Raw genomic sequence first — 40,515 nt, 5'->3', positions numbered from 1 at the left:
TGCCTGCACTGCCAGAACCGCCACTACCTCCCCCACCTTTTTGGGATGTTTCAGTTACTGACACTAGGCCGCTTCCCTGGTATACGATCCCATCAGTGCCTTCAACAACGAAGAATAATCTCTCAACACTTGAATCAAGGTAACTCAGATCTTTCACATAGAAGACATATTCGTACTTATAGTCATTCTCCATATGCACTTTCGTATAGCTTGCACCTGTAAGGGCAGGGTATATAACCTCTTCTGGGCTTGTTCCACTCGGAAGTCTAAGTGTTATCTTATCTTTTGCGAAGGCCTTTAGCGTAGTAACACTGAAATCAGGTGCATCCTCGTCATAAATCTCTCCCCAAATAGGGTTGCCGTCTTCATCAGTTGTTAGATATTTATAAGGATTGCTGTAAACCGCCACACGGATCGGATAACTCGGTATTGTAGGAATTATCGGTGCCGGTCGGTCAATATACATCGGATGTGCTTCCATAGGAGATATGGAGATCCAGATGTTGTCACCTGGTGAAAGTAATGTTTTTGGGTCACTTGGTTCTTCATCCTCAGCCATCGCAGGCATTGCGAGAATGCATAATGCCAGTGCCATAATTAATGCCGTAATTTGTCTCATTAATTTCCCACTTCCTTTAGATTTATGTCTACGTGTTTATTTTTTTGCTGTACATCGGTGCTATGCATCAATATTTTCTTCATAACCCCGGTTTAGATTAAAGCATCCTGATAGTATTTAGTCACGGATAGATATATTGGTAGGAATATTTGTTTCTGCTTTGCTAACCTCACCATATCTAATTCAGCTTCCGCCTCAATCATCAACCTCCAAATTTCAAATTATTTTGAAACTGAAAGTTTTTTTCACCCTTACATTCAATTTCGAGGAGGATTTACGGGTTGATTTTCATTAGGGGGTCCTGTTTATTTATTGGTAATAAAGGATAAGAGAAGAGGAGGTTAATGCAGAGAATCGCAGCAAAAGGCTTGTCAGGTTTGAGGAAATCGGCAGTCTGGCAAAACAGCAGGACAAATTATGAGTGAATTCTGGACGTTTCGGATTCCCAGGTGATGGAAGAACCTGCGATAGAGGCAGTCAAGCTGGTTTTGAGGAATAATTTTTGGTCCTGGCTATGAAAATATCAATGGTACATTTAAAGACGTTTTCTCAGTTATCAATATATACACATTTTAATATATTATTACAGTAATCTCTTTTTAAAAGTCCAAATTTCTTACTTACATGACTCATTTATAGGGGGTATGAAAATGAATATTAATAACGAAAACAAAATTAAATGGGACATTGACACTTCAATATTAAATAATAAGTTTATTTTAAAAGAGCTCTTCAGAGTTTTAGGAATTGCTGTTCTGGTCACAACCGGCATTGTATTTTTGATAATCCTTCCATCAATTCTCGATAATCAGTTTTATTCTGATGGCACGAACCTTTCAGGGTTCAAATATGCCCTGATGCTGATTGGCCTGCTGTTCTTATTGACCAGCCTTTTCATCTTTGCTTACTATGGGAACAAATACGAACTCACATACGTAATGGATGAAAAAGGCGTTGAGACCCTGACCCGGGCCGGGCAGAAAAAGAAAAACAGTAAGGTAAACTTTTTACTCATTGTCCTTGGGCTTCTTCTCCGGAACCCGACAGCAGCAGGTACGGGCTTCCTGGCAAATGCCGGGCAGTATCAGGTTATGAAGTGGAAAAACGTAAAAAAAGTAACTTTTTACCCCCGCAGCAATACGATTGTGTTGTCAGGCGGATACGGTATCAAAAGTATCGTTTTCTGTACAGGAGATAATTACGGGCCGGTCTCGTCCAGGATCAGCTCGCACTGTAGAGCCCCCTGTCTGGTCAAAGAAAAATAAGTTACCTGAATAAATCGACCCTGCCTGCCGTATCCTACTTTACTTATGGGAGAGCAGGGCTAGCAGGATCAAGAATATTACTATAAAAAGTTTTGAGGTAACCAGAATTAGTTTGTTCCTCAATATCCTTTCTTTTTCCGATTTTTCGTCTTTTTCCGGGTCTTCATCTTTTTCGAGGTTTTGCTCCAGACTTTCGGCCATCCTTTTCGTTCCTTATCTTTTTTATGTTAATTTATTTTTAAAGCTTGAATAATTTTTCCTTTTTCTCCGGGAAAACCGTAACCCGGATCCGGGCTAAATATTGTTCCGGGCTCAGGAGCGTCATCAATATTTTCAGATCAGGAGCTGCCCGGTTTGCCAGTCATTGATTATTTTGGCAGCTGTCCTCATTTCATCCACCTCGCCTTTCTTTTGCAGGAAATTGCACTGTTTGCCTATCAGTTCAAGTACGGAAGAACCGTTCTGGGCTTCGATTGTGATATTGTAACAGGACTCAAGGGCAGTTTTGTTTTCGGCAAGCATTTTTTCTATTATCTTAAGGGCAACGCCGAGTGGGTCCCGCAGGTGAGTTACATCCTTTATCCCCAGCAGGCCCTGTACATATTCATCGTTTTCATCGAAGGGGATGACTCCCGGGGTATCAATAAACATGATACGTGAACCTGCACCCACATGCTGCACTCCTTTTGTGTGGCCTGATATGGGGGAGGTGCTAGCCCTATGCCTACCGGTAACGCCGTTGATTACGGAGGACTTGCCTACATTAGGATAACCGAGGGTGCCGACAAGGATATCACGCTCTTTTATATTGCAGGCGGATGCAAGTATCTGGTGCCTTAACATGGTTGTCCCGGACCTGTCCTTGCTGGATATAAAAACCGTAGGGGCAATTTTGGAGAGGCGGGATTTGGTTTTATCAAGTTTCTCTTTTGATACGAGGTCGCACTTATTGATGACTATTATGAAAGGTTTCTTTAAACGGATAATATCCTTTTCAACTTCACTGTTTCGGGTCTCTTCCGGAAACCGGGCGTCTATGACTTCAAGAAGGACATCAGCTTTTTTTATAACATCCCTTACCAGGACTTTGTAGCTTGCCATCGGTTGTGCTATGAGGAATAAGGATATAAGGATATCTTCAAATTAAGGACATCTTCAATTAAGGATATATTCAAATGGGAAACTTTTGTTTCCATAACCTGTGACTTGAGGAGCAGAATAAATACAAAACATTAAAAAAGGGCAGCCAGCAGTAACCGATACACTCGGCAAAATCCATGCAATGGTTTCTAAGATAATGATTTTTCAGCTAATGGTTTCTAAGATAATGATTTCTCAGCTAATGGTTTCTAAGATAATGATTTCTCAGCTACAGATTTTCAGCTATTGATTTTTTGGCTCTCTAATACCTTTGGAACGGGTTCAGCTGTCCTCTGTCGGGTTACCGGCAGTTCAAATCTAAAAGATGAACCTTCTCCGATTTTACTTTCCACATATATATTGCCGCCGTGCATTTCAACATACTTTTTAACGAGGGTGAGCCCCAGTCCAGTACCTTCGAAAGTGCGGCTTAGAGAAGAATCAATCTGGATAAATGGATTATAAATTTTGTCAAGGCTATCTTCCGAGATTCCGATTCCAGTATCTCTGACGGTAATAATTGCAAGGTCGTTTTCCTGTTTTGAGATTACATCAATTGAACCGCCTGCAGGCGTGAACTTTATAGCATTACTTAATAAGTTGATCATAATCTGCTGGAACTTACCTTCATCGGCAGAGATCCATAATCTCCGATTTTCGGAATTATAATTTAATTTGATATTTGCCTCCTGAGCCTGCGGCATCGTCTTCGAGATAATTTTATTGATAGATTCATCAACCGAAAATTTTTCTATATTGAGTTCTTCATTTCCTGCTTCTGCTTTTGATAACTCGAGTATGTCGTTGATGATGTTGAGGAGGTTTTTTCCGCTTAAAGAAATGAACTGAACATACCGGGATTGCTTTTCGTTAAGGGGCCCTGCAATTCCTTCATTAAGAAGGTCAGAAAACCCGATTACAGAGTTCAAAGGAGTCTTCAGTTCGTGACTCATGTTGGTCAAAAACTCGCTTTTTGTGCGGTTTGCTACTTCAGCAGCTGTTTTTGCATTTATTAGAGCCTCTTCTGCTATTTTTCTAACGGTTATATCCCTTATAACCACAACAATTGCCGGCTGATCCCGGTAGATTATTTTTGTACCAAGACCTTCAATCCAGAAAGGCTCTCCCCTGGAAGAGATTGCTTTGTAAACACTGAGGTAGCCTCCCTTATCATTGAGAACATTTATCTGGTCTTCAATTGCAATCGGTAATGATTCGGGAGCAAGGTATTTTGCAATGCTCTTACCTTTTACCTCTTCGAGCTCCAGATCAAACATTTTTCCAACAGCAGCGTTTGCAGCTATGAGCCTGCCTTCAAAATCAAGTATCAGAATACCATCGAGAGTATTATTGGCAAGAGTGCGGAAGTTCTCTTCACTTGCTTTCAATGCCTTTTCAGCTTTTTTACGTTCTGTAATATCCCGGACATACACTATCAGCTTTTCTTCATTGCCCAGTTTGAGTCTTCTGGTTGTAATTTCGGCTGGAAAGAATGTGCCGTCCTTTCTTTTGTTAATCCTCTCGACTGCTTTATTCCCTGTGGTTTCTTTACTGATTAGTATATTTTTAAGGTTTCTGGAAAAGTTCTCAGGAAGAAGATCAGTTACATCCAGCTTCAGGATCTCCTCTTTATCATACCCGAAAATTTTGCAGGCTGCATCATTACAGTCAACAATTTTTCCACTATTTGATTCTATGAATACGCCGTCAATTGAGAGTTCCACAACCTGTTTGAATTTTTCTTCGGATGCCGCAAGTTCCCTTTCTGCCTTCTTGCTGGAAGTGATATCATAGATATTTATTAAAAGAAGTTCCTTCTCTTTAACTTTGATTGTATTGACATACACCTCTACATGCTTTATTTCTCCACTGGAGAGTTTATGGCAGGAATAGAAATGGCCTTTCTTTTCGGAAAAAACCTGCTGGCTAATTTCTCTATTTCTTTCCAGAGAGAAGGAATCAATGTCAGTGATTTTTTTTGCAGTTATCTCTTCATAAGTGTACCCGTAGTAAGCGCATGCAGGATCGTTTGCATCGACAATACGATAACTGAGCGGGTTTACTAGAAGCGTGACAGCCGGGCTGTTGTTAAAAAGTTGTTTATATCTGTTCTCACTTTCCTGAAGAGCTTCATAATTCTTTTTTATTCTAATTAAAGACTTTATCCTTGTTTTAAGCTCAAATCTATCTATTGGCTTATGAATGAAATCGTCAGCTCCGCATTGAGTTGCTTTTATTTTGTTCGGCTTCTCAAAAAACCCGGAAATTATAATTATGGGTATGAACCTGGAGCCGGGATCACTTTTGAGTATGCTGCATATCTCATACCCGTCACTTTCAGGCAGCATCAGGTCTAATAAAATCAAATCCGGAAGTTCAGCTTTTACAAGTTCAATAGCTTCTTTTCCGGTATATGCAGGGATAGGAAGATATTCATCTTCGAGCTGTAAACATAGTAATTCTACCTGATCCCTTTCGTCATCAATTATGAGAACTTTTGGTTTATCGGAGGCGTCCAATTCTATCATCTTGAGTACCATTTTTCATGGTTTTTGCGACTAGATAAAAAATATTATATAGATCAACTATCTGTATGATTTCAACTTATATAATTTCTTTTCTCAAATAAAATGGAAAAGTTTCAGATTATAACTTATTTTTCCAGGAAAAAATTATCTAATTGTTGAGTGTTCTTCAGTACATAATCATAGAGTATTGCCGTGAAATTACTTTTAATAGTGTTGATCTTTCTCAGGATTGCATGAATGATTCGCCAGGAAACACGTTAAAAAAGCGCCCGCCACTGGTTAAAAAATATATTACATTTATACAGTGGATTTTACACAATTTTTCTTTTCAGTTAAACTGGTTTGCAAGAGTATATATGAGCTCAGGCTTAATTGAGGCTTAAAGGCTTGATTGAAACTGAAATGGGTAAAAAGTGTTAGAGGTTAGAAGAGATTTAAGGTGAATTAAAAAATGGTCATCCCTGGCTACAAGGTTGAGATTTGGTATCAGGTTTCCAGACTGCCTAATGCTTTTGTTTTTATCTACTGTACACGGGCGGGCTCAAGCAGGGCGCAGCGCGTGGAAAGAAGGTTAACAGGAGATACAACAAAAGGTCATTTCGGAATAATACCAACCAATTAACCAGGGAGCACAAAAGAAGGTGTAAGTAAAATTAAGACTAAAATTAAATGTAAAATAAAAAATAAAATTGTGTTTTTTAAAGCTCAGTGTTCAGTTTTTTTCCCAGAATTCCTCAGCTTCTTCTTCCATTTCTTCCAGCCTGTCATAATAGTCCGGAAACTCGTTAAGATGAGCCAGAGCAATCTTTCCTGTCATTATGGGGTCGTCGTTAGTAACGTTTGTTGCGGGGTCTATGGTTCCATGTTCCAGCTCTACGTCCATGCCTCTGCGGAACTGGTCGACATCGAACTTATCCCATTTAATTCCCAGTTGTTCCCCAACTGCCTTTGCTTCTTCAGCAGAAAAATTTGTGGTTGTCAACATTATCACTCCGAGTAATGGTTTGATATGTTTGTGTACTTAAGGGTTGTCCTGCAAAATGTCCGTTTTTATTTGTCCTTTTACAGGAAGGTTTTATCCTTTAGTGAAAAGGCATGTTCTGTCATTAAAGGGTATGTCCTATCCTTATATTTATCATCTATATGAAAATATAAAGGAGGGAGTGACACATGTCAGAAAAAGATCTTTTGTTTATGAGACGCGCCATTGAACTTTCCCTCGAAAGTGTAATAAGAGGAGGAGGACCGTTTGGGGCCGTGATAACGAAAAATGGGAAAATAGTTTCTGAAAGCTGCAATCAGGTCACCGTACTTAACGATCCGACCGCCCATGCAGAGATCAGTGCCATCAGAGAGGCAGCCCGGAAACTGAATACCTTTGACCTCAGCGGCTGTGAGATCTACGCTTCCTGTGAGCCCTGCCCCATGTGCCTTGGAGCCATTTACTGGGCAAGGATAGATAGAGTTTTTTTTGCCAACACAAGGTCTGATGCTGAAAATATCGGCTTTGACGACTCCTTCATATACGAGGAAATTTCACGCCCCCTCAGGGAACGAAAAATAGAATTCCGACAACTCCTCAGGGAAGAGGCTCTTGAAGCTTTTGGGGCGTGGGAAGAATCTGAGAATAAGGTGGAATACTGAACCCGAGAATAAGGTGAAATACCGAGCCGGCCTGAACACAACAACCGGACTCAACTTTTCTTTTTGAACTCTATAGTAAAATTTATAAATAGAACACCTCGTCTAAACATTAGCTTTTCTGGTTTTTCATTTTACGCGAATACTTTGGAATAATTGATTCTATGTAGGCGAACTGATTTCTTTCATTAGAGCATAATTAATATGGGGCTTTGAATTCAATCCGGGAAAGTTTCTGTTCTGGCGTTTGCACTTTGCGCTTTTTGGTAACTTTTCCACAGCGTCATTAAAATTTAAATGTATTACAGTACTATTTAACTCATATTTAGTTCAGACAAAATCTTATGAGGGGATTTCGGGAAATATGCCTGCAAACAAAAGCAAGTACATCCGCTGGTTTGAAGAGACCACGATCGAGGACGTCCCGCTGGTGGGCGGGAAGAATGCTTCCCTTGGGGAAATGTACAGGGAACTTACTTCGAAAGGTGTGAGGATTCCAAATGGCTTTTCAGTCACTTCTGAAGCTTACTGGCATACCCTGAAAGCCGGAGAAATTCTCGAAAAGCTCAAAAAGACAATGGAAGGGCTTGATACTGCGGATGTTGCAGACCTTGCAAAAAGGGGGAAGATTGCAAGGGACCTGATCCTTGGAGCCGGAATTCCGGATGACCTCTGGGAGGAAATCAAAGATGCCTATGACCGCCTCTGCGAGCAGTATGGAGAAGATACGGATGTAGCTGTGCGGAGTTCGGCAACGGCTGAGGATCTGCCAACTGCTTCTTTTGCAGGGCAGCAGGAGACTTACCTCAACATCAGGGGCTATCCCGGGCTTCGGGATGCCTGCACGCGCTGTTTTGCCTCACTCTTTACGGACAGGGCCATTTCCTACCGTGTAACCAACAATTTCGACCACTTCAAGGTAGCCCTTTCCATAGGAATCATGAAGATGGTCAGGTCGGATCTGGCTTCAAGTGGGGTTATTTTTACCCTTGACACGGAAACCGGATTCAGAGACGTGGTCTTTATTACAGGCACATACGGGCTTGGAGAGAATATCGTTCAGGGGCAGGTCAATCCCGATGAGTTCTACGTCTTCAAACCGACTTTCAAGGAAGGATACAAGCCGATCATCCAGAAGAAGATGGGAAGCAAAGAAATCAAGATGATCTACGGCAGGGGAGATTCCAAAGTGCTCACCCGGAACGTGGAGGTTCCTGAGGCTGAAAGGTTGCGCTTCTGTATTAATGATGAAGAGGTGCTCAAGCTTGCCGGATATGCAATCGATATTGAAGACCATTATTCTAACAAGTACAGGGAATCCAGGCCCATGGACATCGAGTGGGCAAAGGACGGCATAACAGGAGAACTCTTCATAGTACAGGCAAGGCCCGAAACCGTCCAGTCCCAGAGAGAAAAGGATATGCTGGAAACCTATGTCCTTGAAGAGAAATCCGAAGTCCTTGCAAAAGGCAGGAGCGTGGGGGATAAGATCGCTTCCGGAAAGGTCCGTGTGATCCCTGATGTTTCGTACCTGCCCTCTTTCAAACCCGGAGAGATCCTGATTGCGGACACAACCACTCCTGACTGGGAACCAATTATGAAAACCGCAGCCGCTATTGTCACAAACAAAGGGGGACGGACCTGCCATGCGGCTATTGTCAGCCGGGAACTCGGAATCCCTGCGGTTGTCGGGGCTGGAAACGCGACTGAAGTCCTCGAAACAGGCAGGGAAATTACTGTTAGCTGTGCCGAGGGAGAAGATGGGCTTGTATACGCAGGTATCCTTCCCTTCCATAAAGACACCCTTAGCCTCAAAGACCTGGAACGCCCCAAAACCGAGATTATGATGAACCTTGGAAACCCTGAAAGCGCTTTTGCGTTTTCCATGATTCCCAATGACGGGATCGGGCTTGCAAGGCTCGAGTTCATTATTACAAGCTATATCAAAGTCCATCCTATGGCCCTTGTGCATCCGGAAAAGGTCAAAGACCCGGGAGAACTCCGGGAGATCGAAAAACTGACACTGGGATATGAGAAAAAAGAAGATTATTTTGTCGAGCAGCTTGCCAGAGGCGTCGGGTTGATTACTGCAGCTTTTTACCCGAAGCCTGTTGTGGTCAGGATGAGCGACTTCAAGACCAACGAATATGCAAGCCTTGTTGGGGGCAGCTATTTTGAAATGGAAGAAAACAATCCCATGATAGGATTCAGGGGGGCTTCCCGTTACTTTGATGAGCGCTACAGGGAAGGTTTTGCCCTTGAGTGCAGGGCTATGAAAAAGGTCAGGGATGAAATGGGGCTTACGAACCTTATTCTTATGATCCCTTTTTGCCGGACCATTGAGGAAGCGAAGAAAGTCATTGCCGAGATGGAGAAAAACGGGCTCAGGCGCGGAGAAAACGGGCTTCAGGTCTATGTTATGTGCGAAATCCCCAATAACGTCCTGCTTGTCGACGAGTTCAGCGAAGTCTTTGACGGCTTCTCTATAGGCTCAAACGACCTGACCCAGCTGACCCTTGGAGTTGACCGTGACTCCGAACTGCTTGCCGCGGAATTCGATGAGCGGGACCCGGGAGTTATGAAAATAATGTCAATGGCAGTGCAGGGAGCAAAACGGAATGGAAGGCACAGCGGGATCTGCGGGCAGGCTCCGAGTGATTTCCCTGAGATTGCAGAATTCCTGGTAAAAGAGGGGATCGATTCTATTTCCCTTAATCCGGACTCTGTTATGAAAATCACCCTTCAGGTTCTTAAAACTGAAAAGGAGCTCGGAAGGCACTGAAAAACTACCCGGGGATCTGCCGACTTACTTATTATGAAGTTGGCCAAATTTTCAGCCGACAATTGCCAGAGGTCGGTTATCAACAGCTATCGCTCAGTGGCTATCCATAAATGGTGATTTATGATTATCCAGGGCAATTCCCGCCGGTTGGGAACTGTAGATATTTGCAGAATATGTCATACCTGCATTAAAAATAAGTTAATGCAGGTAAATCTATATACACAATGCAGTAAATATTCATATTGGGTGTAAAAAATACAAAGGAAGCAATTAATTATGCAGAAAATAACCAAAACACAAATTACAGGGGATAAAAAAGAGCCGGAGAATATATTTTTTTTGAAAAGATGTCCGGAGTGCCATTCCAAACTTGAAAACGATCTTTTCAGAGGGTTCCAATATTGTACTGTGTGCGGGTACTGGACAAGAAAAGAAACCGCAAGGCTTGAACCGCTAATGATTATGGAGTGAGTAGAGATATGTTTGACTTCCCTTCAAAATGTATCAGATGTGACACACCTCTTAAAAAACAGATCATTGGCTCAAATAATTTTTACTACTGCAGAAAATGTGGGTGTACGTCCTCAGTTACATCGGTCAGTGCATCCACTCAATCCGCAGTCCAGGAAATAGCTAACATTTAAGGCGATATTCAGATAACTGATTTTCAAGAACTGTACTAAGGCTAAACTGATATTAACGTTCCAGAAGCCGAAAATAGTATCGAGATGGTTAATATCTGAACTGGGAATCTTAAAACATGTCTAAGGCAAGCCTGGCTCTGACCAACTAGCGATGTCAACTACCCGCTAAATCTAAAGATTTAACGGGTTTCCTGTTGAGGTTTTATGAATTTCGGGCCAGGCACCTGTTTTTGAATTATTTTTTATTTTTCCGGGCATTCCCGGGTTTTCTGGCTGGCATAATTCCAAAAAACCCGAAATGGGATATGGATTTCTTTCTTTCCGAATACCGTGCACCGCTTGAGCCCGCCTGCATATAGTAAATAAAAAACAAAAAAACTATATGTACTGGCAACTCAGATTCCAGAATACCAACCATGTAATCAGATACGGTTTTTTCTATTCTTTCTTTTTATTTTACTTTTTATTTTGGAACCTTTTCCTTCCAGTTTATCGGGTTTCCAACAGGAAAATAAAATATTAAGTAACTTGAACAGAAAAAGGTATATGAGTTTTAGAATTCAATATGCAACATTAACCTCAACAATTGCATAAACCTGAAAACAGCTTTAAAACAGCTTTAATACTAGAAACCCTTTCTGTTTGATCCGCATGGTCGAAAAAGAAATAGATTCATTATGCAGTCAGTATGGCCTGAAGCCGACAAGCCTCTCTGACCTTATGCTAAAGGTCAATTCTCCTGACCCGGGCCTGGAGTACGGCTTTACCGGAGAAGAAAACTCACTCTATCTCCCCCTTTATGAAGAACTGAAGGCCGTCAGTTCTCTTTCCGGGACTGGAAACGATTTTCAGGCTTACATTCAGTTTGTCCTTAACCCTGAGAAAGCAAGTTCGGAATACCTTGCAGACTTTTTCAACAATCCTCTCGGCCTGAAGATCCGGAAGGCCTGGGAGACGAGGGGCTTTATCCTGAGACCTGAAACCCGGGAACCTGAAGAGCCGGCTATGGCACTCTCTGAGGTTTCTGCCCTGCATGAAGCTGCCGGAGATGCTTATTTATCAGGAGAATCGGGATTTTCAGGAATAATCACCTCTCTGGCGGCAAATGAAATCACATTTAAAGGCAAAGTTTCGGTTGAAAATATGTGTACGGAAACAGGGGAGAACACTTCTTTACTTTCAGGTACGGCTGTTCCTCTTCTTCCCGGAATTTCATCTTTTCCGAATGTGGATCTTGATTCTCTTACACATAGCAAACTCTATCTCCCTGACCTGCAGGTCCAGCTTGAGGTCCTTAAAATCAAAGCTCTCACAAAGGAACTTATTTCCCAGCTAAGTGTGTTCGAATGCAGGCTTTCAACCTATCCCAAGAGTATAACCCATATCCGCAAGAAGCTCGAACTTATCCGGGAGGCGGTGAAACTTGCAAATGATTCGGACTACATTCTGGAGCTGATCCGTCGGGGGGAGAGCAAGAAGCTTGAGTTCAAGTCCACGCTGCGAATGAACCTTCTTAGCGGAAAGCCTGACTGGAATATAGAACATGCAGTACTGAAGACGATAGTCGCGTACCTGAACACTGACGGCGGAATACTTCTTGTTGGCGTCTCCAACAGCGGGGAGGTTCTGGGAATCAAAAACGACGGCTTTCCGAATGAGGATAAGTTCCTCCTGCATTTCAAACAGCTCATAAAGCAGCATATCGGCCTTAACTACGCTCCCATGATAGAGTACGCCCTTGTGCCTGTAAGCGGTAAAAACATCCTGGAAATCGACTGCAGAAAAAGTGATAAGGCTGTTTTCCTCAATCCTGATAAAAATGACGAAGAGTTCTATATCCGCATAGGCCCCTCAAGCGAAAGGCTCACAGGCAGTAAACTGATCGAGTACGTGAATAGGCAGTATAACGGAAAACAGGGTTAACCAACCCTGTCTGATAATCCTGTCTGATAATCCTGTCTGATTACCCGGCATGTGTTAAAAATTTGAAGGTTCAAGAGTTTTGAACTCTCAAACCTGAAGGTTTCAAATTACTGGCCCGAATATGTTTATTATTCCCGTGGCAGTCAGGTCCACTGCAAGAGCCGCAAGCAAAAGCCCCATGAGCCTTGTAAAGACCAGCATTCCATTATATCCTATAAACTTGTGGAGCCTCCTCGAGAAAAGGAAGACAATCAGGCAGATTATGAATGCAAATATAATAGATATGAGAACGATTGCTTTTTGTTGAACGCCATCTGCCACTCCCATAAGGACAATTACTGTGCTGATAGTACCCGGACCTGTCAGGAGCGGAAGGCCGATCGGAAATACCCAGATATCTTCCCGTTCCTGGGACTGAGTAATTTCTTCTTCAGTAATGCTCTCCCTTGAGACCTTTGCATGCATCATGTCAAATGCTATACTGAAAAGCAGGAGTCCTCCCGCAACCCTAAGTGAGTCCACACTGATGCTGAATAATTGAAGTATCACGCTTCCGGTAATTGCAAAAAAGAGGGCGATTACGCACGCGAGCACCACTGCTTTTTTTGCGATTTCATTTTTTTCCTTGCGGGTCATCTTGCTCGTCAGGGAGATAAAAGTTACAACTCCGCTGATAGGGCTTACAACCACAAAGATGGATGAGAATACATAGATGAAAAACCCGAGGTTTCCAGTTACCATTTTTTTCTCCTGCCCCTTTACAGATCTCCAGGTTTTATGTACAATTTTGTTATTCTTATAATATTTACCTTTTGAGTTTGCCAGGTTTTTTGTATTCGATTTTTTAAATTGAAATCTAAAAGTTCAATCAATATAATCTGGACACTCAGAATAATCTGGAGATCCAGAATTTAAAGTTTTCCAGAGAGTTTGATTTCACGATACTTTGATGAGGAAGTAAGAAGATAACTCTTTGTCAGGAGACGCTCTATATTATGAGATAACTCTTTGATGCTGCTTCCAAACATTGAATAGTGGATAACGGTTTACAAGCTATATAACCAAAGGCAGTGGTTCTGATGACCGGGGAAAAAATCGATAGAAAAATATTTGAAGAGCTTAATTTCATAAAGAAACAGCTTGCCGAAATTAAGGAGCATATGGTCGATATAGATGCCCTGCTCACCGCAGAAGAAAAAGAGCTTGTTTTCAGAAGTTTTGAAAATGAGGCAAGAGGAAGACTTGTACCGTTAAAGAAGCTTGAAAAAACGAGGATCTGAAATGTTCGAAGTTTTTTTTGATATCCCGGCACAGGATTTTATGATGAAGGCAGATGAGAGTACGCACTCCAGGGTCAGGGAAACCCTTGAAGAGCTTGCTTTTGATCCCGTTCCCCTGGGCGCAAAAAGAATAATCGAAAGCCAGGAAAATTTATTCCGGTTTCGGTCCAGGCATCTAAGGCTTCTTTATAGAGTAGATTACGAAAAACTAACCCTTGTAGTTATAACAATCGAGCCTTTAACTCGTATGTACCATTGAATTGATGGTTAAGGGTTTTTAATGGCAATTTCTTCTTCTATCTGCCTTTTTCTACTCTACTGATTTTTCTGGCTTTTCTGGCTTTTCTGGTTTTTCTGGCTTATCTGGTTTTTCTGGCTTTTCTGGTTTTTCTGGCTTTTCTGGTTTTTCTGGCTTTTCTGGTTTTTCTGGCTTTTCTGGTTTTTCTGGCTTTCTCTGTTGAGACTTTCCTGTAGCCTGATCCCTGAAAAAAGCCGCCTGTTTCAGCCATCTAACAGAATAAGCCTTTATAGAAGAAAAACTATATTAAATAATTAAGTAGGTGATCCTGAATGGTGCGTATCAAATCTTTAAATAGTACATCTATGGCAAAAGTTTTCGGTCTTATGTATCTGATTCTTGCAGTTGTTTTTTCGCCGTTCATTCTTCTTATGATGAGCGCAGAGGGACCTATTGGTCTTACTGAAAGTATACTTGTGATTATAGGTGTTGTTCTCTTTTATGGAATTGCGGGAGGAATAGGAGGGTTTCTTATTAGCGTCATTTATAATTTTGTCGCAAAGAAGTTTGGCGGCATCGAAATGGAAATTGAAACTGCCTGAATCCGGGCTTCCAGAATAGTTTAAAAGCCACATTCTTCGATCATTTCTTTCCTATTTTTTCCTTAAAATCCGAAAAAGGTCGAAAGTTTTGTCTGCTCTATTTTAGGGACTGCTTCTTCTGGCAGTGATTCGTTCGATGTTTCTTGCAATTCTTCCTGTTCCTGTCCCTGTTCTACTTTCGCACCACTTTCGGAAAATTCATCTATAAAAGTGCCTTCATTTTTCAGAGCCAGCGAATTCCTGTAATAATGCGCTGTCTTCTCCTGCCAGTTTCCGGGGAGCAGCAGAAACTTCATGCCCCTTTTTTGCTCGTTCCATTCCCAGACTTCAGAGTGATAAAAAATAGCTGCTAACTGGCTTGAGAGCTGGGCATACGGAACCTCTGGCCTGAGCCTGTACAGGAATTTGCCTATACCGTCCTTTTCAGTCCCCATATACAGCTTTGCGGCGTCGTTTGCCAGGTATTTCCATTCCCTGTCCTGCATAAACCCCTGAAGTTTGTCCAGGTGACTGCAACTAATTTTATCGATCCTGGGGAAACAGCCATTCCTGAACTTCCTTTTTATAAAAATATTTCCTCGGCTATCTATCCGCCAGGAAAAAACCTTCTCTTTTGTTCCAAGAGTGTGGGATACCGACCAGAAGGTAGCCATGGTGGATAAATCGGATTTTGAAATATAAAAAATTGTTTGTGGTTTACGTTATTTTTCCCGGGCTAAAGAGAAAAGTCGAAGCTCTCTTTGTTATGAAGTGAAAAATTCTGGCCGCCCACAATTACATTATTAATGTTTTCAAAAACCTGGGAGGACAAAGACCTGAGAGGATTTCGATGCCTCGTTAATCATCCTTTAATAGCTATTTTAAAGGCTAACTCAATGGTACCTTCATCAGTATGAAAGTCATAAAAAAAGTATTTATCAGATCACAAAAAAAGTATTTGTAAGGTCAAAAAAGGCTCTGCCGCAATTGCGGCAGAGATATCTTTTGAAAATAATTATGCTGCTGCAGGTGCAGGTGCAGCTGCTGCGGGCATTTTTTCGACTTCGGTCTTTCTGATCTCTACTCTGCGGAGAGGGTAGATGAACTTGGCCTGCCTGTAAATGGTTGCTGAGAGCCTGCCAAGGATTGCTTCCTGCATGAAGGTCTCGAAATCGGATTCTGAGGCTCGCTTTTTGACGATCTCGACCATCATTTCCCTGATGGCTTTAATCTGGCTTGAGCGTGCTCTCTTGATGGTGAAGCAGGTTGGCTTTACGCGGATAACGTAGCCGTCTTTGGTTTTGACATCGACATTGGCGTCGATCCTGGAAGTCTGCCTCTTAACGATTGAGCGGATGTAGTCGGTTGTGAGTTCGTGGCCCATGAGGTCGGTAGTTGCAATGTCTCCGACGACGTTGTTGATCCTGAGGATGACCTTTGTGTTGTTTTTGCTCATGTCGTTGGTGAGTTCCCCAACTGTAGTCTCAACATTGCGGCCTAAGAGCAGAGAAGGATCTCCTGCCATTGTGTTTCCGACAATAGCCCTGTTTAAGTAAACCGGGGCTTCAATATTGTACCATTCCTTGGATTTCCATCCGTCAAGCTTTCTTTGTACTTTCTTTCTTGCCACGTAATTCCTCCGAAGTATACTCGTTATGTGTAGTTTGATTTTGTCCTGATGCCCTCAGGCAATCTCAGGTTTTTGTCTTCCGGATGCTCAAGTGAGCTTTTCCATAATCAATGAATGTGAAAGGTTTTCAGGCGTTTCTGCACAGGTTTTACACTGCCGCAGGTTTGCTCTTTCAGTACCTTGTCTTTGCATATATCAAAAATCTCTGAGCCTCTTGGCGTTTCCGGACTCGGGCCCCATCCCATCTGCCGACAGCCACAGGCTCCTTATAGTCAAAAGTGTGACCGGAAATCGGCCAGAAATCCTCAGAAATTAACGGATACTAACTAGTTAATGGCTCACTATACATATCATTTCCATATATAAATAAATCGGTCAGAAACGCTTTCTGTCCTGTTATTTGCATCCGGGGGGAAAGAAAAAAAAGTTTAGAGGAAGCGGATGCCTTCCGGCAACTCACCGACTCTCTTCCTGAACTCTTCAGGCCAGCTCTCAGGGTCAAGCCCTTTCTGGGCCAGGAAAACCGCAGCCCACCTTTCAAGCCCTACACCCGAGCACCCGGACCAGAGTTCTTCTCCGGACTGCAGCTTTACATTGAAGCCTTTGGGATACTTATCCCCGTTGATGCTTACGTTCTGGAACTCGAGCCATTCGCCGTTCTCCCCGCGATAAGGCAGGCAGGCTTCGTAGTCAGTCGTTCCTACAACGTTCCCTTCGGCAAGCCCGAGCAGCCCTTCCTGTGCCATGAACCAGGGAGTAACCTTTGCTTTTCTCCATTCGATGTCCAGGATCTCATTGAAGATGTGCATGTAGCGCTCATGCAGCTCTTCTGCGCACTTTATTACCTCTTCCTTTGTCCCGATCCAGACGATTTCTATCCTGTGAAATTCATCTACCCTTTCAATCCCGTGGATCCCACCGCTTTCGTACCTGTGCGAGGTCCCCGACCTGTCAAAGACTTTTACAGGAATCCCGTCATTAGGAAGAGTTTCGCCTGTAACATACATCCAGAAAGGAGGGCACTGAGCGTAACACATGCCGCCTATGGGTTCCCCGATCTTATCTTTAATGAGCTTTGTCGGGACCTCATGGGTGACCTTGTAGTAGTCTGCAACATCTTCCCAGTACTCAGGGTCCCTTGTCTTCGGAGGGCAGACATAATAGATCTCAGGGTAGACACCTTTGGCATGCCCGGACTTCATCCAGACTTCCCAGGGAACCAGTTTCGGAAAAATCATTTCCCTGTACCCCAGGGGCTCAAGGAGTTCTTCAAAAACTATCTTTTCGAAGGTCCGGAACACTTTTGTGGACTGAGGCCCATGGATCCACTGCCCGCGGCTTGCTCCTCGCTTGAGCCAGCCTTCCTTCATCATAGCCTGAGTCGGGTCTTCCTTGAAGGGGTGCTCCATAGGCTCTCTCTGCCAGATCAGGTTCCAGTGCTCAGCCTTTGCTCCGTACCGGGCAGCGTCGATTTTTTCCTCGAGCAGGGTCAGGATTCGGTCCGGAACCCTGTTCTTCATCTCAGCCTCCCCTACTTCAAGCTCGAGTACGATCCCGCCTTCGATATTTTCCATGCTCTTAATATAGGGGACCTTCAGCATCCTGAGTTCCCGCTCAGCCGGCACCTGAATGATAAAAGACTCGACCTCAATCCCCCTGATCCCTATCCTGTACCTCTTTCCAAGCGCCTCGACCAGCACTTTCTTCAGCCTCAGAACGGCATCATGCACTCTGACATACCTTCCGGATTCGAGCACAAGCTCTATCCTGTCTTCCCCGAGCTTCCATTCAGTAATTTTTGCTCCCTGCCCTTCAGGTGCCCCTCTGGTAAGAAGAGTATTGTTTGCCTCTTCAAAAAGTGCAGTCACAGCCTCCTTTGCGGGAGCAGGGTCTGCACCTGTTTTAAAATAAGCTTTGAGTTTGAATTGTAATTCCAAGGTTTGAGCCTCTTTTAATTATACTGGATAGTGTGATTGTGAATCTAAAAAGAATGTCAGCAGAACTTCAAACCTCTATTTCGGATATAAAATTAGATATAGATGCCTGTAACCTGCCTGCTCTTTTTATCTAAATAAGAAACTGACTAACTATTTAAATAGTTAGCTTTTATAAAAAACTGTTAACTGCACAGGCATTTAGTAAAATTTTTGTAAATTATGTATCTTCTTCAAATTGAATGGAAAGCTCTGACTTTCAACTCAATTTGAAGAGGAGACATAAAATTTCTCTATTCTGTAGCTGGTGTTCACAGGTTTTATGGATATATCCTGAATTATTACACTAAAAGAAGAATTTAAAAGAAGAACTAAAAAGAAAAACTAAAAAGAAGAATTAGAAGAGTTTTTTAGAGAAGAGTTTTTCAGAGGATGTTTTGTCACCTCATAATACTGAACTTGTATTCGAAATCTCCACCGGCTTTTCCGTCCTTATCTCCATCAAGGAGAACACCTTTTGTATCGGTGATAGCTCCCGATCCGGTATCTGTTCCTATCAATGTAATAGAGACTTTGGCTCCACCATTTTCTACAGGATATTTCCCATACGGCCGGAACATCAGAATCCTATTACCTGCATCAAGGAAACCTTCTACAGGCTCGTCGGACACTGAGCTTTTGACTATTACCGTATCTTTCGTGACAGTAGAACTGTCTATAGGTGCATCGAATTCGATCCAGATCGGGGATTTCAGGTTATGAGAAAAGGTTTGACGATCCGGATAAACAGACTTCACTGTAACAGGAAACGGGCCGCGTTTAAACACTTTTATGGGAATGGATTTGAGTTTTTTGTGCACTTGTTGCTCCTGAATATACTTATCGTAAGTATACTTCATCGTAACTCCGGCAACCACACCCGCAGCAACTCCGGCAACCACACCCGCAGCAGCCCCGGCAGCTGACCCCATTAATAGACCACCAAGTATATGTTTCCTCGTCAGTTTTATACCCCCTTAATATGCTACTTTTTTTACTTATTCGACCTTAATCTTACCCCTACCCTTTAGAGGAGCCTTTGTAATTGTATATATTATTGCAGCAATGGCAATTGCTCCTAATGACAATTTGCAACAACCCTTCAAACTTGGCATTCTTATTTCCCCCTGGTTTTGTACTAACCGGAAAATAGATGTTCACCGGACAAAGCCGTGTTTATCAATCCAGAACAGGACAGAAAATTCCAGTTAGTTTTGAATTTGAATAGAGTGTTTCTTTCGGAATACTTATTATTATATTATGAGGCATTTCTGATGTCTTCTGGAGACTTCATAGAAAATGGATTTTAATTGTTTATGCAGCTGCTCCTGAATATATTTATCATAAGTATACTTCATCGTAACTCCGGCAACCACACCCGCAGCAACTCCGGCGGCTGACCCCATTAACAGCCCACCAAGAATATGTTTCTTCGTCAGTTTGATACCCCCTTTAATATGCTACTTTTTTTTACTTATTCAGCTTTAATCTACCCTGATTAAGAGAAATCTTTACAACTGTATTTTATTGCAGCAGTGGCAAATACTTCAAATGACAATTTGCAGCAGCTTCAAATTTGTATTCACCTGTACTCTTATCTCCCCCGGTTTTCTCCTGGATGAAGAATCGATGTTCACTGGAAAAATGAATGTTCACCGATCCTGCGCAAAACAGGAAATCCCCCTCTAGTTTTGAATTTGAATGACGTGTTTCTTTCAAATATGCACCACTGATTATATTGTCGGCAATATATATATTTGCCGCTAAATAAACCGGTTAAATAAACTGATTGCCATTATTGACTGTTATTGATAACAAAAGAGATCGGAAGAATAACCGGAAAAAAGAGCAAAACGGATGCTTTTCAGTCCAGCTCAAAAAACCTTTTTGTATTATCGAAAAGAAGATTTAGCCATGAAACAATCAATCGGAGCAAAGACACTCGCATTTCCGACACCTGCCTGGGTTGTCGGCACCTACGACATGAATGAAAAGCCAAATGCGATGACTGTAGCCTGGGCAGGGATCTGCTGTTCGAACCCTCCATGTATAAGCGTGTCCTTAAGAAAAGCAACTTACAGCTATGCCGGTATCATGGAAAATAAGGCGTTTACTGTAAACATCCCATCAGAGGATAATATAAAGGAAGCTGATTACTTCGGCATCACAAGCGGAAGAGATGAGAATAAGTTTGAAGCAGCCTGTCTGACCCCAATAAGGAGTGAGCTTGTACCTGCTCCTTATATAGCAGAATTTCCGGTTATCCTCGAGTGTAAACTTCTCCACAGCCTTGAGATAGGGCTTCATACTTTGTTTGTAGGAGAGATTGTGGACATCAAGGCAGAAGAATCCGTGCTTGATGAAAACGGAAATCCCGATATTGAGAAAATCAGGCCTCTTATATACGGGACAGGAAATAGAAGCTATTACGGCATAGGATGTAACCTTGGAAAAGCTTTTTCGATAGGAAAAAAGGCCTGAAACCGTAAATGGTGAATAAAACAAAATAGAACAGAAAAAAACATTCATAAAAACTCAGCAGGACAGAAAATCTATCCTTTGATTAATTATTTGAGTTGAGGGGTATGGTAAAAATGAATTTGCTGCCTTCTCCAAACTCGCTTTCAACCCAGATTCGACCTGCATGCATCTCCACAAATTTCTTGACAAGAGAAAGTCCAAGTCCCGTCCCAACATGTTTTCCGAGTTCAGAGTTCTCAAGCTGTGTAAATGGCTGAAAGACCTTCCGGGTTTCCTCTTTGGAGATCCCAACGCCTGTATCTTTGATAGTAATTTTTGCTCCATCTTCCCAAACCCTGGCATCAACAATAACGTGCCCACCTGCGGGTGTGAACTTGATAGCATTATCCACCAGGTTGTATAAGATCTGCTTGAACTTCGTTCTATCAGCCCTTATGGTCGTTAGCTTTTCATCAACCATGCTCAGGATCTGGATACTTTTCTTTGATGCCAGAGGTGTCAATAAAGTCTTAACTTCAGAGACTGAACTGGAGATGGAAAACTTCTCTACGTTAAGTTCCATCTTCCCGGCTTCAACCTTTGAGAGGTCCAGTACATCATTGATCAACTTCAGGAGATGGCCTCCGCTCACGGAGATATTGTTAACATATCTCAGTTGCTTTTCGTTAAGCGGGCCGAAGTTTTGAGTAAGCAGCATATCTGAGAAACCTATGATAGAATTCAGGGGTGTCCTCAGTTCGTGGCTCATGTTGGCCAGAAATTCGCTTTTTGTTTGATTAGCAACTTCAGCTTCCATTTTAGCTCTAACAAGCTCATTCTGCATTTTTTTATTATCTGATATATCCGAAATGGTTGAATACAGGAGTTTTTTCCCATCTATCAAAATAGGATAACTGTATTTCTCAACATCACGTAACACTCCGTTTGCTAAGCGATGAGTAAAAAAGAAATGATTTATGTCCCTTGACTTTGCCTGTTCCAATTCTTCAGATATTTGTTTTTTTGGAAGTATACTGATATCGGCAATATTCAGGCTGAGCATTTTCTCGCTGGCGTATCCGTAGTAAGAACAGGCAGCCGGGTTTGCATCAAGTATATCTCCCGTATCCGGATCGATCAGCAGTGTTACAGCACCATTATTTTGAAACAGAGAGCGGTATCTGTTTTCACTTTCCTTTAACATCTTCTCTGTTTTTTTGCGTTCAGTAATGTCTTCTATTATGTAAATAGTCTGAACATGGTTCCCATTTTCATCTTTTAAGCCCGAGGAATTGACATTGACATCAACAGGCTTCCCGTTTTTTTGAACCATCCTGTACTCTTTGTTGAAGGAAAAACCCCTGTTTTCTATCTCTTCTAAAGATTCCTGAAGCTTTTTCAGGTAATCTGAAAATATGACGCTGTTTATGGGCTGTCCTATGAGCTCATCCTGCCTGTAGCCCAGAAGCTCTTCTACCCGGGAATTGCAGTCAACAATAATCCCTTTTTTGTCCACCAGAGTAATCAGGTTGGCAGCATTCTGAAACATGGACCTGTAGATTTCTTCCCCAACGTGTATTGCTTTTTCAGCCCTCTTGCGCTGTATCCCCATACCTATCAGGTTTACAGCTATTCTGAGTATTGATACATCGTCTTTTCCCCAGCTCCCGGTATTAATCACATTGTCCATTCCCATGAAGCCTGCAAGCTTTCCACTTACATATAGAGGTAAAACAATAAGAGATTTGATTCCCTGACTTCCAAGCATCTCTTTCTCTACTGCTGCTTCTGGAGGCAGAGCCGAAACATTGGTTATGTGGATTATTCCATCATTATACAGTTTTTCCGACCATCTGGGAAATACATCGCAAGGAATATTTTGAAGGTTGTTTTTTTGAGGCTCCACCCCTTCAGCACACCATTCATGCGTGTTGTCCACTGTGGTTCCATTTTCTCGAACAAGGAAGATGTAACTCCTGCCAGCCCCACAGAGAAGACCAATCTTTTCGAGTGCAACATTTATATCTCTTTCAAGGTTGACAGGAACGATGAACATGTTGGAAATCTCGAGTAATACTTCCTCGATCGCCAGCTTGTGCCTGATTGATCCCTTTGACTTTATTCTGTTATTAATATCAAAAACTGTACTTGAATAGCTCATGATAATCCCATCCTTTTCAGGCAGTATTAGAATTCTCTTATTGATCCAGCGGGCGTTTCCTGAATTTGTTAACATCCTGTACTCAAGGATAAGGTCTTCATCTCATTTTTTCATTTTAATAAATGGGTGAAAAATTCAGAATGTATTCTTTCTAAATCCGATGTAAAGATAAATTTTGATAGTTGACTCCCCAACTTTGTAGATATATTAAATAAGACACTCAGAGGATAAAATTTTATCTATACAGATGAACTTTTGCCATTTTCTTTAAAATTACTTATTTTTCAATAATATTCAATTTTAAGTCTTATTTTGTCAAAAATGTATGTTTAATCAACTTATAGTCAATATAAATATATATTATTCCATTTTTCTGGTTAACTCTTATTTTATTTCTTAAATACTTGAATAATTGGCTTATAGAGTTTTAATATTTTCTGAAAAATAATATAATTATCAATTTGTAAGTTAAAATTAAAATAATATTATGAATTTTTTACTATAAGTCTTATTTAGTATATATTTTAGTGCAATTATACACAACAATTCTTGGAGTAGTGTTTTTTTAAAGACTTTAGATGGAATTTTTAAGGTAAATAAGCATTTATAGATCTTTTTTAGCTTTTAAAGTAATTTTAAAGAAAATGGCAAAAGCTCATATTTACATCAGGTACAGAAATCTGCTAATATTTAATTTATTACTCCAATCATCCATCTGTATCGATTTTTATTTATGGATTTACATCAAAAGTTCGTTAATTATTATGGCAATATAACCGTTACTCCTTTCCAAACGCCTTTTTCGCCATAACTCTCCATCCCTTGAAGTCTTTTCCCTCAAATTCTTCTGTAACGGCTTTGAGCAGGGACGATATATCCAGATGCTGCGGGCATTTTTCAACGCACTGTCCGCACTGCACGCATTGGGAAGCATATCCCGGAACGTCGCCTCTTATTATTCCCCCGGGTTTTGCTGCATACATGAGTTTTGCTTCTTTTTCATTCCCTGAAAGGTAAAAGTTATTGTAGATTTCAAAACAGCTCGGAATGTCTACTCCCGAAGGGCAGGGTATGCAGTACCTGCAGCCCGTACAGCCAACTTTCATGAGTTCCCTGTATTTCTGTTCCACTCTTTTTACGAGCTGAAGTTCGTCCTCTGTCAGGAAATCCGGATAGGCTTCATCTGCAATTTTCAGGTTTTCTTCGAGATGAGACTCTTCGTTCATGCCTGAAAGCACAACCGTAACTTCGGGATGGTTCCAGATCCAGCGAAGCGACCATTCTGCTGGTGTGCGTTTTACAGATGCCTCATCCCAGATATCCTGTACTGCAGGAGGTATGGGATTTGTCAGTTTGCCTCCGCGCAGGGGCTCCATTACAATTACGCCCAGTCCCTTTGAAGCTGCATATTCAAGTCCTTCAGTACCTGCCTGATTTTTTTCATCCAGAAAATTATACTGGATCTGGCAGAAAGTCCAGGGATATGCGTCCACAATCCGCCTGAAATCGTCAACTGATCCGTGGAAGGAAAAACCTGCGTTTATAATTCGCCCGTCAGCCTTTGCCCGATCAAGGAAGTCCAGAACCTCGAGCTTTTCCATTTTATCCCATAATGTCCCCACGAGCCCGTGCACCAGATAATAATCTATATGGTCTGTCCCGAGCCTCTCAAGCTGGGCATTGAGTATCCTGTCCATATCTTCGTGGCTTTTCACGGTCCAGGAGGGAAGTTTTGTTGCGAGTTTGATCTTTTCCCGGTAGCCGTCAGCAAGAGCTCTCCCCACGAAAGGCTCACTTTCTCCCATGTGGTACGGCCATGCTGTGTCTATGTAGTTTACTCCGTGATCGATTGCATAGCGCACCTGCTGTCTGGCTCTTTCTTCGTCTATTTTTCCTTCTTTGAGAGGAAGGCGCATGCATCCGAACCCGAGTATCGAAAGTTCGTCTCCATTCTCCGGCATTTCTCTGTACAGCATTTCCATTACCTTCTGTTTTAAGTTGTTTCCTTTGATTTTTAAGGGTTTCCACCCTGAATTCCCGAAAAAACAGAAATCGATGATTCCGGATTAATCGGTTGATATTACTCAGAATATCCGAAACTGAAATTTTTTGTTTTTCTGTCCTACTCCTTGCAAAGCTGAAGTAGTTTCGTCTGCAACGCAAAAAAGTAACAGGCGAATTCATACTATCAAGAGGAGTAACTGAATTCAGAACCGCCTTTCCTATCCGAAGAATATTTCCTTTAACCCCGGGAACCTCATTAAAATATTCAGATAAACATAAGCTCCCCCGCCAGCTTGTCTGGCGGCCCTGCAAAAAAAGAAGTAAAAAAAGAAGTAAAAAAAGAAGTAAAAAAAGAAGTAAAAAAAGAAGTAAAAAAAAGAAGTAAAAAAAAGAAGTAAAAAAAGAAGTGAAAAAGAATGCTTTAATATGCATTTGAGTCTGTTTTACAGTCATTCGTACCAGATTTTCGATATTTGATAGTATTTGCGCTTTTTAAGTATATTTTATTTTATGGTTTTTATTACTATGGGAGCGCAGAGGGTCACGAATACCCTGACCTTTAGGTCGGGGATGAAGTGAACCCTCGCTGGCTTTTTTTTATTCGCTTAAACTGTATCAATCATCGCTTCTTTGTAAAATGAGGTTTTTTGACACCATAGCCACAGGTGGTTCCAGCTACCTATGGCTAGGATGTGATAAGCGTTGGAATTGCGCAGTTTTAGCCATGGCTATGGTCAGATTACCTACCACATCGTGTTGGTGCCCAAGTATCGATACAAGATATTCTACAATAAACGAGTTAAAAAGGATTGCGAGTCTATATTCTACAATATTTGTACAGAGAAAGGCTACAAAATCCATGCTCTGGAAGTTGTAGATAATCATGTTCACCTGTTCCTGGAATTCCACCCAATCACCTCTCTATCAGAGGTGGTTCAATACTTGAAAGGAGGCAGTTCTTTCAGATTGTTCAAGCTTCATCCTGAACTGAGAACACGATATTGGGGTGGAAGTCTATGGTCAAGTGGTAAATTCTATCGATCCGTTGGAAATGTAACCGCTGACACAATCAAGCACTACATTAAGGAGTCGCAGGGAAAACCGAAAACAGAGGTTCAATCACATAGATTAAAGTCTAGGCAACAGAGAATTAACGAGTTCTAAGTGCCAGAATAACCGGGCGCGCGGCCCATCAGCATACCCCATCCTTTAGGGTGGGGTGGCCGCACGCAATTTGATTTTCTGTTTTTTTCCTTTGTAAGACCGCTCTCCTGCGTCGAGTGTGACAGGAACGACCCGGTACGGTGAATAAGGTTGCACGGGTCAGAAAGATTTGTAATTTAGTCCGCTTGAGAGAAGCTCACTGTGATAAACTATAATAGTCTGCTTGAGCGAAGCTTACTGCTAAAAATAGAAATTAGTCCTCTTGAGCGCAGCGAAAAGGACGCGTACTGTTGCGATTACATCGCAACTCCCAGGAAATCTCCGATTTCCTGTGATCCCTAGGCGAAATTCGGGCGCGACAGATTCCGTAAAATGAAACAATAAACCCAATACGATTTAGTCGAGCATAAATTGACAAACAAAAAATGGAATTGAGAAATCGTATTAACATTAATGGTTCTCGGGAAAGTTTTCCATCCCCGCAGCAAGCTAGCGGGGTATTCGACTGAAATAAAAAACCTGTTAATGGGATATGGGGCACCTGATATTTGGGATTGAGTTTAGATGGATATGAATTTGGGATATTATACTGAAAAAAAGAGTTTTCTCAGATGCCCTATACCATTTAGTCCTTCATTACATATAAAAATAATGAAATAATCTTGTTTTACTCCATTTCTGGCAGTATTGTAAGGATGAGAAGAAATCCGGGCAGTACACGCAAATTCCGTACCTGCCCGAAATCCTGACAGATTAATTATAACACGTCATTCAGGGCTCTTGCAGCCGTGTAAACGCTTCCGACCCCAAAAATATACTGAGTTATTCTTATTGCTTCCAGAACCTCTTCTTTTGTAGCCCCTGCCTGCATTGCCTGGATTGCAAGGTTCTTAACGCCGTCTACTGCACCGTTGGCTGCATCAAGCGCCATTGCAATAAGAAGCTTGTATTTCATGGGCATTCCGCCTTCTGAAAATGCAAGTCCGCGCGTACTTTCGAGAAGCTTGAAAAATTCTGGATCTTTATCCATTATGACCTGCAATGGGTTTTCTGACAAATTATCGTCTCCTTATAGGTATTTTCCGGAAATTCCGATTACATTTGTTGATTATTTGTATTACTATTATTCTATTTATTTATCCCTCTGTTTACATATCAATTGTATTCCCTTGCCTGCTATATCCACTTTTGAGTTCTGCTAATAGTATATTTAACAATTAGCGATCCACTTTTAACAATTAGCTATCCACTGCTTAAGGGTTGATATTTTGTCCTCTATTTTCCAGCCCGTTGAAAATTGCACTTTGATTTAATCGAAGGCAACCGACTCCAGCCACGCAGAGGTACGGGAAAAGACAACTGAAATCTGACATGTATGGTAGTATGCCATTTTATAGTAGTGTAAAATGGTGCTGCAAATAGATAATTACAAAAGTAGTGTAAAATGGTACTGTTAAAAGTATACCTCTTTTAAAGGGGTGGAGGGCATCTGGCTTTTACTGAGGTGGGAATTGGGGGATAGGAAAGTGGGGGGTTTGAAAAAAGTTTTTCAGATGCCCTACATCCATATAATACCCATAAATATATAAAATTGGGGTTATACTGCGATTTTTCAGCATTTTCTGGAGGTACTCAAATTATTTCAATAACTTAACAGCGTCCTGAAATGCTGTACCTCTAATGTACCTCTAATGTACATCTAATGTACCTCTAATGTACATCTAATGTACCTCTAATATACCTCTAATCATAATACATTCTGCAAATAGTATGATGTTGCAGCAACCTCATAAAAAGACTTCTAACAGGGATCAGGGACTTCCGTTTTCTCTTTGAAGTTCATAAGTTATTATTCCTTCTTCAGGCCCAGCTCCTTTAAAAAGAAAACCATTCTTTTCCAGCACACGGATCGAAGCCTTCAGGTGGGGATACGTATGAGCTATGATACAATTTATTTTGAGGCTGGAAAAAGCCCACTGCAACATCGATCGGACAGCTTCTGTTGCATATCCTTTGTTCTGGTAGTCAAAAAGCATGGAATACCCTATCTCAAGGATCCCATTCTCATGAACAAGAAATCCCCCATTTCCGATCAGTACAGGCAGTTCCGATCCTTTCTGACTCAGGAGCCAGTAGAAGGTCCAGATTTTTCGGTCTCTTGCCTGAATCCGCCCTATAAACTCTTCAATTACTTCAGGAGTAATCTGGTCAGGGGGCCATTCCTGCGGGACATGCGCATTGAGGGTAGAAGCAAATGCCGGGCGGTCATGCAGCTCCAGAAGATATAGCTTCATAGTCGCGGGGACCAGAGACATCCTTTCTGTGTTAATAGGAAAAAGAATCAGGGGCATGCAATGGATTTGTGTTTTTATAGAGATAATCTTTTTGGTAAGTTACCTTTAAGGTATTAGGGTCCTCAAAAAATCATCAATTTTTTAAGGGCTAATTAACCTCATTTAGTAGCCTAAGTGGATTGATAGTGCTTCCCCAATAAAAGTACAGATTGAAAATAACTTCTTTCAAATTTAAACAATTAATTACCCTTTATTTAAAATTTAAGGTTTTATTGTCCCTCCTTTTAAACACCAAACATAATGTGGTGAAAAACAAGCTCAAGAGCCTTAATTTCAAAGAATTTTAATGTTTAAATGAATAATACCTTAATTTACATTATTTAGCATTTCCAAGGATTAATAGTGGTTATTTTACTAAAAAATGAATTTTTAATGTGTACTTTTATTTGGGAACCTATATTATGTGCCTATTGCCTAAAATAAATTATATAAACTCTCAATTTACACCCTCTTTTAGAAGGACCCTATTAAGGTATGGAAATGAGAAAAGAATGTGGGGGAATGGGCATCTGAAAGTTTGGAGTGGTTTGGAGTGGGGGTGTAAAAGATGTTGGGGGTATGAAAAGAGTGTTTTTCAGATGCCCTAATTACATAATAATATCCAATATTATATAAAATTATTGATATATTGATGTATCTTAAATTCTCTGGAAGTACTGTGAATTTTACTCTTTTTCAGGTTTAGCCTGTCCTTTCTTTAATCACTCTGCCGGAATATCTCCTGTAAACCCATTCGGCAGCAAAACAGGAAACAATCGTGAGTGCAAGCAGTCCCAGGGTGGACTTTGAATGCACGAATTCATAGTATGTCAGCACCACAAAGAAAATAAAGCTACTGAGGAGGGAAGCCCAGATTATATAGGATTTTGCCCCGGTTTCCTTTAGCAGGTGGAGATGGGAAGCGTTAACTGCTACATAAACTATGAGACTGGAAGCGCTGGCAAGCATACCGATTCCTTCAAGCCGGAGAAAGTTTGCACAGAGGATGACAAGCCCCGAAGTGATAAAGAGCCCTTCAGTGCCCCTGTTCCAGAGTTTCCGTTCGAAAAATTCGGGCAGTTCTCCTTCTCTGGCAAGCAGGTAACTTACGTTTGCTCCTCCGTAAAGGGTAGCATTGATTGCGGAAGATGTAGAAAAAAGGGCAGCCAGAGCCATTATCTTGAAGCCAATGTCCCCCAGGAAAGGCTTTGCAGCAGCCGCAAGAGCATAGTCCTGTGCACTTTCAATTTCTGGAATTGAGAGGTTACCCATCACTGCGAGACTGACGAGCACATAGATAATAATGACCAGCCCTACACTTAAGTACAGGGCTCTCGGGAGGTTTTTTTCCGGGTCTTTCAGATCTTCTGCTGCGTTGGTTATCAGTCCGAAGCCCTGGTACGCAAGGAAAACCATTCCTGCCCCGAAAAAGAGATTTTTGGGAGCTGGCCAGGCCGAAACCGAGAGGTTTGTCGGGTCCATATAAAAAAGACCCGCAATGGCAAAAAGTAAAAGGATACCCACTTTTATTGAAACAATAAAAAGTTCCGATTTCCCCACGGCTTTTGCCCCTACAAAATTAATGACCGTAAAAACAAGGATAATAGCTGTGGCAAAGACATTGTCCCAGACCGAAGCCGAACCTGCCGGCAGGAAGGTTACTGCATAGTACGAAAAGCCTTTTGCATAGAGGGCAAGCCCGAAAACATAGCCCACCCAGAGCAGGAGGTTGAGCCCCCCGCTTACAATCCCGTCTCCGAACCCTTTCAGGAGAAACTCCACCGGCCCACCTGCCGAAGGGTACCTGACCCCCATTTTTGCATAGGAATAAGTGCTTAAAAGGGCAACGGCTCCTGCAATGATGAAAGACATGTATACCGCGTTTCCGGAAATCCGGGCAGCTGTCCCGAAAATCGAAAAAATGCCTGCTCCCACCATCGCCCCGACCCCGATTGAAGCCGCCGCCCAGAGCCCCATTGATTTCGTTCCTGCCATTTGAAAACCCCTATTTTTCTTTATCTCCTCGCTCTTTTATATGTATCCTCTCTCTTTTATTATTCTCCGCCCTCTTTTTTCTCATTTCTCTTTTAAAAATCAATCCTTTGCGATCAGGCAGCTTATACAGCCTAACTTTTTACAGATAAACTTTTGACAAATAATTTTTAAAAAAATTACATGACACGGGTCATGCCAGACCCGTATTTTCCGCATGCAGGGAATTTATGGATTGAAGAACTAAGAACTTGCCAAAATTAATAAGATCTGTAGAAACAGGCAAGTCATACTTAGAAGTGTACGTCTGTACCCATTTCTGCACAGTACATATATTTTTATATTATATTTTCCGATTTTATATATCAAATTTTATTTTCAGAGTTTTTTGAAAAAAGGTGAATTCATGGGTTTTCTGGCAAAAGATTCAGGTCAGTACAAAGATCCGCACACAAAAATAGAGGGATCTCCAGGAGACGAGAATCGCCTCATCTATTCGGTTTTCGAGCAGATCCGGATAGGCATTGCAATTGTGGATGCTGAAGGTATTTGCCTCATGGTTAACCCATGGCTTTGCAAAATACTGGATCACCCTGAACCCGAATTACTCGGGCCTGGTTTTAAGAGGGTAATAAATACCAATGGACCTGAACTCAACGCAGGGATCTTTAATGAAATTCCCGACGGAAGTTCAAAAATTCACTATGAGGAAAAGCTCTGTCTCCGAAAAGACGGAGAGAAAGTCTGGATAGGAATTTCAATCACTCTTGCCAGTGATTGTGATAATAGTCCTCAACATTTCATTTTTCAGATTGAGGACCTGACCCACCTAAAGGATACCTAGCTGGCTCTTGAAAATTCGGAACAAAAATTCAAAGTCATATTTGAAAATGCAAATGACGGAATCACCATAAACGAGCCTGGCGGCCGATTCCTGGAAGTAAACCATATTACCTGTGAAAAACTTGGTTATAGCCGGGAGGAACTACTTCAAAAAAAATCCAAAGACATGATTAGTTCAGAGTCCTCAAAATTGTTTATTGAGCATATGAAAGAACTTTACCAGTACGGACATACAGTAACAGGGAGTGAGGTTGCCTGTAAAAATGGTACATGTTCGCCTGTAGAGCTGAGTATGAGTTTCATTGAATACAGGGGCAAACCGGCCATACTTTCAATTGTCAGGGACATTACAGAAAGGAAAAAAGCCGAGCAAATGCTGAAATATGAAAGGGACTGTGCACAGAACTACCTCGATATTGCAGGGACAATCATCGTGGCTCTTAATGCCGAGCAAAAAGTTATGCTTATAAACAAAAAAGGTTCAGAACTTCTAGGCTTCCCCAAAGAAGACATTCTCGGCAAAAACTGGTTTGATGCCTTCATACCTGAGAAGTACGGGCAGGCAACAAAAAAGAGTTATGCGCAGTTAATGTCCGGAAACGTTGAGCCCGTCAAAAACTTTGAAGATTTTATTATAACCAAACGTGGCGAAAAACGGATAATCAAGTGGTATAACAGCATCTTAAAGGATGAAGAAGGCAGGATTACCGGGACCCTGAGTTCCGGGGAAGATATCACCGAGCGCAAAAAAGTAGAAGAAGAAATGAAGGTCAGGAGCGCTGCCATGGCCTCTGCCCTTACTGCCATAGTCATAGCCAATCCTGAAGGTTATATTACCTATGTTAATTCGGCTTTCCTGAAACTCTGGGGCTACTCAAGTGAAGAGGAGGTCCTCGGAAGATCGGTCCGAAATTTAGGGTTTTCTGAAGTGAAGGCCACTGGTGTTATAAATACACTATTTTCCAGAGGGAGCTGGGCAGGAGAATTTGTTTGCAGGAGAAAAGACAGCACTGAGTTTCACGTCCACCTTTCAGCAAGCCTTGTGGTGGACGAGGCTGGAAAAACTATCTGCATTATGGGCTCATTTCTGGACATTTCCGGGCACAAGGAAGCAGAAAAGATGATGATCGAGGCCAGGATGCGGGCTGAAGATGCAAACCGGGCAAAGAGTAACTTTTTAGCTTCTATGAGTCATGAGCTCAGGACCCCCCTGAATTCAATAATAGGTTTTGCAGATGTATTGAGGGAGAGAACTTTTGGCCCCCTTAATGACAGGCAGGCAAAGTACCTTAACAACATTTCGATAAGCGGGAAACACCTTTTAAAACTTATTGATGATATCCTTGACCTCTCCAGGGTCGAAACCGGAAAGATGGAGCTTAACCCGAAAGAATTCTCCGTGCCCAAAATGTTTGAGGAAATAAAGGTGACTCTGGCACCTCTGGCCTTAAAAAGAAATATCAAAATGATATGGAAAACAGAAGGGGAACTGAAAAGCATAAGGGCTGACAGGACCAAGTTCAAGCAGATCTTATATAACCTCATAGATAATGCCATTAAGTTCACCCCGGAAAACGGACTCATAAAAATAGATACAGGGGTTTCAAAGGAGAATATATCTATCAGTGTTACGGATTCAGGCCCTGGAATCTCAATAGCCGACCAGAAAAAACTTTTTGAACCTTTTACTCAGCTCGGCAAGTTCGAGTCCAGAGAACAGCCAGGCACAGGCCTGGGACTCGTGATTGTTAAAAAATATGTGGAAATGCATGGGGGAACCGTCCGGGTGGAAAGCAGGATAGGGGCAGGCAGTAAATTCAGTTTCACTATCCCTCTTATCCTAGAATAATTATTTATCTTAAGGGACACTTTTTCCCTGAAAATAAGGTAGATTTTTCGAACCTTTATTTCTGATTTATAACCGGTAGTTCTGATTATTACCTTTATTTCTAAGTTCTAACCTTTATTTCTTATTTTCACCCTTATTTTGCCTTAATTCGGATTTCCAACTATTAATCCTTGTTTCCTACAAGTCATTTCTGATCAATGTTTCTTGTCTTCTTAAAAACTTACCCCGACAATTTATATTATTTCATTTATAAGGAGGACAATTATGGGACTTCTGAGTGAATTCAGGGAATTCCTTTATGAATACAAGGTAATTCCGCTTGCAATTGCCTTTATCATGGGTATCGCATCCACGGCTCTTATAAAGTCACTTGTGGACAATGTCATCATGCCAGTAATTACGCCTTTTATTCCTGGAGGCGCCTGGAAGACTGCAACAGTTGAGCTGGGACCGATAGTGATAAGCTGGGGGGCTTTTCTCGCAGAGCTGGTAAATTTCATTATTATCGCATTTGTGGTCTTTATCATTGCAAAAAAGATGCTTAAGGAAGAAAAGGTTGAAAAGAAATAACTCCGGAAAGTATGTGTAAAACAATTGGGGTATAAAAATAACTGGCGTAAAGAGAGAAAACAGCACTGATCGTCGTGGATGCACAAAATTTTATATGTCGTGAAAAAGGGCTCAGTTCGGAATGGGGTGTGCTTTTTGACAGGAGATACAATACCATATACTCAGCAACTGCACAGTTTCTCTGAATGCAGAGGTTCAAAAGTTTTCTATCGAGATGATCTTCCGATGCTCGGAGAAGTCTGTACAGTGGAGGAACTGGAGATTGTTTCCTGACACCTACCAGATTTCTAAAAACTCAATATTTCTTTTTAACCTTTAACTCTAAATTTAGAATGCAACTACTTTACTCACATTTCAGAATGCAACTACTTTACTCACATTTCAGAATGCAACTACTTTACTCATATCCATTTTAACCAGGCATAAATCCCCTGTATTCAGGTTAAGAGCATCAGCAAATTGTGCAGGCAGTTCTGCAGTCAGGGATTTTTCATGCTTTGTAAGTTTAAGTACGATTCTTTTCTTTGGACCCTTGCTGATGATGCTGTGGACATATGCAGGATAGATGTTTTCGTCCTGGTCCTCGGAGCCGGAATCCGGCAGGAGAAGTGTTATATTTTCCGGATGGATCCCCCAGGAAACTTTATCTCCTTCCTTCAGGCTCAGGGGCTTTACCGTGATCCGCATGCCTCCGCTCTTTAAGACTGTGCATTTTGGGCCTGCATTATGCCCCTCAACCTGCTCCTCAACCCATGCATCACTAAAAATATTCGACATACCGACGAGTTCTGCTACGTGCATGTTCTTCGGGTTATAGAAGATTTCTTCAGGGGTCCCGAACTGCTGGACTTCCCCTCTGTATAAGATAAGAATCCTGTCAGCTAAAAGGAAAGCTTCGTCCAGGCTGTGAGTGATAAACAACAGAGGTATCCCGATTTTTTTTTGTAAATGTTTTATTTTTTCTGCAAGTTCGGTTCTTATTACCCTGTCGAGTGCGGAAAACGGTTCATCAAGCAGCAGCAGTTCGGGCTTAGGAGCAAGAGCTCTTGCCAGGGCAACCCTCTGCTTCTGCCCGCCTGAAAGCTGGGAAGGATAACGAGTTTCCAATTCTTCGATATGCAGGAGATCAAGCATTTCCCGGACTCTTTTTTCTTTATTACCTTTTTCCCACCCTTTAAGCCCGCATTCTATGTTTTTCCTGATATTCATGTGGGGAAACAGGGTATAGGTCTGAAAAACAAATCCAAGGTTGCGTTTCTGGATTGGGAGGTTTATTTTCCGGCCGCTGTCAAAGTAAATTCGATCGTCCACCGAGATATTTCCGCTATCCGGCTGCGTGATTCCGGAGATGCATTTCAAAAGCGTGGTCTTTCCGGACCCCGAAGGCCCAAAAAGCACCACAAGTTCGTTTTTCATTTCAAAATTGACATCCAGAGAAAAAACATTCATTTTTCCTTTTTTTTCGCTACCTTCAGCTTCATGATAGCATTTTTTTAGTTCAACTCTGGCACCCAAGCTTATACCTCGATTTATACCTTAAACTTATATCTCAAACTTATACCTCAAGCTTATACCTCAAGCTTATACCTCAAAATTATACCTCGAACTTTTCTCGGTCGATAAATTTTCCGGTAAGAGAAATGGACAGCAGGGACAAAATTACCAGGATCAGGACCAGCACCTGGGCAAGTTCGTTATTGCCTGCCTGAAAAGCGCTGTATATTGAAATTGACATTGTATTCGTTTTTCCCGGAATATTTCCTGCCAGCATAAGGGTTGCTCCAAATTCTCCTACCGCCCTTGCAAAACTCAGCACCAGCCCTGCCAGTATCCCTTTTTTCGCAAGGGGGAGGGTTATGAGCAGAGCAGTTTCAAGCTCACTTCTTCCAAGGATATAAGCGGCATGTTCAAGCTCTTTATCCACTGCTTCTATGGCTGCTTTTGCGGTTCTTACCATGAGGGGGAGGGAAACCGTATAAGCCGCAATAACTGCCGCCTGCCAGGTAAACATGATCCCGGTCCCCAGAACTTTGAAAATCAATTGCCCGATAAACCCATTTTTTCCCACCAGGACGACAAGGAGATAGCCAATTACAGTAGGAGGGAGGACAAGGGGAAGGGTCACGAATAACTCCGCGAGTCCTTTTCCCCGGAAATCACGCCTTGCAAACACATAAGCTATAATTACGCCACTGCACAGTACGAGAAGAGACGATATGGTAGCTATCCAGAAAGTAATGAGTATTGGGAACCATATCTTGTCCAGCATAGGGATCATTTCTTACGCTTTAATTTTATGCTTTAATTTTATGCTTTAATTTTATGCTTTAATTTTATGCTTTTATTCGGATTCGGGGGTGAACCCGTATTCTTCCAGTATTTCCTGTCCTTCTTCTCCGGCTACGAAATCAAGGAACTCCTGTGCTTCTTCTTTGTGCTCGGAGGAGGAAACCACAGCTATCGGATAGCTTACAGGGGTACTTACAGGCACATTGGCAATGATTTTTATAGTTCCGGGCTCTGCAGTCTTTGCGTCGGTCATGTACACAAAACCTGCATCTACCTCTCCCCTCTCAACATATACAAGGACCTGTTTGACATCTTCGGCAAGTATGGTCCTGTTTTCGAGCTGGTTCCACAGGCCTGCTTCGGTAAGTGCGAAGTGTGCATATTTACCTACAGGGGCAGTATCAGGGTTTCCAATGCTGATTTTATCAACTTCGGGGGCTGTCAGGTCTTCTAATCCCGTTATATTAAGGGTACTGGTCGCAGGGACTATGAGCACAAGGGAATTTTGGGCAAAGTCTTTTCTTGAGCTGTTTTCGATCAGCTCTTCCCCGGAAAGTATATCCATGTGATTCTGGTCAGCCGAAGCAAAAACGTCTATCGGAGCCCCACCTTCGATCTGCATGCGCAGGTTTCCGGAACCTGCAAAGTTCATTTTCACGTCTATGCCGGGGTTTTCAGTTTCAAACCGGGATTCCATATCCGTAAAAGCTTCGGTAAGGCTGGCAGCTGCAGAAACGGTCAGGGTATCAGGTCCCTGCTCGGCAGCCGGCGATATCGCCATCGCCAGAATCAATATTCCTAAAACAGCAGCAGCATAAATAACTATTTTGTTTTTTTCCATAATTATTTCCTCTTACCTATTTGATACAATTTTATGAATAAACCGTTGTGTTTTTAAAAACATAACGAGTCTTTCTGTATTTTAATAGTATAAGAAGATTCCCGGTGTAGGTCTCATGAAGGCTTTAAAAGCAAATAAATGATTATCGGACTTTTTTAACAGAAGCTCACACTTCACAATTCAGAATAGACCTTCGTGAACTCCGCACCAATAGTAATTATAATTGAGATATAATAAATCAGGAGAAATAGCCCTACGATTGACCCGACTGCTCCATAAACGCTTGTAAGGTTGACGTATGTGAAATAAAGACCAAGGGCATATTTGCCTATGGTTATGAGAATTACTGTTACCAGCGACCCTACAAAATCAGGTTTCAGATCAAGCTTTGTATCGGGCAATACCCTGTAGACAAGCATGAAAAACAGGACAAGGATAAGGAAACTGGCTATGGAGCCAGCATATTGGGCAAGAACCGGGGGGAAGGGGAAAATCCCCTGGAACAATTTTGAAGCTGCATAAAGAACCCCTTCAATAATTATGCTAAGCGCAAGGAGCCCTCCAAAAACAATCACTACGAAAAAAGACACGATTGAATCCCTTATAAAGTCTTTAACCGTACTGGACTCAGCAGGTTCAATATCCCAGGCAATCTCGAGGAATTTCTTCAATTGTCGGAAAACATTGCTTGCACTCCAGAGAAGAATCACAAAACCAATCAATGCGCCTATTGAGAGGGAATTAACTTCCGGGATGTATTCGAAGAGCGCACTAATCATATCAATCACCCTCTGATCAACGAGTCCCTGCAGGTTATCGATTATGTTGTCCTGAATCCGTTTTGACCTTAAAAAAAGACTTCCTACGGATACAGAAAATAACAGAAGAGCAGGAAGGCTTAACACAAAATAATATGCCAGCGCAGCACTGTAAGTCTGTGCATTGTCTTCCACCCACTCCTTTATCGTTCCGGTGACCAGCTTTCCTATATACCCCAAATTCATGATAAAATAAGCAGGATACCCGTTGCTTTAGCTGCGGGAGGAATGCGTCAACACCCAATACCTGCTTTTTACACCTCTGTTAACTATATAATGTATCGTGTGTAATATATGAATGTGGATAGAACGATTAAACTTAAACTTGGTGTTTCTGAGGAAGATAAACCTACCCTCAAGAAAACAATTATTCTTTTTAACACTGTGTTTAACGAAGTCGCTGTCTATGGTTTTGAACATAAAACCAATAGTAAGGTATCTATCCATCACGCTACCTATAACGATATTCGAGAAAGGCATCCAGAACTTCCTTCCTCTCTTGTTCAGGGAGCTAGAGATGTTGCTTGCGAAGCTCTTAAAGGAGTTAAACTTAAAAATCTTCCAACTGCAAAGCCTTTTGCTGCTATCAGGTATAATCAGAGAGTAATTACTTACCATCTGAAACATGGAAGCGTAAGCATTGCTACTATAAATGGAAGAATCAAAGCAACTTTCAATGTCCCTAAATATTATCAAGAATATGTTAATTGGGAAATTAGGAGTTCTACTTTGAAATACGATAACAGGAAAGATGCTTTTTTCTTGCATATTATTTTTAGAAAAGAATCTCCTGAACGTTCTGGAAACAAAGTTCTCGGAATTGATAGGGGTATCGTGAACATTGCCGTTTGCTCTAACAATGTTTTTTTTAACGGAAAACAAATTAAAAATGTCAGAGCTAAATATGCTTTTCTCAGACATAAATTGCAGTCCAAAGGCACTAAGTCTGCTAAACGTCTTCTCAGGAAGATTAGCAGAAAAGAAAGACGGTTTGTGACTGACGTAAATCACTGCATTTCGAAAACCATAGTTAACATGTCTCATGACGTCTTTGCACTCGAAGACCTGACAAGTATAAGAGTCCAATCCAGAAAGGGAAAAGAGTTTACTCGAAAACTCAACAATTGGAGTTTTTATCAGCTTGCTCAGTTCCTGGAATACAAAGCAGAAGCTCTTGGTAAGGCTGTTATCTACATTGATCCCAGATACTCTTCTCAGAAATGCTCCAAATGTGGAGATATCCGTAAGAGTAACAGGAAAGGTAGTTCTTACCATTGTAGAGCTTGTGGTTTTGATATACATAGTGACCTTAATGCCTCTCGTAACATTGCTCAAGCGGGTATATCTTGCCTGAGTAGGCTGCATGTCAATCAGCCAAACGTGGAAACGGTTTAACCGTTATTCACATGCTTGCCATTTTAATGGCGGGTCATTGACATTTCCCCTTAATTCATAATATATGGCTCTTTTATTAAACATCTCTTATCAAAATTCTGCAAAAGATTTTTTCTGCAAGTAAACAGAAAATACGGGTCGAATTCAGGATTTTAAGCCGGAAATTGGTTTTTTGATAAAGAACATAAAATATGGTAACTCCGGATTACTTAAAGGATAGGAAGTAACTGTGGATGACCTAAAGGAGAGGGTTTATAAAATTATTAAATAAGAGAGATTCCTCAAATGGAAGAAAACTTCGGGGTTCAAATGGCAAAACTTCAGAGTTCAAATGGCAAAACTTCGGGGGCTTTATAAAAAATCCCTCAAATTTGGAATATACGCATAAAGTTGCATTGAAAATGAACTGACTTCTCCAGCTTCTTTTTTCCTGAGATATTCCTGGAATTTTTCGATCGCCTCTTTCCGCACATCTTCAGGCATACCGCTGCTTCTTGCCATTAAAACAAATGCATCGGAACCCCTTTCCTCCATGGCTCTGATTAACCAGCATAAAATGTTGTGCCTTGTAGTATCATTAGGATGATCCAGCAGCTCAAACATTGTGGAGGCGTCTTCAGAAGAGAGATAATCACAGATGCTAACCGAACCTCTTGCCGAAATAATCCCTCCCGAGGTTTTGAGGGTAAAAATCAAACTTTCCTTTATCTCATTTCTCTCATCTTCTGAAAAGCTTGTGGGATCAATGCCCTGAAGCCCAACTATAGAAGCCAGGACATAATACGAGTTTTTCTTTTCTCTCAACCCTTTAAGGAGACAACTTCCCCTGATATCTTCAGGGATCAGGAAAGGGTAAAGAAGCAGATTTGATACTGCCTGAGGGCTGTTCCACTTCTGGAGTATGGAGCGAATCTTCTTAACATCTTTTCTATTTAATTGCCTTAGTTTCGATCTTATTTCCATTAATCCATCCAGATCCTCTGCCTCAAGAAAAGCTTTCAGATCCGGACTTATTCTCATAGAAAAAATACCCATATACTGCATCCCCAAGTGTTATGCTCAAACTGTGAAGTGAAATTTGAATGAAAAACCCTTACACAGTTAGTTTGCATAGCTACATGTTTGAGCATATGCAGACTTAGAAGTCTATTTACTGTATAACTTTAACCTTATTGTACTTAAGTTTATTCTTTATACTCTTTATTGACGATTTAATTCATGAACTTTATTAATATCAAGCGGTGACCGGGTAAAATATAAATTGGTTTATATAAAAGTTCGTACTAAATATTACAGACTTAAAACCAACATTTTTCCAACAAAACCAAATACATCGACTTCAATACTTACGTAGGGGATCAGCGCGGGCAAGGTTATGAGAGTTGGGAGAGGACTCGCCCGAATTGCGCCCCGGGATCACAGGAAATCGGAGATTTCCTGGGAGTTGCGATGTAATCGCAACAGTACGCGGTCCGTTTCAGCAGAGTTGCGGCTCTGCAGTACGCTGCCCTTTTCGCTGCGCTCAAGAGGGCTAATCTATGGGTTTTAGCAG

36 protein-coding genes are annotated in these 40,515 nt (G+C 41.7%); 14 read left to right on the top strand and 22 right to left on the bottom strand.

Annotated elements, in window-relative coordinates; all coding sequences use genetic code 11:
* On the bottom strand, nt 1–619 hold a 619-nt coding region (locus EO95_RS08125; RefSeq protein WP_048133716.1), incomplete at its 3' end, for a hypothetical protein.
* Nucleotides 620–1,269: 650 nt separating this feature from the next.
* Here EO95_RS08125 and EO95_RS08120 point away from each other — a divergent pair.
* Complete coding sequence (locus tag EO95_RS08120) at nt 1,270–1,884, top strand: hypothetical protein (RefSeq protein ID WP_048133715.1); 615 nt, start codon at nt 1,270–1,272, stop codon at nt 1,882–1,884.
* A 39-nt stretch (nt 1,885–1,923) separates the two neighbouring features.
* On the opposite strand, the gene EO95_RS17570 is transcribed toward EO95_RS08120, so the two are convergent.
* From EO95_RS17570 to EO95_RS08105, 4 genes are all read right to left on the bottom strand, one after another.
* Nucleotides 1,924–2,085 (bottom strand): hypothetical protein, encoded by a 162-nt coding sequence (locus EO95_RS17570; RefSeq protein ID WP_156164019.1) that lies wholly within the window; start codon nt 2,083–2,085, stop codon nt 1,924–1,926.
* A gap of 132 nt (nt 2,086–2,217) precedes the next feature.
* Nucleotides 2,218–2,985, bottom strand: coding sequence for a GTPase (locus EO95_RS08115; protein WP_048133714.1), 768 nt, complete (start codon nt 2,983–2,985; stop codon nt 2,218–2,220).
* A gap of 278 nt (nt 2,986–3,263) precedes the next feature.
* Entirely contained in the window at nt 3,264–5,552 is a 2,289-nt protein-coding gene (locus EO95_RS08110; protein ID WP_235282919.1) for a PAS domain S-box protein, read from the bottom strand.
* Nucleotides 5,553–6,264: 712 nt separating this feature from the next.
* Nucleotides 6,265–6,537, bottom strand: a complete 273-nt coding sequence (locus EO95_RS08105; protein WP_048133712.1) for a DUF5661 family protein — start codon at nt 6,535–6,537, stop codon at nt 6,265–6,267.
* Between the two features lie 185 nt (nt 6,538–6,722).
* On the opposite strand from EO95_RS08105, the gene EO95_RS08100 reads away from it, so the two are divergent.
* The 3 genes from EO95_RS08100 (at nt 6,723) to EO95_RS08085 (ending at nt 12,542) form a co-directional block, all read left to right on the top strand.
* The gene (locus tag EO95_RS08100; protein WP_048133711.1) at nt 6,723–7,196 is read left to right on the top strand and encodes a nucleoside deaminase; all 474 of its coding nucleotides are present in this window, start codon (nt 6,723–6,725) and stop codon (nt 7,194–7,196) included.
* A gap of 361 nt (nt 7,197–7,557) precedes the next feature.
* Nucleotides 7,558–9,975, top strand: coding sequence for a phosphoenolpyruvate synthase (ppsA, locus tag EO95_RS08095; protein WP_048133710.1), 2,418 nt, complete (start codon nt 7,558–7,560; stop codon nt 9,973–9,975).
* A gap of 1,295 nt (nt 9,976–11,270) precedes the next feature.
* A complete protein-coding gene (locus tag EO95_RS08085; protein ID WP_048133723.1) occupies nt 11,271–12,542 on the top strand; it encodes a helix-turn-helix domain-containing protein in 1,272 nt (423 codons plus the stop codon).
* 102 nt (nt 12,543–12,644) lie between these two features.
* Here the strand turns inward: EO95_RS08085 and EO95_RS08080 are convergent, their stop codons facing one another.
* Nucleotides 12,645–13,283: a MarC family protein gene (locus EO95_RS08080; protein WP_048133708.1), complete on the bottom strand. Its 639-nt coding sequence runs from the start codon at nt 13,281–13,283 to the stop codon at nt 12,645–12,647.
* Between the two features lie 338 nt (nt 13,284–13,621).
* On the opposite strand from EO95_RS08080, the gene EO95_RS08075 reads away from it, so the two are divergent.
* Nucleotides 13,622–13,822: a hypothetical protein gene (locus tag EO95_RS08075; RefSeq protein WP_048133707.1), complete on the top strand. Its 201-nt coding sequence runs from the start codon at nt 13,622–13,624 to the stop codon at nt 13,820–13,822.
* Nucleotide 13,823: 1 nt separating this feature from the next.
* Nucleotides 13,824–14,081 carry a type II toxin-antitoxin system RelE/ParE family toxin gene (locus tag EO95_RS08070; RefSeq protein WP_048133706.1) on the top strand — a complete coding sequence of 86 codons (258 nt, stop codon included), beginning with the start codon at nt 13,824–13,826 and terminating at the stop codon, nt 14,079–14,081.
* A gap of 100 nt (nt 14,082–14,181) precedes the next feature.
* On the opposite strand, the gene EO95_RS17565 is transcribed toward EO95_RS08070, so the two are convergent.
* Nucleotides 14,182–14,331, bottom strand: coding sequence for a hypothetical protein (locus tag EO95_RS17565; protein WP_156164018.1), 150 nt, complete (start codon nt 14,329–14,331; stop codon nt 14,182–14,184).
* 61 nt (nt 14,332–14,392) lie between these two features.
* Between EO95_RS17565 and EO95_RS08065 the strand changes: the two genes are divergently transcribed.
* Entirely contained in the window at nt 14,393–14,662 is a 270-nt protein-coding gene (locus EO95_RS08065; RefSeq protein ID WP_156164017.1) for a hypothetical protein, read from the top strand.
* Between the two features lie 62 nt (nt 14,663–14,724).
* Here the strand turns inward: EO95_RS08065 and EO95_RS08060 are convergent, their stop codons facing one another.
* The 5 genes from EO95_RS08060 to EO95_RS17560 all read right to left on the bottom strand — a co-directional run bounded on the left by EO95_RS08060 (nt 14,725) and on the right by EO95_RS17560 (nt 19,650).
* Nucleotides 14,725–15,315 carry a hypothetical protein gene (locus EO95_RS08060; protein ID WP_048133704.1) on the bottom strand — a complete coding sequence of 197 codons (591 nt, stop codon included), beginning with the start codon at nt 15,313–15,315 and terminating at the stop codon, nt 14,725–14,727.
* A gap of 341 nt (nt 15,316–15,656) precedes the next feature.
* A complete protein-coding gene (locus EO95_RS08055; protein WP_048133703.1) occupies nt 15,657–16,271 on the bottom strand; it encodes a 30S ribosomal protein S3ae in 615 nt (204 codons plus the stop codon).
* A gap of 428 nt (nt 16,272–16,699) precedes the next feature.
* Entirely contained in the window at nt 16,700–18,208 is a 1,509-nt protein-coding gene (locus EO95_RS08050; protein WP_048133702.1) for a serine--tRNA ligase, read from the bottom strand.
* 437 nt (nt 18,209–18,645) lie between these two features.
* On the bottom strand, nt 18,646–19,176 hold the full coding sequence (locus EO95_RS08045) for an Ig-like domain-containing protein (protein ID WP_052733543.1): 531 nt from the start codon (nt 19,174–19,176) through the stop codon (nt 18,646–18,648).
* A 321-nt stretch (nt 19,177–19,497) separates the two neighbouring features.
* Nucleotides 19,498–19,650, bottom strand: coding sequence for a hypothetical protein (locus tag EO95_RS17560; protein ID WP_156161058.1), 153 nt, complete (start codon nt 19,648–19,650; stop codon nt 19,498–19,500).
* A gap of 508 nt (nt 19,651–20,158) precedes the next feature.
* Here EO95_RS17560 and EO95_RS08040 point away from each other — a divergent pair.
* Nucleotides 20,159–20,725 (top strand): flavin reductase family protein, encoded by a 567-nt coding sequence (locus tag EO95_RS08040; RefSeq protein ID WP_048133701.1) that lies wholly within the window; start codon nt 20,159–20,161, stop codon nt 20,723–20,725.
* 82 nt (nt 20,726–20,807) lie between these two features.
* Here EO95_RS08040 and EO95_RS16740 read toward each other — a convergent pair whose 3' ends face one another.
* A complete protein-coding gene (locus EO95_RS16740) occupies nt 20,808–22,940 on the bottom strand; it encodes a PAS domain S-box protein (RefSeq protein WP_052733542.1) in 2,133 nt (710 codons plus the stop codon).
* Between the two features lie 704 nt (nt 22,941–23,644).
* Entirely contained in the window at nt 23,645–24,841 is a 1,197-nt protein-coding gene (locus EO95_RS08030; RefSeq protein WP_048133720.1) for an aldo/keto reductase, read from the bottom strand.
* A gap of 730 nt (nt 24,842–25,571) precedes the next feature.
* Here EO95_RS08030 and tnpA point away from each other — a divergent pair.
* Nucleotides 25,572–26,033: an IS200/IS605 family transposase gene (tnpA, locus tag EO95_RS08025; protein ID WP_048133700.1), complete on the top strand. Its 462-nt coding sequence runs from the start codon at nt 25,572–25,574 to the stop codon at nt 26,031–26,033.
* Nucleotides 26,034–26,790: 757 nt separating this feature from the next.
* Here the strand turns inward: tnpA and EO95_RS08020 are convergent.
* The 3 genes from EO95_RS08020 to EO95_RS08010 form a co-directional block, all read right to left on the bottom strand.
* Nucleotides 26,791–27,063 (bottom strand): carboxymuconolactone decarboxylase family protein, encoded by a 273-nt coding sequence (locus EO95_RS08020; protein WP_048133719.1) that lies wholly within the window; start codon nt 27,061–27,063, stop codon nt 26,791–26,793.
* A 781-nt stretch (nt 27,064–27,844) separates the two neighbouring features.
* Nucleotides 27,845–28,384: a GNAT family N-acetyltransferase gene (locus tag EO95_RS08015; RefSeq protein ID WP_235282917.1), complete on the bottom strand. Its 540-nt coding sequence runs from the start codon at nt 28,382–28,384 to the stop codon at nt 27,845–27,847.
* Nucleotides 28,385–29,068: 684 nt separating this feature from the next.
* Entirely contained in the window at nt 29,069–30,361 is a 1,293-nt protein-coding gene (locus EO95_RS08010; RefSeq protein ID WP_048133699.1) for an APC family permease, read from the bottom strand.
* A gap of 403 nt (nt 30,362–30,764) precedes the next feature.
* Here EO95_RS08010 and EO95_RS08005 point away from each other — a divergent pair, with 403 nt between their 5' ends.
* The 4 genes from EO95_RS08005 (at nt 30,765) to EO95_RS17555 (ending at nt 33,893) form a co-directional block, all read left to right on the top strand.
* Nucleotides 30,765–31,202 (top strand): PAS domain S-box protein, encoded by a 438-nt coding sequence (locus EO95_RS08005; protein ID WP_048133698.1) that lies wholly within the window; start codon nt 30,765–30,767, stop codon nt 31,200–31,202.
* Nucleotides 31,203–33,050, top strand: coding sequence for a PAS domain S-box protein (locus tag EO95_RS16735; protein ID WP_268767894.1), 1,848 nt, complete (start codon nt 31,203–31,205; stop codon nt 33,048–33,050).
* Between the two features lie 264 nt (nt 33,051–33,314).
* Nucleotides 33,315–33,620, top strand: a complete 306-nt coding sequence (locus EO95_RS07995; protein ID WP_048133697.1) for an MscL family protein — start codon at nt 33,315–33,317, stop codon at nt 33,618–33,620.
* A gap of 135 nt (nt 33,621–33,755) precedes the next feature.
* A complete protein-coding gene (locus tag EO95_RS17555) occupies nt 33,756–33,893 on the top strand; it encodes a hypothetical protein (protein ID WP_156164016.1) in 138 nt (45 codons plus the stop codon).
* A gap of 108 nt (nt 33,894–34,001) precedes the next feature.
* Here the strand turns inward: EO95_RS17555 and EO95_RS07990 are convergent, their stop codons facing one another.
* The 4 genes from EO95_RS07990 to EO95_RS07975 all read right to left on the bottom strand — a co-directional run bounded on the left by EO95_RS07990 (nt 34,002) and on the right by EO95_RS07975 (nt 37,754).
* On the bottom strand, nt 34,002–35,135 hold the full coding sequence (locus EO95_RS07990; RefSeq protein WP_235282916.1) for an ABC transporter ATP-binding protein: 1,134 nt from the start codon (nt 35,133–35,135) through the stop codon (nt 34,002–34,004).
* Nucleotides 35,136–35,214: 79 nt separating this feature from the next.
* Entirely contained in the window at nt 35,215–35,898 is a 684-nt protein-coding gene (modB, locus tag EO95_RS07985; protein WP_048133695.1) for a molybdate ABC transporter permease subunit, read from the bottom strand.
* A 63-nt stretch (nt 35,899–35,961) separates the two neighbouring features.
* Nucleotides 35,962–36,690, bottom strand: coding sequence for a molybdate ABC transporter substrate-binding protein (gene modA, locus EO95_RS07980; protein ID WP_394297359.1), 729 nt, complete (start codon nt 36,688–36,690; stop codon nt 35,962–35,964).
* A gap of 233 nt (nt 36,691–36,923) precedes the next feature.
* Nucleotides 36,924–37,754, bottom strand: coding sequence for a YihY/virulence factor BrkB family protein (locus tag EO95_RS07975; protein WP_048133693.1), 831 nt, complete (start codon nt 37,752–37,754; stop codon nt 36,924–36,926).
* 108 nt (nt 37,755–37,862) lie between these two features.
* On the opposite strand from EO95_RS07975, the gene EO95_RS07970 reads away from it, so the two are divergent.
* Nucleotides 37,863–38,963: an RNA-guided endonuclease TnpB family protein gene (locus EO95_RS07970; protein WP_048133692.1), complete on the top strand. Its 1,101-nt coding sequence runs from the start codon at nt 37,863–37,865 to the stop codon at nt 38,961–38,963.
* Nucleotides 38,964–39,314: 351 nt separating this feature from the next.
* Here EO95_RS07970 and EO95_RS07965 read toward each other — a convergent pair whose 3' ends face one another.
* A complete protein-coding gene (locus EO95_RS07965; protein WP_235282915.1) occupies nt 39,315–39,983 on the bottom strand; it encodes a hypothetical protein in 669 nt (222 codons plus the stop codon).
* Nucleotides 39,984–40,515 lie beyond the last annotated feature (532 nt).

This window comes from Methanosarcina sp. 1.H.T.1A.1 (assembly GCF_000979295.1).
Taxonomy (GTDB): Archaea; Halobacteriota; Methanosarcinia; order Methanosarcinales; family Methanosarcinaceae; genus Methanosarcina.
Note: the sequence above shows the minus strand (reverse complement) of the source record. Positions and strands in the feature narration are given on the sequence as shown.

What these genes read in the sequence shown, in the direction of transcription:
- EO95_RS08120 (WP_048133715.1), top strand. Translation starts at nt 1,270, where the DNA reads ATGAATATTAATAACGAAAACAAAATTAAATGGGACATTGACACTTCA.
- EO95_RS17570 (WP_156164019.1), bottom strand. Translation starts at nt 2,085, where the DNA reads ATGGCCGAAAGTCTGGAGCAAAACCTCGAAAAAGATGAAGACCCGGAA.
- EO95_RS08115 (WP_048133714.1), bottom strand. Translation starts at nt 2,985, where the DNA reads ATGGCAAGCTACAAAGTCCTGGTAAGGGATGTTATAAAAAAAGCTGAT.
- EO95_RS08110 (WP_235282919.1), bottom strand. Translation starts at nt 5,552, where the DNA reads ATGATAGAATTGGACGCCTCCGATAAACCAAAAGTTCTCATAATTGAT.
- EO95_RS08105 (WP_048133712.1), bottom strand. Translation starts at nt 6,537, where the DNA reads ATGTTGACAACCACAAATTTTTCTGCTGAAGAAGCAAAGGCAGTTGGG.
- EO95_RS08100 (WP_048133711.1), top strand. Translation starts at nt 6,723, where the DNA reads ATGTCAGAAAAAGATCTTTTGTTTATGAGACGCGCCATTGAACTTTCC.
- ppsA (WP_048133710.1), top strand. Translation starts at nt 7,558, where the DNA reads ATGCCTGCAAACAAAAGCAAGTACATCCGCTGGTTTGAAGAGACCACG.
- EO95_RS08085 (WP_048133723.1), top strand. Translation starts at nt 11,271, where the DNA reads ATGGTCGAAAAAGAAATAGATTCATTATGCAGTCAGTATGGCCTGAAG.
- EO95_RS08080 (WP_048133708.1), bottom strand. Translation starts at nt 13,283, where the DNA reads ATGGTAACTGGAAACCTCGGGTTTTTCATCTATGTATTCTCATCCATC.
- EO95_RS08075 (WP_048133707.1), top strand. Translation starts at nt 13,622, where the DNA reads ATGACCGGGGAAAAAATCGATAGAAAAATATTTGAAGAGCTTAATTTC.
- EO95_RS08070 (WP_048133706.1), top strand. Translation starts at nt 13,824, where the DNA reads ATGTTCGAAGTTTTTTTTGATATCCCGGCACAGGATTTTATGATGAAG.
- EO95_RS17565 (WP_156164018.1), bottom strand. Translation starts at nt 14,331, where the DNA reads ATGGCTGAAACAGGCGGCTTTTTTCAGGGATCAGGCTACAGGAAAGTC.
- EO95_RS08065 (WP_156164017.1), top strand. Translation starts at nt 14,393, where the DNA reads ATGGTGCGTATCAAATCTTTAAATAGTACATCTATGGCAAAAGTTTTC.
- EO95_RS08060 (WP_048133704.1), bottom strand. Translation starts at nt 15,315, where the DNA reads ATGGCTACCTTCTGGTCGGTATCCCACACTCTTGGAACAAAAGAGAAG.
- EO95_RS08045 (WP_052733543.1), bottom strand. Translation starts at nt 19,176, where the DNA reads ATGGGGTCAGCTGCCGGGGCTGCTGCGGGTGTGGTTGCCGGAGTTGCT.
- EO95_RS17560 (WP_156161058.1), bottom strand. Translation starts at nt 19,650, where the DNA reads ATGGGGTCAGCCGCCGGAGTTGCTGCGGGTGTGGTTGCCGGAGTTACG.
- EO95_RS08040 (WP_048133701.1), top strand. Translation starts at nt 20,159, where the DNA reads ATGAAACAATCAATCGGAGCAAAGACACTCGCATTTCCGACACCTGCC.
- EO95_RS16740 (WP_052733542.1), bottom strand. Translation starts at nt 22,940, where the DNA reads ATGTTAACAAATTCAGGAAACGCCCGCTGGATCAATAAGAGAATTCTA.
- EO95_RS08030 (WP_048133720.1), bottom strand. Translation starts at nt 24,841, where the DNA reads ATGCTGTACAGAGAAATGCCGGAGAATGGAGACGAACTTTCGATACTC.
- EO95_RS08020 (WP_048133719.1), bottom strand. Translation starts at nt 27,063, where the DNA reads ATGGATAAAGATCCAGAATTTTTCAAGCTTCTCGAAAGTACGCGCGGA.
- EO95_RS08015 (WP_235282917.1), bottom strand. Translation starts at nt 28,384, where the DNA reads ATGCCCCTGATTCTTTTTCCTATTAACACAGAAAGGATGTCTCTGGTC.
- EO95_RS08010 (WP_048133699.1), bottom strand. Translation starts at nt 30,361, where the DNA reads ATGGCAGGAACGAAATCAATGGGGCTCTGGGCGGCGGCTTCAATCGGG.
- EO95_RS08005 (WP_048133698.1), top strand. Translation starts at nt 30,765, where the DNA reads ATGGGTTTTCTGGCAAAAGATTCAGGTCAGTACAAAGATCCGCACACA.
- EO95_RS07995 (WP_048133697.1), top strand. Translation starts at nt 33,315, where the DNA reads ATGGGACTTCTGAGTGAATTCAGGGAATTCCTTTATGAATACAAGGTA.
- modB (WP_048133695.1), bottom strand. Translation starts at nt 35,898, where the DNA reads ATGATCCCTATGCTGGACAAGATATGGTTCCCAATACTCATTACTTTC.
- modA (WP_394297359.1), bottom strand. Translation starts at nt 36,690, where the DNA reads ATGGCGATATCGCCGGCTGCCGAGCAGGGACCTGATACCCTGACCGTT.
- EO95_RS07975 (WP_048133693.1), bottom strand. Translation starts at nt 37,754, where the DNA reads ATGAATTTGGGGTATATAGGAAAGCTGGTCACCGGAACGATAAAGGAG.
- EO95_RS07970 (WP_048133692.1), top strand. Translation starts at nt 37,863, where the DNA reads ATGAATGTGGATAGAACGATTAAACTTAAACTTGGTGTTTCTGAGGAA.
- EO95_RS07965 (WP_235282915.1), bottom strand. Translation starts at nt 39,983, where the DNA reads ATGAGAATAAGTCCGGATCTGAAAGCTTTTCTTGAGGCAGAGGATCTG.